Below are 57,671 nucleotides of genomic sequence, written 5' to 3' on the forward strand. Positions count from 1 at the left end.
GCGACATCAATCAGTACGCCGTCACGTGGGGTACGCCTGTGCTTCGCCAGGCGATCGCCGAGAAGTATCGCCGCTGGTACAACATGGAAGTCGATGCCGATCGCGACGTGACGGTGACGTGCGGTGCGACGGAAGCGATGGCGTCGGTGTTCATGGCGCTGATGGAGCCGGGCGACGAGGTGATCATCCTCGAGCCGTTCTACGAGAACTACGGCCCCGACGCAATTCTCGCGGGTGCCACGCCAGTCTTCGTTCCGCTCGAGCGCCCGAATTGGACGCTGGATGCCGACCGACTGCGCAAAGCATTCAACTCGCGCACGAAGGCGATCATCGTCAATACGCCGCACAATCCGACGGGCCGCGTATTCACACGCGACGAGATGTCGTTGATCGCGAATCTCTGCATCGAGCACAACGCGTGGGCGATCACGGACGCGCCGTACGAACACATGGTGTACTCCGGTCACCATCATGAAATCGCGACGTGGCCCGGTATGCGCGAGCGCACGATTACGATTTCGTCATTGTCCAAAACATACAGCTGCACGGGATGGCGCATTGGCTGGATCATCGCTCCGCCCGCCCAGACTGGCCCAATCCGCAAAGTGCACGACTTCCTGACGGTGGGCGCGCCAGCGCCGCTACAAACTGCGGCGGCGGTTGGCTTCGCGTTCGACGCGGAGTACTACAACCACTTCACGTCGGAGTACACAGCGCGCCGGGAATTCCTCACGGGCGTGCTGCGCGAAGAAGGCTTCGAGTTCGCCGTGCCCGAAGGTGCGTACTACATCTTCGCCGACTTCTCAAAGATCAGCGATCTGGACGACGTCACGTTTGCGAAATGGATGACGCAGGACATCGGCGTGGCAACGGTTCCCGGCTCGAGCTTTTACTCACGCAAGGAAGACGGCCGGAACTTCGTGCGCTTTGCGTTCTGTAAAAAGCAGGAGACGCTCGATCACGCTGCCGAGCGGCTATCGAAGCTCCGCGCAACGATCTGAGAGCGACGACACGCACGCTTGGAAAAAAAGGACGCGGATCAATGAGATCCGCGTCCTTTTTTCGTCGGGCTGCTATGAGCGTGCTTCGCTCGGCGTGCTACCGAAATGAAAGCAGGTTGAGTGTCACGACAGGCTCCTTGCCGCCGTTCACAGTTCGCATCGCGGCACCAACGCCGAGATCGTAGGCACCGAAGTCGAGGCCGACACCGCCAGACACGCCCCAGCCGCCGGTGATGTACGAAGCCCCACCGCGCAGATGAAGCGCGGAATGAATCCGAGCGTCCAATCCGCCGGAAACCTGCGTCTTCGGACCGATGAGAATTCCGTCGCCCGTCTGCTGCCGAGCGTCGACGGAGAACACGAGTGGCGAGCCGACACCGACGGCAAGGCCAGCGGCGATGATTGGATTGAACTTGTCGAGCGCGACGCGCGCGCGCAGTTCGCCGGGCGCCGCGGAGTACGGCTGATCGTCGAAGCTGGCGGTGTCGCTCGAGGAGTTGAACAGCGCCATCGCAGCCTTGGAGTGAAGCTTGGTCTCGTCCCACGCGAAGCTGTTCATGACGTTTTGGACCGTCGCCCCGAACGCGTACTTCCCTGACGCCCACGCCAGACCGACGTCGACGCCCGCGCCCATACCGACGACTTTGTTCGAATCGAGATGCGAATAGATGACCGGAAAGTTGACCTGAACGGCATTGGCACCCGTCGTGGAACCCTGGTCCTGCGCCATGCCGAGCGCATTGCCGAGTACATACTTGCCCGTGACGCCGAGCGCGAAGTGACCAATCGACAGACCGTAGCTTGCCGCAGCGGTCGTGAACGCTCCGACACGAAAGCTCGAACCCTTGAGGCTGAGATCCTGTGGAGTGCCGGTGCGTCCGGCGTTGCCGAACATCAGAGTCTCGAACGCATCCGTGTTCAGCTTCGTGCTTCCAGCGACCGAACCGGCAACCTCGAATGCCAACGAACCCAAACTGAAGCCGAAGGCCGTGAGCCCACCATCGATGCGGCCATTCTCGCCTCCCTTAAGTGCGACCGTCTGCAGCCAAGACTCTCGCTGCGACTTCGGCAGGGTCTTGCCGGAATACGGCGCGACGTCGCTCAGCGAAATCGGATCGAGACCCGACGACCCGCTGATAGCGAGGAGGCCGACGGAGAACTCAGGATTGTCTCGCAGACCGAGATTGGCCGGATTCCACGCGATGGCGTCGTACCCTCGAGCTCGAGCAGTGAATGCTCCACTCAATCCCGTCGCCGCGGCGCTCGCGTTTGGCAATTGAGCAAACGCAAACGAAGCCGATGTAGCGACAACTGCGGCGGAGGTGATGAGCGAGCGATGGATCTTCATCGAGACGCGCATTAATTGCCTCCCACGTTGAGCGCGATCTGCAGCCGCGTTGCGACCGAAACGACCTGCCCCGGCGCAACACTCACGCTCGATCCGTTCACCGTTCCACCGAATCCGATGGTGATTTTGTGGCCGAGCAGCGCTTGTAGCTCAGGCTTCGTAAACGCGAGGCTTGGCGTCGACGAGCCGTTCGCGAGTGACAGCGGCTTCGTGATCGGGAAGTCGCCGCCCGTGAACAGCACAGAAAGATTGCCGGTGACGTTGAACGGATTGGTCACCGTGAGGAGTAGTGAGCCACCGTTCGCCCGCTTGGAGATCGTGGGACCGACCTGACTCAGGTCGAGGTCAGAAGACGTGGCACTGATCGGCTGGCCGGTAACGGCCACCTTCGCCGACGAGACGTAGAACGCACCAACGCTGCCGGTCACGGAGATCGACCGCGCCGTGTCGAGCGGAACGGGGTCGCCCATCGGCGAATTGATCGACGCAACCACCTGAATGCCGTTCGCGCCAGTAATCGTTCCGCTGAGCGGAATCTTGCGGACGACTGAATCGCCGGGAGCGAGCGAGGCGACTGCGCCGTCGATCGAGTCGCGACCGATGACCGTAGCGCCATTCGTCACCTGAATCACGACGTACCCGCGCGCCGAGGCGCCCGGACGAATCGGATCGAAGTTGAAGCCGTTCTTCACTGCGACTCGCAGTGTGTCGCGGACCAGCGTCGCACTCGACAGCGTCGACGGCAGCGCGAAGTTCGACGTTCCGCCGCCAGAAAATGGCGGCTTCGGAACGGTGAGTCCGTTCGCCGCAGCACACAGCGGACAGTCCTGGCCCAAACGACGGGTGACGGTGGTCGTCGACGGCGAGACGTCGATCTGAAACGCCGAGTTGTCGTTCGTGGCACTCACGCCGCCAGGAAGCAGCGTGTTGACGGAGATCGTCGTGGTCTTGCCTGGGATATTCCACTCCGTGTCGTAATTCGGAGCGCTCGTTGGAATCGGAAGGTCGCAGGCGGCGAACGACGCCAGCGCTGCAAGCGCGAGCCAGGGGGGGAGGGATCGCATTGTCACCATCTTCGGCGGGAATCCGCGGCCGACTCCAGCAGTCAGTCGCGTCGAACGTTTAGACGATCGAGCTCGACCATCGGTGTCATTTTGGTATAGGTTCGGAGACCGCGGGCAAATGCTGTAATTCGGTCTGTCTTCGGGGTACTTTGGAGGGACGTTCTCCTTCCCGCTTCCGTTTCCCGCCATGTCTCGAGCTGAGATCACGACACCCGAAGTGCTGTCCGAGGAGTCTGCGGTCGAGCTGTCGCTCAGACCGCAGCGCCTCGCGGAGTTCATCGGGCAGCAAAAGGTGAAGGAAAGCCTGCGGATCTTCATCGATGCCGCGCTCGCTCGACGCGAACCGCTCGATCACACGCTGTTCTTCGGACCGCCCGGACTGGGAAAGACGACGCTCGCGGAACTGATCGCGCGTGAGCTATCGGTGAACATCCACACGAGTTCGGGACCCGCGCTAGAAAAGCCGGGTGATCTCGTCGGCACGCTCACCAATCTTCGCAGCGGTGACATTCTCTTCATCGACGAGATCCATCGCCTCAAGCCAATCATCGAGGAATTCCTCTATCCGGCGATGGAGGATTACAAGATCGATATTCGGCTGTCCGAAGGTCCAAAGGCGCAGACGATCACCATGCCCGTCGAGCCGTTCACGCTGATCGGCGCCACCACTCGACTCGGCATGCTCACCGCACCCATGCGCGCGCGCTTCGGCATCGAGCAACGCCTGAATTTCTACCCGGCCGATGATCTCGAGCTGATCGTGAAGCGCACCGCGGACGTCATGAAAGTCGAGATCGACGACGAAGGTGCGACCGAGATTGCGCGACGAGCGCGCGGCACGCCGCGCGTCGCCAACCGCTTGCTCCGCCGCGTGCGTGACTTTGCCCAGGTGAAGAGCAACGGCGTCATCACGCAAGCGACCGCTGCGCAGGCACTGCAACTGCTCGACGTCGACATCTTCGGGCTCGACGACATGGACGCGCGCATTCTCAAAACGATCATCGAGAAGTTCGATGGCGGTCCGGTCGGCCTGAACACGATCGGAGCAGCAATCGGCGAAGACGCGAACACGATCGAGGAAGTGTACGAGCCGTTTCTCGTGCAACACGGCTTTCTGCAACGCACGTCGCGCGGACGAATGGCGACCGCCACGGCCTACCGGCATTTTGGATTCACGCCGCGCGAGCCGAGCGGACAAGAGACGCTGTTCTAGGACGTGGCGTGACGACGCCAGGCGGTCTCACCGCCGACTACGATTTCGATCTGCCGCCTGCGCTGATCGCCCAACAGCCGCTCGCTCGCCGCGACGCATCGCGGCTGATGGTGGTCGACCGCGCCACCGGCAGTATTTCGCATCGCACGTTCGCCGATCTCGCCGAGCTCGTTCAACCGCGCGACGTGCTTGTCGTCAATCGCACGCGCGTCTTTCGCGCGCGCCTGCTCGGAACGCGCGCTTCAGGCGCGCCCGCGGAAATCCTTCTGCTCAAATCGCTCGGCGACGGGCGATATGAAGCGATGGTCGCTCCAGGCGGAAAGCTCAAGCCCGGCAGACGCGTTTCGATCGCACCGGATTTCTCGGCCGAGATTCTCGAGGTCACCGAGCGACGCACCCGCATCGTTCGCCTCGAAAGTGCTCTTCCGCTCGAGGAAGCAATCGAGCGCTACGGACACGTTCCGCTTCCGCCGTACATCGACCGCGCTGACGCAGAAAGCGATATCGAGCGCTACCAGACGGTGTTTGCACGCGAGTCTGGCTCAGTGGCCGCGCCAACCGCGGGGCTGCACTTCACGCCAGAGTTGCTCGCGACTCTGGCGTCGCGCGGCGTGGCGCGTGCGGACGTCCTGCTTCACGTTGGCGCAGGCACGTTCAAGCCGGTCGAGGTCGACGATCCCGCCGAGCATCCGATGCACGAAGAGTGGTATTCGATCGCGCCGGACACGGCCGAGTTGATTCGCGCGCGGCGCGTGGCGGGCGGATGTGTGTGGGCGGTGGGCACCACGAGCGTGCGAACGCTCGAGAGCGCGGCCGAGCCCGATGGGACGATTCGCCGCGGTGAGGCGGAGACGCGCATCTTCATTCGACCGCCATATCAATTTCGTGTCGTCGATCGACTCGTGACGAACTTTCATCTACCGCGCTCCACGCTGATCATGCTCGTCGCGGCATTTGCCGGCTACGATCTGACGATGCGCGCGTATCGCACCGCGGTCGATGAGGGCTATCGTTTCTATTCGTACGGCGACGCGATGGCGATCATCTAGCCGTCAATCGCCGGAATCACCGTTCATCAGATCCAGTGAATTCATTCGAGTTTTCTATCGACGCCGAATCGGGCGCCGGTCGCGCAGGTCGTTTCTCCACGCCGCACGGTGTGGTCGAGACGCCGGCATTCATGGCTGTCGGAACGCTTGCGACGGTCAAGTCGCTCGATCCTGTCGACCTTCGCGAAATTGGCGCGCAGATGATTCTCGCGAACGCGTATCATCTACATCTCCGTCCGACTGACGAGCTCATTCGCGACTTCGGCGGACTGCATCGGTTCATGGGTTGGGACGGCCCAATTCTCACCGATTCTGGCGGATTTCAGGTCTTTTCGCTCGAAGGGCTGCGCACGGTGAGCGAAGACGGCGTGGAGTTTCGCAGTCACATCGACGGGTCGAAGCACGTCTTCACGCCAGAAAGCGTGATGCAGATCGAGCGTAACCTTGGCGCCGATGTGATCATGCAGTTCGATCACGTGATTCCGGGGCAGAGCGAGGAGACCATCGCGCGGGACGCGAGTGAGCGGAGTCTGCGTTGGTTGGCGAGGTGCATGGTGGAACTCGAGCGGTTGCGTGCGAGCGGGGGTCCCCCCCCGACAACTACGATCGCCGATTCCGCTTCACTTCCCGGCACCACTTTTCCGCTACCCTCACCATCACATCCCCAGGCCCTCTTCCCCATCGTGCAGGGCGGCATCCACGCCTCGCTACGCGCCGAGGCCGCACGCGCCATTCGCGATCTCGCCGACTGGGCCGGCTACGGCATCGGCGGACTCTCCGTGGGCGAGACCAAGCCCGACATGTACCGGATACTCGAGGTCGTCGACGGCGAACTTCCGCGCAATCGGCCGCGCTATCTCATGGGTGTCGGCTTCCCGGAAGACCTCGTCGAGGGTGTTCGCCGTGGCGTCGACCTGTTCGACTGCGTCGCGCCCACGCGCATGGGACGCAACGGCGCCGCATTCACCCGCGATGGCCGACTGAACATCAAGCGCGCCGAGTTTCGCACCGATCCACGGCCGCTCGACGACGAGTGCGACTGCACCGCATGCCGCCGCTTTTCGCGCGGATACATCCGGCACCTGTACGTCGCCGACGAAATCCTCGGCCTTCGCCTGCTTTCCCTGCACAATGTACATTTCCTCGTCCAATTGATGCGCGACGCGCGCGCAGCGATTCGCGCCGGGACGCTCGACGCGTGGAGCCGTGATTGGCTCACGCGATACCACACTCGACCGGTACCAACCGAATGATCACGCCCGTCATGGGATCCGCTTTCCTGCTGCAAGCCGCCGCCGGCGGCGGGTCACTGATGCCGTTCCTCGTGCAGTTCGTTCTGATCATCGCGATCATCTACTTCATCATGGTGCGTCCGCAGCAGAAGCAGCGCCGCCAACATGAAGAGGCACTGAAAGGTCTGAAGCGCGGCGATGAGATCGTGACGTCGGGCGGCATTGTCGGCGAGGTCGTTCACATCCGTGAGACGTCCAAGGACGGTGGCACCAATCGGCTCGACGATCGCGTGACGATCAAGTCGGCCGAGTCGCGCCTCGTCGTGGAGCGTGGGCGCATCGCCAAGATCATCGGCACGACGAACAGCGCCCCAGCCGCGGACACCGACAAGACGTGAGCATTCTCGAAATCCGCGTCCTCGGCGACCCGATTCTCCGCGAGGAAACCGCGCCCGTCGCCGAGGTGACGGACGAGCTGCGGACGTTGGCCCGCGACATGTTCGAGACCATGTACATCGCGAAAGGCATCGGTCTCGCGGCGCCGCAAGTTGGACGCACCGAGCGACTCGCCGTCGTGGACGTGGACGACAATCCGCTCGTGATCATCAATCCAGAAATCGTTCACGCCGAAGGAAAAGACAAGGGCGAAGAAGGATGTCTGTCGATCCCCGACGTCTACGGCGACGTCGAGCGTCCGGCGAAGGTCCGCGTTCGCGCCATGGGATTGGACGGCAAGGAATTCGAGATCGAGGCCGGCGGACTCTTTGCGCGCTGTTTGCAGCACGAGATCGATCACCTGCACGGCAAGCTGTTCGTCGACTATCTGAGTGTTCTAAAGCGTCGCTCCGCGCTCGCGAAATGGGCGAAGGAGAAGGACAAGTACCCGGGCTTCATTCGTAAACTCGACGACGATCCCGCTGGGTCGCACGAGCATCCCGACGAGGAGCTCTAGGTGCGCGTGCTCTTCTGGGGCACACCGGAGTTCGCGGTCCCCGCGCTCCGGGCGCTGATCGGCGAAAGCTTCGATGTCGTCGGCGTGGTCACGCAGCCCGACCGAGCTGTGGGACGGTCGCGCTCCACGCTCGAGCCGCCGCCGGTAAAGCAGGTTGCCCTGGAAGAGGGAATTCCGGTGTTGCAGCCGGAACGGCCGCGAGGAGAAGAATTCATCGCACAGCTACGTGCGCTGGCGCCGGACATTTCTGTCGTCGTGGCGTACGGGCACATTCTGACGACGGAAGTGATCGCGCTGCCGCCGTTAGGTACCATCAACATCCACGCGTCGATCCTGCCGGCGCTTCGCGGCGCGGCGCCGATACAAGCCTCGATTCGCGACGGCCACGGCGAAACGGGCGTGACGATCATGCGGATGGTGAAGGCCCTCGACGCGGGACCGGCCCTGCTCACCGTCCGAACGCCAATTCCGGACGACGAGACCTACGGCGAGCTCCAGCTGCGTTTGGCTGAAATGGGTGCCCTAGCTCTCATCGAAACACTGGCGCTCATTGGCCTTGGCTCGGTCACGGAAACGCCCCAGGACGACACGCAGGCGACGTATGCGTCCAAAGTGGACCGGACGATGACCCGCGTCGACTGGACGGCTGACGCGCGGACCGTGTCGCGGATTATTCGGGCCTACGACCCGCGCCCGGGCGCCACGGCGACTGCGACGAACGGCGAGGTAAAGCTGTTCGGGGCTCGCGTGGTCCCGTCGGCGAACCCTTCCGTGCCCGGCGAGGTATTAGCCATTACCGCCGACGGCATGACGGTCGCATGTGGGACGGACGCAGTATTGATCGCCGGCGTCCATCCGGCGGGAAAACGCCGGATTGCCCCACAGGAGTGGGCCCGCGGGCGCGGCATCGCCCTCGGCGAACGACTATTTTAGTAGACATGCCAGGCGCAGATCAGGACCATCGGTCGCCCGGGGGTGCGGGCGGCAGCGGAGTTGTCGTGTACGGTGGGGGCGGTGTGACCGACGCGCGTGTCGCGGCGGCGGAGATTTGCGCGGACATTCGCGGCGGCGACCTGCTCGATCCAGCCTTCGATCGTCGCACATCGCGACTCGACGCGCGCGATCGACGCTGGGTTCGCGAGCTCGTCTACGGCATGCTCCGGCGTCGATCCAAGATCGACGCATATCTCGACGCGAGAATTCGCGGCGGCGCAGTTCGCCTCGATGCCGATCTTCTCGATCTGCTTCGTCTCGGCGCAGCACAGCTCCTTCACATGGAGAGCGTGCCCGCGTACGCCGCGATCGCGCAGACCGTCGAGCTGGCCAAGCGACGACATGGCATTGGCGCGAGCAAACTCGCGAACGCCGTGCTGCGCCGCCTCGACCGCGAGCGCGATGCGCTGACTTTACCGCGACCGAACGATCCGATCGACGCGCTAGCGTTGGATGGATCGCATCCGCGCTGGATCGTCGCGCGATGGCTCGATCGTTTTGGCGAAGTGGACACGCGAAAGCTGCTCGACGCAAACAACCGCGAAGCGCCACTCATCGCGCGACCCTTTCACGTCGTGCGCGAGCAACTCGAAGCGATGCTCGAGTCAGCAGGGATTCAGGTTGCTGATGCGCCGCTCGCGCGCGACAGCATCGTGCTCTCGAGTCCAGTGTCGTCGCTCACCGAGCTCGGACCGTTCCGACAGGGCCTGTTCCATCTCCAGGATCCTGCATCGACGCTCGTCACGCAGTACGCGAGCATTCCCGCAGGTGCGCTCGTCGCTGATCTCTGCGCGGCGCCCGGTGGCAAGTCCGTCGAGCTGTCGCGAACGGCCGGTCAGGTGTTCGCGAGTGATCTGTCGTTCGCACGATTGCAGCGTGTGCGCGAGAACGCCGAGCGTCTCGAGATCAGTACGCTGCACGCGTACGTCGCCGACGCGAACTATCCAGCAATCGCACCCGTCGACGTCGTGCTGATCGACGCGCCCTGCACGGGCACGGGAACGTTCCGCCGTCACCCAGATGCACGGTGGCGCCTCCGCGTGTCCGATCTCGCCGTGATGTCGTCGATTCAGCGCGGCATCCTGCGGTCGGCCGCGAGCGTCGTCCGTCCAGGTGGATTGCTCGTGTACAGCACGTGTTCGCTCGAACCTGAAGAGAACGACGAGCAGATTGAGCGTTTTCTCAACGAGCACCCCGACTGGACACTCGAGCCGCCGCCTGAGGGTGCGGTTCCGGCGGCCGCGCTCGACAGAGGGTTGCTGCGCGTGCTTCCACAGGCGCACGGCACCGACGGATCTTTCGCGGCGCGGTTGCGGAGAAGCGCGTGACCGTTCGGTCCGGCCTGCGACGCTCGCTGCCGTACGCGGTGGCGATCATCGGCGGCTTTCTGGTGGCGTATCTTCTCGTCGCGTTTGTCGTGTTTCCGTCAGGCTTCGTGCCGGGCGACGCGAAGGTGCCCAACGTCGCCGGACTTCAGTACGACGAAGCCGATAAACGCATTGCCGGCGTAGGACTCAAAGCGCAGCGCAGTCCCGGTCGAGCTGACGCCACGACGCCCAAGGGCATCGTGCTCGAGCAGGATCCAAAGGCCGGCCTGCGCGCCGAGGAGGGCGCGACGGTGACACTCGTCGTGAGCACTGGGCCGCAGATCGTATCTGTTCCAGCGGTCGTGGGTCTCACGCAGGCCGACGCGCAGACAGCGCTCGAGGCAGCTGGTTTCGAATTGGGGCAGGTCGTGGAGAAGTCGAATGCCGGACCGCCAGGACAGGTCCTCGAGAGCACACCCGCAGGTGGAGCAAAGGTCGTGATTCCAGCCGCAGTATCGATCGTCGTGAGCGTTGGATCAAACGTGGCCCTCGTGCCGAACGTGGTTGGCCGCTCGGTCGATGATGCGCGAGATGTGCTCAAGAGTGCAAAGCTGAGTGTAGGTGCAGTCAGTGCGGCTCCAGGAACCAGCACCGAAGGGGGAACAGTGACCTCGCAAACGCCGGCCGCTGGGACGCACGTCGCAACCGGATCAAAGGTCACGTTGCAGGTCGGCACGATTGCCGCCGGAGGGCGGCCGCAATGAGCGTCATCATCGCACCATCCGTGCTGAGCGCCGACTTCTCACGACTCGGCGAAGACGTCGCGATGTGCGAGGCCGGCGGTGCCGACTGGTTGCACGTTGACGTGATGGATGGCTGCTTCGTTCCGAATCTGACATTCGGTGCGAAGGTGATCGAGACGCTGCGGTCGCGGACGGCGCTGCCGCTCGACGTCCATCTGATGGTCGTGGAGCCGGAGAAGTACTTCGACGAATTCGCGGCCGCCGGCGCGAGCACGCTGACGATTCACGCCGAAGCCGCACCGCACCTGCACAGGCAACTGAGCCGCATTCGCGACCTTGGTTGCAAAGCGGGCGTGGCGCTCAATCCCGCGACACCGCTCAGCGCGGTGTGCGAGATCATTCCGCAAATCGATCTGCTGCTGATCATGTCGGTGAATCCCGGCTTTGGCGGACAGCGCTTCATTCCGTACTCGATCGACAAGGTGCGCCGCGCCCGACTCATGCTCGACGAAGAAGGGAGCAACGCCACGCTCCAAGTCGACGGCGGCATCAATCGCGACACCATTCGCGACGTGTGGAGCGCCGGCGCCGATGCATTCGTGGCGGGCAACGCGATTTTCACGGCAAAGGATCCGCAGGCCGAGATCGGTGCGCTGCGCTCGCTTTGCGGAGTGCTCGTATGACCGGTCGACAGCAGTGGGCAGTAGTTGGTGTCGTCGTCGCAGTGCTCGCGATCGCACTGGGCACGGCGTCGCACTACATGAAGGACGAGCTCTTTCCGGTGATGATCGGTTCGACCGCGCCCGACTTTCGCGCCAAGAAAATCGGCACGAACGAATACACGTCGATGGCCGACCTCAAGGGTAAGGTCGTGCTGCTGAACGTCTGGGCGACGTACTGCGAGCCGTGCAAAACGGAAATGCCCAGCCTCGAAGGGCTACACAAGGTGTACGGCGACAGCGGTCTCAAGATCGTGGCTGTCGAAATCGATCCGAGCGTGAGCGACGATTCCATTCGCACCTACGCGAAGAACCTCGGCATCACATTCGAGATCTTGCACGACCCGACGCACGCCCTGGAAAAAGCGTATCAGACTACCGGCTACCCCGAGACCTTCATCATCGGACCCGAAGGAACGATTCGCAAAAAGTGGATTGGTCCGGACAATTGGAGTTCGATGGGCAATCGCGCGCTGATCGCGCAGCTACTCGGACTCGCGACGCCGCGACCCGCAGCGATCGGCGATCGCTGAGTCGCGAGAATGCCCGGTCAGTCTGCGCCGCGCGCACCGAGTTCGCTGCAGCGTCGCATCGTCGCCGCATTCACGCAGCAGGTACCACTCAAAGCCACCGCTGTGTTTCTCGCCGTTGGCCTGTGGTTCATGGTGAACGCCAAAGAACCGCAGATCGAGTTGGTTCCCGTGCGCCTGATTCCGACGCTGGATAGCTCGCTGGTGCTGCGCGATCCACTTCCGCAGATTCAGGCAATCGTTGCAGGCTCGCCAAAAGAACTGATCAGACTCAATTCGAGTCTGCCGACCATCCATCGACAGATCAGCTCCGACGCGCCCGACACGCTGGTGATCGACCTGCGTCCGAGCGACGTCATGCTTCCCGAAGGCGTCGACGCCGTTGTCCGCGAGATCGAACCGCGCAGCGTCACGCTTCGCTTCGAATCGACGTGGACGCGGCGAATTCCCGTACGGTCGGCGATCGACATTGCGACGACGAACGGTCCACCGGGTCCACTCGTGGTGCACATCGACCCACTCATCGTCGAAGTGACTGGACCACGACATATCGTTGCGCGCATTGCCTTCGTCAAAACGACCAAGACCACCATTCCCTTCCCCGATTCGTTGCCACACCTCGTCGAGTTGGATACGACAGGACTCGGACCTGGCGTCCGGCTTCGTCCCGCGCAGGTGAAGGTGCTCGTCTCGCTCGCGGCACATCGCTGATGCGCGTCCTCGGGATCGAGACCTCGTGCGATGAAACGTCGGCAGCCGTGCTGTCGGGAACCGGCGACAACGTGTCGCTCGACTCGCTCGTGATTCTCTCGCAGGATGTCCATCGGATTTTCGGGGGCGTCGTTCCCGAGATCGCGTCGCGCGCACATCTCACGGCGATCGTGCCCGTTGTCGAGCAAGCAATTGCCGACGCCGGAGGCGGCGCGATCGACGCGGTCGCGGTGACGAATGCCCCGGGACTCGTTGGTGCGCTTCTCGTTGGGGTGAGCTACGCAAAGGCGTTTGCATTCGCGCGAGGAATCCCGGTGGTCGGCGTGCACCACATGGAGGGACATCTCTTCGCGACAGCTCTCGAACATCGCGACGCCGTTCCTCCCTTCACCGCGCTGCTCGTATCAGGCGGGCACACGCTGCTGCTCGACGTCGAAGCGTGGGGGCAGTATCGCATTCTCGGACGCACGCGCGACGACGCCGCCGGCGAGGCATTCGACAAAGTTGCCAAGCTGCTCGGACTGCCATATCCTGGCGGGCCGCATATCGAACGGCTCGCGGCGCAGAGTGACGCTGGCTCGCTTCGATTCTCGCGTCCCATGCTCCGTCGCGATCAAACGCCGACCGATCCGGACTTTTACGATGTCTCATTCAGCGGGCTCAAAACGGCGGCGCTCAACGCCGTGAAGGCCGCGGGTACCGATCTCGACGGACAGCGAGGCGCAATCGCCCGCGCGTTCCAGGACGCCCTCATCGACACCCTCGTCGAAAAGACGGCGCGCGCCGTGCGGCAGTTCGGCCGAGAGAGGATCGTGCTTGGCGGCGGCGTGGCGTGCAACGCCACGCTTGCCAACGCCATGCGGGAACGATTCAGTGCGCGCGGTGTCGAGGTATATGCCCCCTCACCTCGCCTGGCGACCGACAACGCCGCGATGATCGCTCGGGCAGGACTCTTCCATCTCGAGCGCGGCGAACGATCGCCGCTCGAGCTCAACGCATTCGCCACTCAGGCTATCCCAGGACTCGTCGCCGCATGACGCTCGCATCCTCGCCAATCATCCATCATCCGTTCCAATTCGGGATTGCTGGCTATCAGCTGACCGGATTCGGCATTGCGGTTCTGCTCGCGTTCCTCATCGCGCAGATCGTGAGCGAGCGCGAGTTGGCTCGACGCGGACACGACATCGAGGCGGCCGCAGTCGGCGACGTGCTATTCGCCGCTCTCCTGGGCACCATGATCGGAGCAAAGGTCTACTACGTCCTCGTCGTCAGCCACAACATACGAGATCTCTGGAGTCGGGGCGGCTTCGTGTTCTGGGGCGGCTTCATGGGATCGGTGGCCCTGTGCTTCCTCACGATCAAATGGAAAAAGCTTTCCTTCGTGCGGTTCGCCGATGTCGCCGGTATCGCGATCGCCGCGGGGTACGCGGTTGGCCGAACGGGCTGCTGGGCCGTTGGCGATGACTACGGCAAGCCGTACGCGGGTCCGCTCGCGGTTTCCTTCCCACAGGGCGCTCCGCCGTCAACCGTCGCGGAAATGCAGAACTCGTTTCACGTCAGCTTTCCGGCGGGGACGAATCCAAACGACGTCGTATCTGTCTACCCAACGCAGCTATTCGAAGTCGCGATGGGGATGATCATGTTCGGCATCCTCTGGCGGCTGCGCGACCACGAACACGCTGAGGGGTGGCTGTTCGGCGTGTGGGCCGTGCTGGCGGGCGTCGAGCGTTTCATCGTCGAGTTCTTCCGCGCGAAAGACGACCGGCTCGCATGGACGATGGGGCTGAGCGTCGCTCAGGTCATCGCACTCGGTATGGTGGCAATCGGCTTCGCTGTGATGGCCGCTCGGCGGAACCCGGGCCCGAACCGCCCAGGCATCAACGCCCCAATCGCTGCCTGATTGGCTCCGGCGGACTAGGCTCGCTGCCGACCTTTCATCCAGCGCGTAAACGGACTGGCGAGTCGCCAGTCCGTCGCTGCGATCATTCCACCGCGCAGCACCTTGGGCTCCTCCACCGTCACGAACGCGTCCTTGTCGTGTGCGGTGACCACGGCAAGCACCTCGTCGATGTGCCGGCGCTGTACGACTGAATTTAGAATTTCCACGGAACCGTCGCGGCCGAAACCCGCGAACTCGGTGACGCCGTAGCCGTTCTCGCGAAGCGCTTCGGCGATCTCGACTCCGGCGTGCGTACTGACGATGCGCACGGTGGCAACGCCATACGCGATCATCTGCTCGAGCGTCACGCCGACGTAGGTACCCATGGCGTAACCGCCGGAATAGCCGAGCACGTGCAGGATGCTGTCGAGATGTTTGACCGCGTTGCCGACGGCGAAGATCCAGACGAGCGCTTGGACGAAGCCGAGTACGGCGGCAATGCCGCGCTTGCCGCGGATCGCGAAGATCACGCGCATCGTGTCGCACGACACGTCCACGATCCGCAAAGCAAAGATGACCAGCGCGCCCCACGGCGAGGCGAACAGCGCGTCGACAGTCATCCCGACAACTTAGTGCAAACCAGCGCGGGCGACGATCGGAGGGCGGTTACGCCCGGGTGCGAGATCCGCTCGTTGGCGTGGGACCCTTGAGCGTCGCCTCGACGGCCAACAAGCGCGACCGCAGCTCCGCATTATCGGACTCCATCATCGCCAAACGCGCTTCGAGCTCGGCGTTCTCCGACTGCAGCTGCTGCAGCTGCGGCGCCGGAACTGGTGTCGAAGCAGCCTGCGGCATGACCGTCGGCAGCGTGACCGAACGCTTTGGCCAGAACGTTTTCGCCACGGCGAAAACGAATAGCGCGAGCAAGACGAACTGCGCGAGCACCGTCTGCCACGTTGGATAGAAGCCGAGCGCTTCGACCGTCGGCAGCCCGGGAATGGGTGTGATCGGAACGAAGTTTCCTTCCTGCAGTTCGCGAAAGCCGGTGCCCATGAACACGAACGCCATGTAGTACAGCAGTACGCTCGTCACGCTGAAGAACGGTCGCAGCGGAATTCGCACGCCGTATCGGTAGAAGAGCGTGAAGACCACGGCGAGCGCGGCGAAGCCGGCAACGATGCCGAGGCTGATCGGCAGGACGACGTGAGCGCCTTCGCTGAATAGCGCCTGATAGAACAGCGCCGTCTCCGCGCCCTCGCGATACACCGCGAGGAAAGCGACGAATGCCAGCGCGCGGCCGCCGCCGTGATCCAGCGCCGTCGTCACCTTTTCACGGATGAACTGCTGCCACTTCGCCGCTTCGACGCGCGAGATCAGCCAATAGCTGACCGAGAAGAGCACGACGACCGCGATGAGCAGCGTCACGCCTTCGATCATCTCACCGCTGGCCGGAATCGCCTTTAGCGCAGTGCGCAGAATGACCGCCGTCAGACCGCTCGCCACGAGTGCGGCCCCGATGCCCATCCAGATCGACTTGAGCCGTTCGCGATGGCCGGTCTTGATGAGGAAGGCCACGACCGCGCCAACGACCAGAATCGCCTCGAACCCTTCACGAAGGATGATGAGGAAACTCTGAAAGAACGCTTCCCAGCCGCTGCCTGCCGGCTTGGTGAGCTCCACGACCTTGGGCATGCTGGCTTCGATCGCATCGCGCGCGCGGCCGGCGCCTCGGAGGTCGTTCTCCTGAATCGCTACCTTGAACTCCGTGTACAACCGCTCCATCGACGATACGACGCCAGGATTTCTCGCGCGCGCCGGCGTTTCGATCGGCTCAAACGCGAGATAAGCATCGAGCGCGCGTTCGCCGGCATCAGAGCGCTGGCCGTTGCGCACTGCCGTCAATGACTGCTCGAGCAGCGAGAGCGAGTTGCGCGCTGCGGCGTTGGCCGATCCGCTGTCCTGGGCGGGTGTATCAGCGAAGGTCCGAGGACGCATCGGCATCGTGCGCAAATACGCGACGAGGCTCGCTGCCTGCGCCGACGTGAGCTGCGACGAGGGCATTGGCGTCGACGGCTTGCCTTCACGGATCGCGATGACCATCTGCGAATCGCTGCGCTCGACCTGCCACGCGAACGATCCGAGTTCCGGCGGAAGGCTGCTCAGCGCGCGCGACACCGCACCGTTGCCGAGTCCCGCAACGCCGTGGCAGGACGTGCAGTTCTGGAAATAGAGCCCTTCTCCCTCGACGATCTGCTGCTGCGCGTGCTGCAGACTGCCCAGATACATCACGACGTTCCAGCGCTGCTCCGCCGTAAGCTTCGATGCAAATGCTGGCATCGCCGTTCCGGTCACGCCGACAGCCATTTTGCGATAGATCATGGCGGGTGCAACGGCGCCCATCTCTTTGCTGCTACCAATAGCCGGGGGCTTTGGATTGAGCGCCGCGGCTGCAGGGCCGTCACCAAGTCCGCGCGGACCGTGACAGCTCGCGCAGTTCTCCTGATAGACCTTCTGGCCGTCGGCTAGGTCGAGCGGCTTGGAGGGAAGTTCTAACGCGGCCTCGCTGCCCAACACGGCCGCGAACCGACGATTCAGCGCTTCGAGCACCTCGGGCGGTTTCTTCGCGCTTACCGCGGCGATGATCGAATCCAGCAAAGCTCCGGCGGGAACCGCCCGCTCTCGCGGCAGGCGCGACGCCGCGGCGCGCGCATCCTTCAGGAAGTCGACTGCCTCCTGGTATTCATCCGCGGAGATCAGTCGGCCCTGCTTGTCGATCCCCTTTCCGTATTCTTCGACGGCCACGCTGACGATGTTCGCCACGCGCTGGACAGGATGCTGCTCCTGCGCCGCGATCCACCGCGGCAGTCCAACGACGGCGAGCACCGCGACGGCGCGGCACAGGCTGGTTCGGAGGCTCATTGCCGAGGGAATATATCGGGATTCTCAGGGGCGGTATAGGGCCGAAACCCTCACAACGCCCTTACCGCTCGACGATTACAACAGCGATCGCCGTGGCCTGGCTGTGCGTCAGTGAGATGTGGATCGTCGCAGCCGAGAGTTCCTCGAAACGGGCGGCCGCGCGGCCGTGAAGGCGCAGCTTGGGCGATCCATCGCTTTCAGAAAAAACTTCGATCTCACGCCACCCAATTCCGCGCGCCAGATCGTTGCCGGAAAGCGCCTTGTACGCCGCTTCCTTGGCGGCGAGTCGAACCGCGACGTGCTGAGCGGGGAAGGCCTTGGTATTGAGGTACGCCAGCTCGTCCTGCGTGAAAAGGCGCTTGAGCATCTGCTCGCGCCGCTTGGCGAACATCCGCTCGACGCGTGCAATGTCGACCGCGTCGGTGCCGATGCCCAGAATCACGCGCGGACCGGCCCTGTGTCGAGTGCGGCGTCGAGCAACGGCCACACCCGATCCGCAATCTCGAAAGTCGCTCGCAGTTGACTCGACCACACGCGCCACAGCCGCAGGTCGTCCACCGATACTCCAACGCTCGTCGCCGCCTCGCTCAAGGCCGTCAACGCATCGACAAGCGGCTCCGCGATGTCGTTGAGTGCAGCGTCGAGCGCGCGGCGCGACGGCCCGACCGCGGCGAAACGCTCTTTCGCAAACTCTCGAAGAGTTTTGTCATACGCGGCCGACAGCTCGCCCGCATTGAACGCGGCGATAATGTCTGCCGGCGACGCCGCCGCCGTTGCCGCGCGACGCGCAAGCATGAGCGGCGCGAAGAAGCGCTGCTGGTCGCCCGCTGAACTCGCGCGAGAACTCTGTCCACGACGAGAGCCCAGCGAGCGCAACGCGCGCGTGAGCTCCGGCAGCGCGCGGCAGCGGGACATCAGATCGTCGCGCAGCTTCGACGATCCGACACACGCCAGAGCGATGCGCGTCCCGTCGCGTAGAACGATCAACAACTCGTCGGCACCCTTGGAAAGCGCCGCGCCGTCGAGCATCGCGAGCGGAACTCGGATCGGTCGGTCGCCGTTGGCGCCGCGAATCACGATCGTGAGCGCATCGTCGTCGACGATAGCGCTCCCTTGGCCGAGGTCGGTCCGGCCGATGCGCGTCGCGCTGACTGTGACAGCCTCGGAACGGTCAATCATAGAAGAAACCTACGAACGAATCCGGTCACGCGAGAGGATCGCTGACACGACATTGGTCGTATCGGAAAGGTCGATGAAGACGGCTGCGGGCTCGTGTTGTAGCAGATCGTCGACCGAGTAGTGGCCCGTTGCGACGCCGATTGCGCGCGCGCCGATGCCCCGTCCGCAGTGGAGATCCGCCGGCGTGTCGCCGATCACGATGACATCCGGCCCTGCAATGTCCAACCCGAGCTCATCTCGCGCTCGTCGCTGGGCAACGGCGGGCAGTTCGCTGCGCAGCTCGTGATCGGAACCATAGGCACCGACCGCGAAGCGATCGGCATCCATTCCAGCGGAGCTGAGCTTGGCGCGCGCACCCGCCTTGAGATTGCCGGTGAGCAGTCCGAGCACGACATCGTCGCGCTGTTCGAGCGCGTCCAGCAGCTCGCACACGCCAGGCATCAGCCGGACGCCGCTCGACCCCGCGACGAGCTCTTCTTGTAGATAATCGACATAGCGATCGAGCAGCGGCGACATGTGCCGATCGATGTGCTCGTCGGCGTGTCCCTCGAAGCGCATGAGCTCGCGGACGATCTGCGGATCCGTCTTTCCATCGAAGCGATGGTCCTCGGGGCCGGTGCCACCGAACACGTCGATCAAAGCCCGATGGATGGCGCGTTTGCCAGCGCCGTCCGTGAGCAGGATGGTTCCGTCGATATCGAAGAGAACGAGCTTCACGAGCGCGTGAGAATGAGTCCAGCCATGATCGCGGCAGCGCCAACACCCTGCCAGATCGAGGGCGTTTCGTGCAGCAGCACCCACGCCACCAGCACGGCAATCACCGGTTGCAGGTTCGAATACATCGACGTGCGCGTCGGGCCCAACACTTTGACGCCGTTGTACCAGAAGTAGTACGCAATGACGAGCGCGAACACGCCGCTGTAGACGAGAGCAAGCCATCCAACCGATGGCATCGCCGACCAGTTCGTGCGCAGCACCGCCGGCGTAGCAACGAGGAGCAACGGAATAGCGCCCCCGATCATCGTGAACGCGGACAGCTGCATTCCTGGTACGCGCTCCGTGTACGGCTTGAGGAGCACGGTATAGATCGCCCACGACAGCGAACCGGCCAATACGAGGAGATCACCGAACAATGATGAGCGCCCATCGTTGCCGCTCGCGGTCGCTAGAACCACGAGACCAATCCCGGAAATCGACAGCAGAATGCCAAACACGCCGCGCGCACTCACGCGCTCGACACCGCGAATTCTGCCAATGATCGCAATGAACGCGGGAGACGCTGCCACGACGAGCGCGCCGTCAGTCGCGCTCGTGTGCGCGAGGCCCTCGACGAACAGCAGCTGATACACGCCATTGCCCAGCACGCCGAGGGCCATGAGCGAGATGATCGTGCGGGCCGGGGGCAGCGGAGCCCGACCGAGCGCAACGATCACACACAGCACTGTCGCCGCGAGCGTGACACGAAAGCCGTTGTAGGCGAGCGGATCGATGAGCGTCGTGCCGAATTTGACGACACTAAAATTGACGCCCCAGATGAGCGCCATTGCCACCAACGAAAGGTCTGTCAGCCAAACGCCCGATCGCTTCGAGACCGCCGAGCGACCGGGCGTGACTGTTTCTCCTGCAGTCGAACCCATGTGTGGAAAGTAGACGTGTGACCTTTACCCTGTCTATGTTGCGTCATGCACGTCTCATTCGCGCTATTCGCCGACGCCGCCAATTTGTCCCAGGAAGGGAAGCTGAACATCCTGGGCGTGTTCGACGCGCTACAAGTCGCGTCCTTGCCGGCCATTCATCCGCGGGCGCACCTCGTGGTGCACCTCAAAGGCACAGGCACCGACGTCGGGGCGCACACTGTGAACTTTCGGTGGCTCGGTCCCAACGGTCAGGAGCTGTGGAATAGCTCCGGAGACTTGAACGTCGGCGCGCCGCCGCCAGGTACCGCCGAGATGGATCTGCCGCTCATTGCGCAGCTTGATCTGCCAATCGATTCGGCCGGCGCCTACACCATGGCCATCGCGATCGACGGCGACCACACGATCGACGTCGGCGTGATCGTACGAACGACGCAGCAGATCGCGCCGAACGGGATGATGAGCTAGGAAGGCGCTGGGCGCTGGGCGCTAGCTGCTAGAAATTCGGAGGCGCGCCGCGAAAACGCGGCGCGCTTTTTTGTAACCGGCGGTTTTCGTTGATCGCGTTCAGAATCGACGATCTGTCCCGGCAGCTAGACAATGCGCCGCGCGAACAGGAATCGCTCGCGCAAACGATCGACGTATGGATCGCGACGATCGTTCAACTTCTCAACGGCATAGCCACCGCGACCCAGCGCCAGGTGAACCATCTGCCGGCGCCCAAGCGCGATGCCGACGTGCGTCACGCGACGGTCTTCGCGGTCGGAGAAAAACAACAAATCGGCAGGAAGCAGTTCGCCCACATCCTGCCCTGCATCCTCACCCATCTCGGCCTGCTGCCACGCGTCGCGCGGCAGCTGAATTCCGTGCAGCGCGAATACGCTCTGCACGAGCCCCGAGCAATCGGCGCCCCATGGCGTCACACCGCCCCACAGATAGCTAGTCGCCATGAAGAGATCCTGCGCGCTGCGAATGATCGCGGCCGGATTCTTCGGGAAACGATTCGCGAGTTGAAGCGCCTCGACCGCTTCCCCTGAATTCACGCTTTCGTCCGGCGCAAGAATGGCCCGCAACGGAAGAAGCCTACGCGCTCCGGTCGACGTCTGCGTCACACAACCCAGCGACACGCGCGACGGCTGACGACTCTGCCGCGTCGTGCGCTCTGGCGCCCGCGACAAAAAGCCGAGGTGCATCCAGCCTTCATACTCGTCAGCGCCGCGCGCGCGAACCCAATCGCCCTCTTCATCGACGATGTCGACACGATGTCCCGCGAGCTGTTGCGAGATCATCTGACTCGCGATGCGCGGCTCACTATGCATGGGCGCAATCGGACTGCGCACAGTTGCCGAAAAGAGAACGGGAAGCGCCTCTTCGACGGGGCGCGTGTCAGTTGCCATGTTCGTCTGCCAATCCTGGAATCCCATCACGGCCACGCGCAAAGCGCACCGCACGTTCAATTGCGTCCTCGAGCGCGGCAACCGCCAGCGTTTCGATCGTCATGATGTCTGCAGCGGCGCGAGCGCCGTTCTCCGGTGACACCGCAAAGATCACATCGCCGTCCGACGATGAACCGGCTGGAGTAATACGACGAAAGAACGCCGCTCCGGCCGCACGCGCCAGCTGAGTGACCTCGACCGCCGTAAGCGGCGCACTCGACGCGACCACGGCAAGCGTCGTGTTCTGCATCGCCAGCGGATCCCTCTGTACGGCCGACGCGCCATGCCGCATCACCTTCACAGCATCGGCGAAACCGCCATCTGAATTTCGCGCGCCAGCAATGACATCGCCGCGTGCATTGCGCACATCGCCCAACGCATTCACCACCACCATGGCCGCAACGGCAACAGCATCATCGGGCGCCGCAGCGACGGAGCATCCGAACCCGCCCTTCATCGCTTTGGTGATGCCCAGCAACTTGCCGACGGTCGTACCGGTGCCCGCACCAACCGAACCTTCGAGAATGTCGCGCGACACAGCGTTCGCGGTCGCTTCGTACGCCATGTCCACGGTCGGACGCGCACTGAATTTTCCAAAGGGCCCGAGATCGAACACCACCGCCGCCGGCACGATCGGAACGACGCCGCCACCCACAGCAAAGCCGCGTCCGTGTTCTTCCATCCAGCGCATCACGCCACCGACAGCATCGAGCCCGTACGCCGATCCGCCAGTGAGCACGATCGCATCAACGCGACCGCTGACTTTGTGATCGGGCGACGCCGCATGCAGTTCGCGACTTCCGGTTGCTCGGCCAAAGATCGCGGCGCCGGCACGCAGTGGACTGTCAATGCCGCGAACGACGGTAATGCCCGTTCCTCCAGCAGCGTCGGTTGCGTGGCCTACCGCGAGGCCGAAGCGCGTGAGATCAGGCGCAGAGCGTGTGCGTGGGCTCACCCGGTTTTCGCCGGCGATGCGCCGCCCTTACCCGACGCGCCCGCGCGCTTCGCTTCACAGTTCTTGCAATGCGTGACGCCGCGCATGTTACAAATCACGCAGATGAACGTGCCGCAGCCCGCGCAGGGATAGCCCTCCGATGCGCGCTCCTCGTTGCCGCAGGCGCGGCAGACCATCGCGTCATGCTCTTGAAGCTTGGTCATGGCAAAAACATAAGGGTCGTCGCAGGGATTGCGCGAGCAACTACGCGCCGCGCGGAACGAGCAGCCGAACAGCCAAGGGCTCTACGACGACTGAAAACGGCGTGGAACCCATCAACTCACCATCCGCTTGCCACTGTAGTGGAGGAACGGTCTCGACACGGATCTGGCGCCCGCGCGCATATAGCATGCACGGATCGGAACGAAAGTCACCGCGCATCAAGCGCGCCATGATTCGGAACGCATCGCGAAGCGTGTTCGGCGAAAAGACACAGGCATCGAGCAGCCCGTCGTCGGAGCGAATCCCGGGTCCGAGCGTGATGCGATTTCCCAGCACCGCGCCGAAATTGGCGATCATCACCGCCGCAGCCTTTCGCTCGTGCGCCTCGCCGTCCACGACGATTCTCGCCGTGAAGAAATCGTGGCGAACCACTGATCGAATCGCAGCGCGCGTGCCCATGAGCGTGTACGCCAGCACACCGAGTCTACGCTTCAGCCAACTCGGCGTCTCCGCCACCATCGATGCGTCGATACCAACTCCTGCCGCGATCGCAAACCGTCGCCCGGATTCAAAGCGACCAAGATCGATCAATAGCTGATCGCCATCGAGCAGTGCGGGAACGGCGCGCTTCATCGACAGCGGAATTCCCAGCGCGCGCGCGAGCAAATTGCCCGTTCCGCCGGCGAGTACGCCAACGGGCGTCTCCGTTCCGGCGAGCGCACCGGCGACCTCCATCACAGTACCGTCGCCGCCGAGTGCAAACACCGCATCGTAGTGCGGAGCGTGGCCGCGCGCGAGTTCGGCGGCATGCCCCGGACGCTCGGTAAAGACGACATCCGTCTCCACGGACCGCGCGACCAGCGCCTTCCGCGCGCGCTCGGCGAGTCCCGTCCCTCGGCGCGAAGCCGGGTTGGTGATGACGACCGCGCGCTTGATTAGAAGCGCCACACGTGCAGCAGCGAAAGTCCGAGTTGCCAAGGCGTTTGCTGGAAGCCGGTGACCAACTGGCCCGTACAGACGCGTTGAGCCGCACCAGGATCGTACGACAGCTTCATCGAGAGGCTTGGCTTGAACCGATACTCAGCCTTTGCACCGAGCGCGTTTAGCGCGTTGAAATTTCCTTGACCCTGCAGTTGGCAGAAGCCGACGTTGGCACTCACGAACACGTTGCGGAACTGCTGTTCGACGTCGATGGTCGAACCATACAGATACTGACCGAAGCCGCTCGGGTTTGTCGTCGTGCCGGCGCTCGTATTCGTCGAACCAAGCTGCAGGCGAACGACGTCGATCCACGAACCGAGCCCCTGACGGAGCTTGTCAGCGGCGAAGGCGCTGACCGTAGGTCCAAGGAACGACGAGATGACCTGCGTCGCCTGCGGGTTTGAACCGAAATCGAAACCCGGTTTGCCAGTCAGCAAGTAGCTGATGAGATCGGATTGAGAGATGTCGTATCCTGCGTTGCTGCTGAAATCGATGCCCGGATACGGAATGAGCGGCCCGTTCAGATTGACGATGATGCCGAGATCGCGGTCGCCCAATCGACGCACCGTGTACATGGCGCGAATGTCGAGATTTGGATTCTGCCACGGTCCGTCGAACGTCACTGTTCCATCGTTCAGCACCTGAAACTCACGCTGCACCAAACCGAGGTTCAGGTTGTAGGTGCCACCAGCCGTATTGAGTTCGCCCTCGAGCGAGAACTGCGGAAGAAGCTGTCCGTTCGCTGCCGACGTCCTCGTCGACCGCGCCGTCGATGTCGTCAGGCGAAGCTCGCCGTTCAGCTTCACGTTCGCCTCGGCCGAACGCAAATGCACGTCGCCGAGCGCGATCGTTACGTTCGGCTGCAGATTCGCCATGAGCGTCGAGAAGATTTTGCTCCTGCTCTCGTCCGTCGCGCCGATCGTATCGTCGAGGATCTCGACTGACTGCTTTCGCGCAATATCCCGGTCGGCGAGGAAGATAGAGCCGCGGTCGACGTACAAGGGGCCGGTCAGCACCGGCGCTTGAATGGTTCCCGTCAGCCGCAGCGAGTCGCGGACATTCCGAGCAGGATCGAGCGTCGAGATGTAGAGATCAGCGAGCGTGCGCTTGTTGAACGCGTGAAACGCGTTGGCGCCGAGCGCGAAGCGCAGTGGCTGCTGGCCCTGGCGCGGCTGCAACAGATTCTTCGCATAGCCGGATAGCGCGACCGTCCCGCCGTCCTTCTTATCGCCGGTGGCAGTAAGAGCAACGCTGACGCTATCCTGACCGTCGGCGCTTCGCGCCCATCGTGCTTCACCGTTGATGTTCGTGATCTTCGCATTGGTCGCGTAGACGTCCGCGATTCCATCGCGCACAGATACCGAGCCGGCCAAAGTCGGCTTGAGCCAGGTGCCCGCCGCGGTGACGTCTGCCGAAAGCTGTCCAGCAAGCTTCGTCTTGGCGCGCCGCAAGAAAACGTTGAGCAGTCCGAGGTCCGTTGGCGACGCGTGCAGCGTACCGCTCAACGAGTCATCGCGCGCCTTGGCGGTGAACAACGTCACGTCGATCGGCAGATTCGCCTTTGCCGTGATTGCCGTCTTGCCCTCGCGGACGACATCGAGGCCTGCGTCGATGCGCGCATTCGCAGCAAGCGCGTTCAGCGCAATTCGATCCACGTCCACACCGAACCAGCGAACGCCCTTGAGATCGGCGTTCGCTGTAACGCGCGGTCTTGCTCTGGTGCCAGTCACCGACGCGGTGAGATCGCCCGTACCGCCAATCGTATCGCTCACCTGGGCGAGAATGCCAATGTCGCGCAGGGGAATGTGCAGCGCTTTGAGGTCAGCGGTGGCGGCGCCGGCCGCGGGCACGTTGGCGCGAGCGACGACCATTCCGGAATCGGTGTTGCGCAGGAGCAATGAATCGAGCCTGGTCCCGACGGTGTCGAAGACGAAGTGTGATGGCGCGGCGAGGCGCCAGCGTGCGTCACCGATCGACAGACCGAACGCGTCGACGCGAACGAAGTTCGTATCGCCCGACGTCGCCCAGTCCCCACTCGCCGACGCGACCGGGCCGGTCTGGCTCAGCGCGCCCGCCACAAACCGCCGATGCGACGAATCATCGAGCGTGAGCCGCCCGCCTATCGTGTCGAGCACGATGCCGGCGTATGTCACCGTGTCGATCCGCGCTTCGATCGCACCCGAGTAGTTCCCGAGCACATTGCGCAAATCGAACTTGGCCTTGAGCGCCTCACCGCGATCTCGCTTGAGGTAGAGGTTGTTTCCCAGCAAAGTCCCCTGGACGTTCAACACGTCCATCGCGCCCGTCAGATGTCCTCGAATCGACGCCGTTCCGGCCATCGAGTCGGGCAGCGTGCGCGCGGCGCCGAGCAGCGTGGTGTCAGGATGCGAGAGATATGGTCGAAGTCCGCCGAGCGAATCGACGTTGACCGAGAAACCAATGGAATCGCGCGGCTCGACCTTTGGCAGAGACAGGCCGCCAGCGAGCTCGATCGTCGCCGCGTCGGTCCGGATGCGCGCCGAGTCGATGCGCATCTCGCCGTCGGCAAAGTGCAGACGCAATCGCGACGCGGAGTATCGAATACTGTCGAGTACTGTTTTCTCCACGTCGAGTGCTGCAGTGCCGCGGAGCAGCGTCGGCTCCGTCGCCGAAATGCCGCTGACGTCCACGTCGTAATGCACGCCGAGGGGGCCAACGAGAAGTTGGTTCAGCGAGAGCAACCCACCGATGTTCGGCGATGTGAACTGTCCGCGCCCGCGCGCGCCGTATCCGCCAACCGAATCGGCATCGACGTGTCCATCGAAGCTGAAGCCGGCGCGCGAATTCTGAAGCGTCGTGACGATCTCGAGATCGGGCGACTTTCCCTTCACGTTGATCGGTCCGCTCACCAGGCCACGCAACGGATTCGGATACGATCGCGCGAGCATGGTTAGCGACAATGGCTGCGCTTCGAGCGAGACGTCGTAGAACATCAGCGTGTCGTAGATGACGCGCCCAAACCCCGTAAAGCGTGACGGCTCACCCGGCCCATCGGTGTGCGTGATGTCAGCGTTCGAAAAGCGCACGTCGAGCCACGACGAGTCGAGCGTTGCGGTGCCGGAGATGAAGCCACCCAGTCGCGGGAACGCTGGATTCAGAAACTCGATCGTGCGCAGATCGAGCGACGTGACGTCGACACGAAAGTCGTGAAACGCCGTAAACGCCGGGAGCAGAATGTCGAGCTCGCCCTTTCCTGCGAAACGAGACACTGCGCCGGGGACGTGCGCATCGCGGAACACGCCGTGCGCCTCGTCGACCACGAAATTCGTCAGCGGACCGCCGCGCGCCTTCACCGTTCCGGTGATGTCGCCCTGCCAGTCTTGCGGAAACGGCTTTCCATTGAGCGTGCGAATCAGATCGAAGTTGATCGGATCCGCGCGCAGATCGACGTTGCGGACAAGGAGCATCGGCGCGCCAGTGCCAAAACTCATGTCGCCGATCAGATGCGACTTCGTGCTCTTCACATCCATCTTCGCCAGCTTGAAGTCGACGACCTGCAGATTCTTCGGATCGTTCTTGATGAACAGATCGAGCGACCCGCCGCCCGTTTTGGGAAGCGTGGGATACACCCAGTTCACGTCATCGAGCGAAACGGTGTCGCCACGGATGGCGATATCGTACCGAACTGGAAGGTCGCTTCCCCACCACACCTTGCCGTGCCCATTGCCCGTGGACGCCGGGAGGTTGAAGTGCGGAATCTGAAACCAGACAGAATCGCCGAGCACCCGGGCAAGGCCGCGAATATTGTGAAACTTGAACGTCGGCTCGAACTCGTCAGCGGCGAGTGAGTCGACGCGAAACTCCTTTCCGTATGCCTTGTCACTGTCGGGGTCGGCAAGACGCGCGTGCGCGAGCATGCCGTGCATGTTGCGCCAAGCGTAGGTGCGACCAAAGCCGTCGAAGGTCCGAGCGACGGCCTTCTCCGGCTTCGTGAGATGCACGCGAATCACGCTGTCGCGACGGGCTCCTCGAAAACTCGTGTCGGGATGCCAGGGGAGCGTGAGTAGGAACGTCCCGTCGCGCGCCCGCGCCGAATCGATGACGATGTAGTCACCAAAGCTTCGGCGATTCTCGTCCTTTGGCGGCGGCGGTCCGGTATTCGGCGACGCGAAGATCTCTTTGAAATTCCAGACGCCCGTCTCGTGCTGCACCAGATGCACGTACGGGTGCTCGACCGACGCTCGGCGAAAGTACAGTCGCTGATCGATGAGGTCGCGCGGGTCGAAGGCGACCGTCACGCGACCGGTGCTGAGAAAGAGGTCGCCGCGCTTGTCCCGGATCGCGATGCTGTCGATCGTGACCTCGGTGAGCGAGAGCGCACTGAGCGTACCGATGTAGACCTGCGCACCCTTGAGCTTCCGCGCGATGTACGGCTCTACGGCGGAACGAAGCTGCTCACGTCCGGTCACCGAGCGCGTCAAGAAGAGGATCGTGGAAACACCCACGATCCCCAGCAGGACGAACACGATCACGGCGACGAGCGCCACGAGCTTCCGACGAGTCACGCTAGAAGGATGCGCCGATCGAAACGGTCCACACGAAACGATTAAAGAAGTTTGACGATCTGAATGGCGTGAAGACACCCGGGCAGTCTTGCGACGTGCCGACCATTTTCCCGTTCTTGACTGGAATTATGACCGGCGGCGCCGCCGGCGGCGTCACGCACAACAGCGGAGCATTCGCCGTCAGCGGATTGTCAAACGCCGCCCAATAGGCCGGGCCAGACCGGTTCCGCCGCGAAGGATTGTACCCCGCGTTCGCCTGAATAGGCCCCACCGGGGAGAAGTATCGCACCCCCATCCCCGGCGTCACGATCAGACGATCCAGATTGATCTTGTTCGTCGCGCGCTCATACGTCCAAAGCTGCCCCGCGTCGACGAACGGGATGTACTCGATCAGGTCGGGAAAAAACGGGTCGCGGATCCGAAACTCGGTGTTCAGGATCACAAGTGCGTTTCCGCCCACGGGCACCGTGCGCGCCGCCGTCGCTTGAGGATTCGCGATCAATGCGCGAGTCGTGTCGGACAGCGTATCGATCCTGAAGCTCGAAAAATCCATGAGGTACGAGAGCGGGCCAAGCTCGTTTTCGCCAAAGCCGCGATCGCTATTAGCACCGCCGGCGTAGAGACGCTCCTGCGGTGGCGGCGTGCCGTTGGCGGCAGCGACGAACCCGCCCCGAATGCGCGATGCGAACGTGACCCGCGACGTCACCGGGCGATACAACGACACGTCCGCCGTGATCTTCTGGAACGAAAGTCCGCTGTCGCTACCAATGAGCGGATTGCCCGTGCGTACCTCTACCGTCCACGCATAGCCCGAGCGAGGGCTGACCTGGTTGTCCGTTCTAGTCTGCTGGAGCGACGCGCTGGCCACGGCGAAGCGTTTGCGTCCTTGAATGTCCTGCCGCGTTTCAACGTTGCACCGCGCAAACACGGCACAGAGCACCGCGCCTTCGGCCTGGGTCTGCCCGAATTCCAGCGAATACCCGATCCGAAAGGGCGTCTGCTGCCCGATGTTTCGCGTCGCCGACGCGTCGAGACCAACGAACGTCGTTCGGAGATACGCCCGATATTCTCCACGACGCTCGGTGTACAAGGCGTACTGCGGAACCCAGTGGCCGCCGAACAGCGTCGGTTGTCGAACAGTCGCGCCCGCATAGTAGTTCAGCTTCGAACTACCAATGGTGTCCTGATCCATCTGCGGGCGATAGCAGAGGTTCTTCGTGAAGCTCGAATTCGTCGGCGATCCGTACCCAAGCTTCGACGCCCGCCCGGTGACGTCGAGCCGCCACGCGCGATCGATGAAGTTCTTGTCGGTGTACTGCGCGTCGACCTTGAAGCAGTCGAGATTGCCCCAGCCTTCCTCGAGCTGAACCTGCCGCAGAAAATCTTCCCGCAGATCGGCGATCACACGAACCACTGTGTCGGTCGCCTGCTGTGCCGTATCGATCGAGATACCGACATGTCGATACGTGCCGAGGTTGTACAGGTTCCGCGTTGCCTCTGAGAGCGCGCGATCGCTGTACCAGTTTCCTGTCTTGAAGCCGAGCAGGTCCAACACGACAGTGCTATCGATCCCGGCTTCGCGTCCTTCCTCTGGACCCGTGCGCACGACGTCGATTGCGCCAAACCGCGTCCGCGGTCCGGTCACCACATCCAGCGTGATCTCGGCGCGCTCTCGACCAAGGTGTGTCGTAAAGGCTGGAAAGACCGCCGCGAGTGGATAGCCTTGATTCCGCAGTCGCGCGGCAATCGAGTCACGGTCGGCGTACAACTGAAACTGGCCGACGCGATCGCCGACTTTGACGAGCAGATCGTGCAGCACGGCCTGACGATCGGGCACCGAATCGAGACCAGTGATGGTCACCGTATCGGCGCGAAGCGGCGGCCCTTCGTTGATGCGAAAGGTGACGGCAACGCGGTCGGGACTCAGCGGTGTGATGACCGTGTCGACTTTGGTCGCGTAGAAGCCGTTGCCCTTGTAGAAGCCCTTGATGTTCGCGACGTCCGGCGCGAGTCCCTCGTCGGGCAAGCACCTCGCCGAACCGGCATGAAAGAACCAGCCGAAATACCGGCGCGTGAACGACGACGGCGTCGTCACGACGTGAATCGACAGCTCGTCGTTCTTGAAGGTCGTGTTGCCCTCGAACTTCAGCGATCGAACTTCGCGCGCGCCTTCACGGTCGCACGAAATGTCGACGATCTGAGCGTCGGCCCGCTTGGGGGCTGCTGCGGCGACGGCGAAAACCGTCGCGAGGACGAATGTTCGGAGCGTGATTCCAGCGAAACGCGACTGCATCACCCGCCGCGGCTGCGAGGAACCTTCGACGGTCGAGGTGCCGACCCGTCGCGCTCTCGAACAAGTGGCGTTCGCTGCATCACGATCTGCGCGAGATAAAACGCGACGAGTCCGGTGGCGACGCCAATGCCGATCGCCGGCAATAGCTCGCCGGCGCTCAAGGACCGCCTATAATAGAATGGCGGACCCGCGCTTTCCGTCTCGTTTCGCGGATCACTCTTTGCAGGCATGCCTACCTCGTGTACTCCAGGCCACGTCTGACGCTGGAGAAGCGCAGATCATCGTCTCCACCACCCGGCGTTTCACGGCGGTGCTGACGCACAACGCGCCCGCCCGGGACTGCCTCCGGCGGGCGCATCTGATTGACGCTTGACGGCGGGATCGGGTAAGTTCTCGCGCCACTTTGCCAGTGTCAATGGAAGGCATCCGCCCGCTTCTCAATTTCGTTGCGCCCTCGGTGTACGTCGGATGCCTGCTCGGATGCGTCCTCACTGGATGCTCGTCGAGCGGCGCGCCGTCGCGGCACGAAGTCATCGACTCACGCGACCAGTACGATCCCCGCTCTCTAGACCCCGCACTGTCGACTGACGTTCCGACCGGGCGTGCCGTCGGCTATCTGTTCGACGGTCTCACGCGCTTCGACCCCGAGGCGAAAGTCGAACCGTCGCTCGCCGAGCGTTGGGACGTCACGCCCGACGGCATCACATACACCTTCCATCTCCGGCACGGCGTCACTTTTCACGATGGTTCCGCGTTCACCGCCGCCAACGTCGTACAAAGCTGGGAACGCGCGCTCAATCCCACGACGAAGAGCGGAGCAGCGCAGTTTCTTTTTCCGATTAAAGGCGCCCGCGAATTCAACGCGGGCTCAGCCAGAACGCTCTCTGGCGTCGTCGTCCGCGACGACACCACACTCGTCGTGACCCTCGCCGAGCCGCTCGCCATCTTCATCAAGATGCTCGCGATGCCGGTCGCGTCGGTCGTACCCGAACATCCGTCGGCCAACTTTGGCGAACACCCCATTGGCACCGGCCCGTGGAAGCTCGTCGAATGGAAGCACGACGACTATCTGCTCTTTGCCAAGAACGCGACGTACTTCGGCGGCGCGCCGAAAGTCGACACACTGCGCGCCCGCATCATCGCCGAGCCTAGCACGGGCGTCGCGGAGTTCGAGAGTGGCAACGTCGACATTCTGCAAATACCAGCCACCGAAGCATCCGACTGGCAGGAAGACGAGAGTCGCAAACAGCTCCTCATGTCGACGCCGGCACTCGAACTGGTGTACATCGGCATCAACACCACGCGCGGTCCACTGGCCGACGAACGCGTTCGTCAAGCGATCAACTACGCCATCGACATCAATCGGATCATCGAACGGTTGATCAGCGGCCGCGGGACGCGCGCTGCCGGCGTCATTCCTCCGGCGCTGGGTGGGTTTGACAGTACTCGAAAGGCGTACCCGTACGATCCGGCCAAGGCCAAGCAGTTGCTCGCCGCCGCCGGACATCCGAACGGTATCGACATCGAGCTCTGGACGTCGGTGCAGCCGGTCTATCTGCGCATCGCGCAAACGGTGCAGGCCTACCTCGCCGCCGTCGGCGTTCGCGTCAAGATCATTCAGCGCGAAGCCGCCGCGGTCCGCGGCGCCGCACGAAAGGGCCAGACCGACATGATCCTCAAGGATTGGTACGCCGACTATCCGGACGCCGAGGATTTTCTCTATCCGCTACTCCACACCGCGAGCCGCGGTGCGGGCGGCAACGTGTCGTTCTACTCGAATCCCGTGTTCGACTCGATTGTCACGAAGTCACGACACGAGCTCGACGAGACAAAGCGCAACGCGCTGTACCGCCAAGCCGATTCGATCGCGTTCGTCGCCGCGCCAATGGTCTTTCTGTACTTCTACGACGAGCTCTATGCCGTGCAGCCCTGGATCAAACACTTCGTGCCGCCGGTGATCTTCAACGGCCAGCGCTGGACCACCGTCTCGCTCGACACGAGCCGCACGTGACGCGCTTCATCGTCCGCCGGCTGCTCCTCTCGATTCCGACGCTGTTCGGCGTGCTCGTCGTCGCGTTCCTTCTCTTGTACGTTGCGCCCGGCGATCCTGTCGAAGCGATGGTCGGCGAGCGCGCCGATAGCGCAACGATCGCTCGACTCCGCCAACAGCTGCGCCTCGACGATCCGCTTCCTGTACGGTTTGGGCACTACGTCGGCAACGTCCTCAAAGGCGACCTCGGGCAATCGTACGTAACGAATCGCCCGATCACGCAGGACATTCGTGAGCGTTTTCCAAAGACGCTGCAGCTCGCCGGCGCCGCCATGCTGCTCGCGACTGTGCTCGGTATGACGCTCGGCGTATTGAGCGCGAAGCGTCCTGGCGGCCTCGCCGATCGATTCGCGCTCGGACTCGCGTACCTCGGCATTTCGTTTCCAGTGTATTGGGTAGGTCTACTGCTGATCCTGCTCTTTGCCGTCACGCTGAAGTGGCTTCCGCCGTCGGGCTACGGCGGTCTCCGTTTTCTCATTCTCCCGGCGCTCACGCTCGGTATGCGCTCCATCGCCTTTCTTGCGCGCATGACGCGCTCGGCGATGCTCGAGGCGCTCAACGCCGACTTCGTTCGTACGGCACGCGCCAAGGGACTGAACGAGTGGGCCGTGACGCTCAAGCACGCTCTGCGAAATGCGCTCATTCCGGTGATCACTGTACTCGGCCTCGACTTCGGCGCGTATCTCACCGGAAGTATTCTCACCGAGACGATCTTCTCTTGGCCCGGAATCGGCAGATACGTTGTGAACGCGATCTCCCGTCGCGATCTGCCAGCTATTCAGGGCACCGTGCTGTTTCTGAGCACAGTGTTCGTGCTCGTCAACCTGATCACCGATCTCGCGTACGCCAAAGCCGATCCGCGAGTGAGCTATGAGTGACGCCATGAAATTCGACGATTATCAACAGGCCGCGCTTCGCACCGTCAATTCGTCGCTGAACGAGCGCGACCGGCTGCTCGATGCGAGCGCGGGCCTGGCCGAAGAAGCCGCCGAAGTGCTCGGCCTCATTCGCAAGCAGGTCTTTCAGCAGCGTACCGTCGACGAAGCGAAGCTCGCCGAAGAACTCGGCGACGTGCTGTGGTGTCTCGCCGTCACCGCGCACTCGCTCGGCATTCCACTCTCGCGCGTGGCCGAATTGAATCAGGACAAGCTGCGCCAACGTCACCCGAACGGTTTTCTGGCCGATGCTCCGCGATCGCCCGAATCGTGGTCGCGTTCCGCGAAGGAGTGACTTAGCCGTTGCGATTTTCACTCGCACAAACAAAGGCCGAGAGCGACGAAGTCGCTCCCGGCCTTTCCATTTCTCTAGTGCCTAGTGCCTAGTGCATAGCGCCTAGCGCTAGTCGTCCTTCTGTCCAAAAATCGCCATGTTCGACGAATGGCCTGGCGCAACTTTGCGATCGGGATAGACCCAATGCACGGCCTGATTCACGGCGGCCGCGGCTTCGGCAAAACCCGTCGCGATGAGCTTGAGCTTTCCGGGATACGTGGTGACGTCGCCGGCAGCGTAGATCCCCGGACGACCGCTCTCCATCTGGCTGTTCACCACGATCTCGTCCTTCTCGAACGTGAGCCCCCACTCGGCCAGCGGACCGATATCGCTGACGAATCCGAGCATCGGTAGCACTGCGTCGACGTCGATCTCGCGCATCGTCTTGGCCTTGATGTCGCGAACTTCGATGTGCGTGAAACGCTCGGAACCGTCTGCGCACTTGATGTCGTGCAGCTCGTGGTAGGTGAACAGACCTGCTTTGCCCGCGTCGACCGCCGCCTGAAACTGTGCGACCGTGGCGCCATGCGCGCGAAAGCGATCGCTGCGATGCACGATCGTCACGCGCTCGGCGCGGTCGAGCAACTGCGTTCCCCAGTCGAAGGCTGAGTCTCCGCCACCGATGATCACCACGCGACGACCGCGGAACACCTCGGGATCGGTGACGATGTCGTGAATCCCCCGACCATACCATGGTTCGGCGCACGCCTGCGGAAGACGACGCGGCGAGAACGCGCCAATGCCGGCCGCAATGATGATCGAGCGTGTTGGAAAGCGATCCTTGTCGGTGACGAGAACGAAATGATCGTCCTTTTGCTCGAGGCCAATCACACGCTGGCCGAGGTGAATCGGCTGGTCGAACTGGCGCGCCTGTTCGGCGAGGTTCTTCACCAGATCCTTCGCAAGGATCTTGGGAAAGCCAGCAACGTCGAAAATGTATTTTTCGGGATACAGGGCGGTGAGCTGACCGCCGAGTTCCGGAAGCGCGTCGACGATCTGCGCCGTCGCTCGGCGCATGCCCGCATAGAATAGGGCGAAGACCCCCGTCGGTCCGCCGCCAATGATGGTGATGTCCTTGATTTCCATGCGCTGAAGAATATCGACGCACGCCGATTCGCGCTGGCCGCAATGCGGTTCCAATGGACCGACCTGAGCGCCGCGTCTTACATTTCACGGGCTATGAAGATCTATACGAAAACAGGCGACCGCGGCGACACCGGTCTGTTCGGCGGCGGCCGCGTGGCCAAGAGCCATCCGCGCGTCGAGGCCTATGGCGACGTGGATGAGCTGAACGCCGTCCTCGGATTCGTCCGCGCGACGGAGCCTCTCCCGCGCATCGACACGATCCTGGCGCCGATTCAGCAGGACCTCTTCGCCATCGGGGCGCTTCTGGCCACGCCCGATCGCGACAAGATGCGCCAACATCTCGAGAAGGCCAACGTCGACGACGCGCGCATCGCCGAACTCGAACGGGCCATCGATGCCGGGGACGACGAGCTCGAACCGCTCAAATCGTTCATTCTCCCAGGCGGTACGCAGAAGGCTGCCGCTCTCCACGTCGCCCGCACCGTGTGTCGGCGCGCGGAGCGCCGAGTCGTCGAGCTCGGGAGCGATACCGAGATTCCGCAGCTCGTTGTGATCTATCTCAATCGATTGTCCGATCTCCTCTTCACGCTCGCGCGCGTCGCGAATCGCGTGACGGGAACGAGCGAGGTGACGTGGTGAGCGATTACGGCGTGTCGCTTTACGGATACCGCATCACCATCGCTCCCGGAGCAATCGCGCGTGTCGGTGAGATCACGCGGACGGTGGCGCCGGCACATCGTTACGCCGTGATCACGGACAGCAACGTCGCACCGCTGTATGCCGAGCGTGTGCGCGACGCGCTCGATGCGTCGCGCGTGTCGGTCTTGTCGATTCCCGCGGGTGAATCGGCCAAGACGCGAGAGACGTGGGCTGAGCTGACGGATACGCTGCTCGCCGACGGCTTTGGTCGAGACACGACCATCATCGCGCTCGGGGGTGGTGTGGTTGGCGACCTCGCCGGGTTCGTTGCGGCGACCTTCATGCGTGGCGTGCCGTACGTGCAGGTGCCAACGAGTCTTCTCGCAATGATCGACGCATCCGTTGGCGGTAAGACGGGCGTAGACACGCCGGCGGGAAAGAATCTCGTGGGAGCGTTTCACCAGCCTGCGGCGGTGATCGCCGACACCGGGGTGTTGGCGACGCTGCCCATCGAGCATTTGCGCGCAGGTCTCGCTGAAGCCATCAAGCACGGCGTGATCGCCGACGCGGCGTATTTCGATTCCGTCGCGGCGGCCGCTCCTCGCATCGCGTCTCTCGCGACCGGCAGTGAAGAGATGTCGGAGTTGGTTGCGCGCAGCGTGGAGATCAAAGCGGACGTCGTTCGTCGAGACGAACGCGAGTCGGGCGTCCGAAAGGTGCTCAACTTCGGTCATACCATCGGCCACGCGATCGAGCTATGCAGCGGATTTGCGCTGCTCCATGGCGAAGCAATCGCGATGGGAATGGTTTACGAGAGCGCGCTGGCGGAACGGCTGGGAATCGCTCAGGTGGGAACCGCGGATCGGGTGCGAGATGCGGTTGCCGCCGCGGGTCTGCCACACGCGCGCCCCGAATCGATCAGCGTCGATGCAGTCCTCGACGCTGCGCGCGGCGATAAAAAGGCGCGCGCCGGGAAGGTGGAGTACGCGTTACCGCTGGCAGTCGGCAGGATGGCGGGCGCGGACCGTGGATGGTCGCTGCCCGTGAGCGACGGGGCCGTTCGCGAGATTCTCGCGTGACCAGGCGCGTTGCCGCGATTGCGGTATTCGCGGCGGCGCTCCTGGTTGGTTGCTCGCGCGACGACGGGCCGATTCGGTTTCCGCCCGTCGTGGTGATGAGCCCGTACCGTCTGTCCGGCGCGGTGGTCCGCGCCGCGTCCCGCGATTGGTGGAAAACCACGGCTCGAGTCGTACGCTCCGGCGATCCGCTGCCAGTCGGCGTGTCGATGTACTGCCTGAAGGGAACGACGCGGCGCGGCCGAGTGGTGAGGCCGGGAATCATCGCGGCGGATGCGCGCTTCTTTCCGCTCGCGCGGTATGTCGAGCTGTACGTCGGACGGAAGTATCTGGGACGCTTCCTCGTCGACGACACGGGGCTGCGGATCGTGGGTTCGCGGATCGACGTTTGGACGTCCGACTGCGGGGAGGCACACCGGTTTGGCATACAGCGGGGCACCGCTGTGCTAGTTCGCTCGGGCGGTGCAGACGTGCGTCAGGCTGGCGTGCTCAGCGGGCCGAAGTAACCTTCGGCTCGTCGTTTGCTTTGACGTGACGCCGTCCTCAACGCTAGGCCTTGGTCATGTCATCCTTCGCAACGTATCTGATCGGTTTTTTCATCCTGATTGGCGGGCTCGCGCTCGCCGCGTACCTGTTGAACGCTCCGGCGATGTGGATCGGTGTGGGCGTCATCGTCCTGCTCGGGTTCGGTGTCCTGAGCGCCACGCGTCGCACCAAAATGCGTGATCCGTCGGAGGCCGCGCCAACGGCCGGACGGCAACCGCCGTCGTCCCCGAACGCGTAGTCATGATGCCCGGGAGTCGGCGGTGACGAGCCGCCGGATTCCCGTGACCAACCGCCATTTCGCGTCGGCGAGGCGGCCTCGGCGGCCCAAATTGCCCGGTTTTGACGAAAATCAGTCACACTGACCGAACCATCCCTCCCGGTTCGGTCGATGAGAAGTAACCCCTAAAACTCTGACAGAGCAACGACATAGCATCGTTCCGTCGAGCGCATCCGCGGGGGTCGCGTAACTCTCTGTTGACGCTTTTCTAACCCACCATTATCCTGCGCGTCCCTGCTTTTAGCTCTACATCGCGCGAGCGGATGTACGCTCGCTCCACTAACCGGCTTTTTTCGGGAAGGAGCGTGTATGGAGCAAGTGACCGAGACCAGATCGTCGAAGGGCTACTTCCGATCGTCTCCGTCTACCGCATTCGATCAGTATTTACAGGACATTCAAAAGCTTCCTCTGATCGATGAGCCCGAAGAAGAAAGACGCCTAGCCCGCCGGGCGCAGAAGGGTGACGAAAAAGCAGCTGAGCGGTTGGTAACCGCGAATCTTCGCTTCGTCATCTCCTACGTCAAAAAATATCAGGGCCACGGACTCGACCTGAGCGAACTCGTCGCGATTGGGAATGAGGGCCTCCTGAAAGCAGTCCGGAAGTTCGATCCGGATCAGGGCGTCAAGTTCATTTCATACGCGGTATGGTGGGTTCGACAGGCCGTGCTCAAAGCACTCGCCGAGCAAACACGCTCCGTCCGAATTCCGCTCAACCAAAACTCGCAGCTCATTCGTCTCGCTCGTGCCGAGACGATTCTCGCCCAGGTTCTCAAGCGAGATCCCACCGAAGACGAAGTCAGTCGCCTGCTCGAAGAGACGCCGGAAGTTGTCCGCGCCGCGAAGCAGATGTCGGCCACTGAAGTCTCGCTCGACGCTCCAATTGATCGGTCCGATCGCGAGGCATCCACGTTGGGCGAGCGTTTCGCCGGCGTAGACGGCACCGAGATCGAAGAGGTTACCGACTACAAGTTGATGCGCGAGTTCATCGACCGCGTGTTCAAGAAGTACCTCACCCCGCGCGAGCGCAAAATCCTCTATCTGTACTACGGACTCGAGGAAGGCTCCGAGGCAATGACGCTCGAAAAGATCGGCGCGCTCATGGGAGTTACCCGCGAACGTATTCGCCAGATCCGCGAACGGGCCTTCGAAAAGCTTCGTGAATCGCCAGACGGAAAGGCGCTCTGCGGCTTCTGGGCGGCGTAAGCCAAGGCGCTAGGCACTAGTCGCTAGAGAATCGGAAGAGCGGCCGCGGAAACGCGGCCGCTTTTCTATTTGCTGCGCATGGGTGCGGCTCGACTACTTACGCTTCACGTCTCGCCGCACGCAAAGCGCCGCACGCCGAACGCGCCCCCAGTTTCTCTCGCGCCCGCTTGGTCGTCCCAGATTCGTGTCACCTCGCGACGAAACTCGAAGACGGCGCACGATCGCCGTAGTTGGTGCTGCCTGGGTCGCAATGGCCCTGTTGGTCGGCATCGCCGTGCACGTCACCAGCCTTCGGTCGCTCACGATCGACCAAACCGAGCGCCGGTTCGGGATGATCGCCGCCAACGCGGCGCGTATGGTCGACCTCTGGATCGCCGAGCAGGACGGCGACGCACGATCGATCGCGGAGATCGTCGGCGTCCACGGCAGCGATTCAACGAACCTGGCCCCTGCGATTGCCGGACGCATTCTGCGACTCGAGATGGAGTCGCTTCGACGCCGCGGTGGCTACCCAGGTATCTGGCTCGTCAACACCGACGGTCGCATTCTCGGCTCGGCGGGTGGGCTGACAATCAGTTCGTCAGAGGCCAACGCGGCCGAGGCAGCGATGTCTACGCGCGCACGGTCACTGGGGATCCCTGAACAGCGCGACAGCACGACCACCATCGGCGTCGCGACACCAATCATCATCGACGCTGCCGGCACGCCGCAGGTACAGGCGGCCGTAGTTTTTCGCGCCGACCTCAATCGCGCGTTCTCACCGGTCACGCCCACGGTTCGCCCGGCTGCCGTGCCAGTGATCGTGGTACCAGCAGGCACCAAGCTGCTCGGTATCTCGCTCTGCGCCAAGCCAGCGGTCATGGTGTGCATCGCTCCGGTGACGGATACGCTCGCACGACGCGCGCTGGCCACCACCGTCGAAAGCTTTGCAGCGGTCGATCTGCCCGATGGCGTACGCGTTTTTGCCGCAACGCATCGCGCGAAGTCGCTCCCGTGGTCGGTGTACTACGCCGTTGACGAGAGCGTGCAATTCGCGCCCGTGCGCGAGCGTCTCCGGTTCGAAGCGTTGCTGCTCGCCGGCGTGCTGCTCGTCGTCGGTCTCGTGCTGTATGCCTACAACCGGTCGGTGAACCTCCGACGTGTCACCGAGCGCGCACAGACAGAAGCGCGCTTCTCCGCGATCGTCAACACGGCGATGGATGCAATCATCATCGTCAGCGATGCGTACAAGATCGCGGTGCTCAACAGCGCAGCGGAACGAATGTTCGGGTATCCCGCGAGCGAGGCGATTGGCCGGTCCGTGCTGGAGTTGATTCCCGGCGCCGCCAACGGTGAGTTGCGACGCACGCTCGAACACACGCTGCACGCCAGCGGAGAACACTCGGCGCGAGTTCTCTCCAACGAACGCTATGCTGCCGGCCGTCGTCGCGATGCATCGACGTTCCCGATGGACCTGAGCGTTTCGCGAACGCAGATGGACGGACGTGCATTCCTCACCGTCGTCATTCGAGACGTCACGGACTGGAAGCGTGCGGAGGAAACGTCGGAATGGCAGCGTCGCGTGCTCGAGGCGATTGCGACGGGCGTCGAGCTTCCCGATGTTCTCGCGGCGATCGCGCGCTTTCACGAAACGCAGTGCCCTGGTCTCGACTGCGCCATCCATCTCATCAACGATGACGGACTGACGCTCGGCGTCGCGTGCGCGCCTTCGATGCCAGCAGCATTCATCGCCGGCATGGACGACATCGTCGTTGGTCCGGGGGCGGCAACGTGTGGTGCGGCGGCCTATCGCCGCGAGCAGATAATCACCGAGGACATCACGACCGATGACCTGTGGAACGACCATCGCGCGCTCGCTGAAGCGCACGGGTATCGGTCGTCCTGGGCAACGCCGATTCGCTCACCACAAGGTCGTCTGCTCGGCGCGCTCGCGCTGTACGGACGCGAGGTCCACACGGCAACTGATCACGCGCTACGCGTCACTGCGTCGGCAACACAGCTCTCCGGCATCGCCGTTGACCGCGCACATGCGGCCGAATCGCTGCGTCAATCAGAGGCGAGCTTCCGGTCGTTCGTCGAGAATTCTCCAATCGGCATCTACCGCGCAACGAGCTCGGGGCGACTGCTCGCCGTGAACGCGTCGCTCGTTCAGCTGCTCGGCTATGAGTCGCCGGTAGAGCTGCTGCAGGTGGATTTGCCGCGCGGGATCTTCGTGTCGGCGATCGATCGCGATCGTCTGTTGCATCAGCTCGAGACGAAGGGCGAGCTGCGGAGCTATGAAACAGAGTGGCGCCGCAAAGACGGCGCGACTGTCACGGTGCGCATTAGTGCGCGCGCCTATCGTGACGAACGAGGTTCGCTCTGGTTCTCGGAAGGTTTCGTCGAAAACGTGTCGCCACTGCGTGCGGCCGAGCAGGCGTTGCGGCAGTCCGAGAAGCTTGCTGCGTTGGGACAGCTCGTGTCGGGCGTCGCGCACGAACTGAACAACCCGCTCGCCGCGATCCTCCACTTCGCGGAGGACCTCCTCGACGACGAGCGCACAACGGCCGACCTCGAGGCGCTGTCGGTGATTCGCGATCAGGCGCGACGGTCGCGCTCGATCGTGCGCGATCTGTCGTCGTTCGTTCGTTCTCGAGACTATTCACGCGAACGCGTGCGGCTCACTGACGCGCTCGCGACGAGTGTGCGCGCGCTGCAGCCAACTGTCGACGATCTCGGAGCGCGACTCATCGTCGACCTTCCGACGAGTGAAGTCGTTGGCACGACCGATCGCGCCGGTCTTCAGCAGATCGTAACGAACCTGGTCGTGAACGCGGCGCAAGCGTCGGGACACGGTGGCGCGGTGAGCCTTCGAGCAATGATCTCGAATCACGATCTCACGATCGTGGTCGAAGACTCGGGGCCGGGAATTCCACCGACGGCCATGGATCGAATTTTTGAGCCGTTCTTCACTACCAAGCCGCTCGGCGAAGGCACTGGGTTGGGTCTCTCTGTGACGCTTGGCATCGTGCAACACCTGGGTGGCCAGATCGCCGCCGAGAATCGTGCAGTGGGCGACAAAGGCAGCGTGGGCGTCGGCGGGGGTGCACGCTTCACCGTCACGCTGCCCATCGACGTCGAGGTGGCCGCGGGGATCGACGAAACCGTGGACGCTGGCGCCTCAGCGAACAACGCGGCGGCGACAGCCGGTCCGGCTCCTCGCGTGCTGATCATCGACGACGAACCGTCGATTCGTGCGGCGCTGCGACGGTTCTTCACGCGGCGCGGCTGGCAGGTCGACGAGGCCGAGGATGGGTCGGAGGGTCTGTTGGCGTTGCTCGCCACCCGCTTCGAGTACACCGTGGTCATCTCGGATCTCAAGATGCCTGGGTGCTCAGGCGTCGAGCTTCACGATCACATCGCGGCGGTTGCGCCCGAATTGCTCGACCGCATCGTGTTCTCAACGGGTGACGTCGCCTCGCGCGACGCCGCGGCGTTCGTCCAGCGCACTCGCTGCACAGTGGTTCAAAAGCCGTTCGAGCTTCGCGCGCTGGAGAGCATCGTGACGCAAATGCGGCAGATGGCCACGGCCTGAGCCTGCGGGTGTAGCACGGCGCGGAGCGGTACGGTTCTTGTCCACTCCGCCAGCATGATCATCGATAGTCCACCCGCTTTGATACCAGCGTTCATCAATCCGCTGGCCGGGAACGCCGCCGCCGCCCGCGAGGCACTTCGGGCCGCCGGCCGTTTCGAGATTCGCGAAGTTGCGCCGGAGTCGCTCGCCAAGCGCGTTCGCGCGGCGGCCAAGGAAGGCGCGACGAGAATCCTCGTTGCTGGCGGCGACGGCTCGATCGGCGCCGCGGCGGGGGCGCTGCTCGGATCGAGGGTAGAGCTGGCCATTCTGCCGTCTGGCACCCTCAACCACTTCGCGAAAGATCTGTCGATCCCGCTCGAGCTTCACGACGCGGCGCGCGTTGCCCTCGAGGGACAGGCGATGGCCGTGGACACTGCCTCAGTGAACGACCGCGTCTTTCTCAACACGAGTTCGGTGGGCGCCTACGTGACATTCGTGCGCGCCCGAGAAAGACTGGAATCCCGCATTGGTTATCACGCGGCGTCGATGATTGCCGGATCTCGGTTGCTATTCCGGCTGCCGGTCTTTCGGATCAGCCTCCTGCTTCAGAGCACCTGGCGCGAATATTTGACTCCGCTGGTGTTCATCGGCGTGAACGAGCGCGAGCTCCGCATCCCGACGATTGGCGCTCGGATACCGCATGGAAAGACTGGCCTGCACGTCATGGTCGTTCGTCAGCGGTCGGGAGCACGCGCGGTCGCGCTCGCACTCGCGGCGGCGGCGAGAGGCGTGCACGCCGTCTCGAAAACGCCGGCGATGGACACCTTCCTCGTCGATTCGGTCCGCATCGAGCCGCGCATGCACGTCGCGGCAATCGACGGTGAGCTCGTGAGTGTCGCGCCGCCGCTCGAGTACCGACACGTTCCGGGGAGCCTGCGCGTCGTCGTGGCCGACAGATGACACCACAAATGACTCGGCATTCTGGGTAGCACCGCTCCCTCAGAGGTTCGATGGGACGTAACTTTCGGGTGTGTCCCTCCCCGCCTCTGCCGCCCCCGCGCCGCTCGCGCAGATCGATCAGCAGCTCATTGATCGTCTTGTAGAAATCGTCGGCGCGCGTCGTGTTCTACATCAGCCAAGCGAGCTGCTGACCTACACGGCCGACGCGCTGCCCTCGTACCACAAGAAGCCATCGCTCGCGGTCTTTCCCGGAACTCGCGATGAGCTCGTCGCGGTGATTCGAGAACTCGCACGTCGCGATCTGCCGTTCGTTCCCCGCGGGTCGGGGACCGGGCTGTCTGGCGGCGCACTCGCGGACGATGCCGTGCTGGTCGGACTGAATCGGCTCAACCGCGTTCTCTCGATCGATGCGGAGAACATGCTGGCCACGGTGGAGCCGGGTGTGGTGAACGTCGCGTTGACGCGCGCTGTCGCCGCTCACGGGCTGCACTACGCACCAGATCCGTCGAGTCAGGCAGCGTGTACGATCGGCGGAAATGTCGCGGAGAATGCTGGCGGCCCGCACTGCCTCAAGTACGGCGTCACGACGAACCACATCGTCGCGCTCACCGTGCTTCTACCAAACGGCGAGATCGTGAAGCTCGGCCGCGCCGATGGCGAGAACGACGGTTACGATCTCGTGGGTGCGTTCGTTGGGTCTGAAGGCTGCTTTGGAATCGCCCTCGACATCACGGTTCGGTTGTCGCGAAATCCCGAAGCGATTCGCACGCTCCTCGCCGATTTCATGACGCTCGATGCCGCTGCGCGTGCCGTGACCGCGATCGTCGCCACTGGCATCATTCCGGCCGCGCTGGAGATGATCGATCAGGCGACGATTCGCGCAGTGGAATCGTCGATCTATGCTGCAGGCTATCCGACTGATGCCGCCGCGGCATTGTTGATCGAAGTCGACGGTGCGATTGGCGGCCTCGAGGTGGACGTCGCAACCATCGAGGCCCTATGCAAGGCAAACGAAGCGCGAACGGTTCGCGTGGCGCGCGACGACGTCGAGCGTACGCGCCTCTGGCAGGGTCGTAAGAAAGCGTTCGGCGCGATGGGCCGCGTCTCGTCGCACCTCGTCGTGCAGGATGCAGTGGTGCCGAGAACCAAGCTGCCGGAAGTGCTCGCGCACATTCATCGCATTGGGAAGTCCAATCGCGTGAACGTGTGCAACGTCTTTCACGCGGGCGACGGCAATCTCCATCCGAACATCACGTACAATGCGTCGGATGCCGATGAAACGGAGCGCGTCCACACGGCGATGAGCGAGATCATGACCGTGTGCGTCGAGGCGGGTGGAACGATCACCGGCGAGCATGGCGTTGGACTCGACAAAGTGCCGTACATGGAACTCATCTTCTCGCCAGACTCGCTCGCGACGATGTGCGCTCTTCGCGAGGTCTTCGACCCCAAGCGACGTTCGAATCCGGGCAAGGTTGTTCCGATGCATTCCTGTCGTGAGTGGCACGCCGTTCCAGCCGCACGTCGCGGCGGAGCGCGCGAATGACGACAGCTGTCGCCGAAGGCGTCGAAGCGATTCGGGAGCGCGTGCGTGAAGCGGCGCAGCGCGGAACGGCAGTGCGCATTGCCGGGCGCGGTACGTGGCTCGATGCCGGTCGCCCGGTTGCGGCGACGGACACGATTTCGACGCGTGAGTATTCTGGCATCAGCGAATACGTACCGGGCGATCTCGTGTTGACGGCTCGCGCCGGCACCACGCTCGGAGAGATTCGCGACGCCGCGGCCGCTCATGGGCAGTGGCTGGCACTCAACCCGTACGGCACCAACGAGGGCACGATCGGCGCAACGATTGCCACCGGCGCCGCCGGTCCGCTCTCGAGCTTCTTCGGACGGGCGCGCGATCTCGTATTGGGCGTCCAGTTCGTAACTGGCGACGGGGTCGTGGCGAGCGGCGGCGGGCGTGTCGTGAAGAACGTCGCTGGCTTCGACCTCACCCGACTCATCACCGGGTCATGGGGCACACTGGGCGTCGTCACCGAAGTGACGATGCGCCTACACTCACGACCCGAGGCCGACGAATCGTTTGTCGTGCTGCTCGGAGCGAGTGGAGGAGTTGAGCGTGTACGCCGACTCCTCCGCCAACTTCCGTTCGCGCCGTATTCGTGTGAAGTCGTGAACCCGGCGCTCGCCGAGCGACTCGTTGGCGTCAACGAAACAGCGGTACTCGTGCGGATTGGCGGCAACCGTGAGGCCGTACGCGCACAGCGAACGGCGTTCGCCGAACTCGGCGACGCTCGCGACATCGATGCTCGCGTTTGGGATGAACTGCGCGCGGTCGAACCGCAGCAGGCGATCGTCTTCCGCCTCTCGCAACTGCCGTCGCAGATCGAGCGTGTGTGGGCCGAAGCAAGTGCGATTGCGTCGCGGTGCCCGGGCACGCTACTGCACGCGAATACGGCGCGCGGAATCGTGCGCTGCGTCATTCCGGCGACCAGTCCAGATGCAGTGCGTTGCGTCGCCGAGGCGTTCGCGCGGCCAACAGATACGATTCGACTTGGAGAGCGACTGCCGATGGACCTGTGGGCGAGCGTTTCACCCGTCGCTGGCGGCGGAGAGCTTCCGGCGCGCATCAAGCAGCGCTTCGATCCAAGCGGCGTGCTGAATCGCGGCATTCTTGGCGGTGCGGCATGAGCAGCCCCACTGTTGTGCCGGCCGAGTGTGCACTCCCTGGGAGTCCGTTGGCGAAGGAGCGCGGCGGCATCGATGCGTGCGTTCACTGCGGCTTCTGTTTGCAGGCGTGTCCAACGTATCTGACGCTCGAAGACGAGAACGACAGTCCGCGCGGGCGCATCGTGCTCATGCGATCGCTGCTCGAGGGGACTCTCGAGCCCGAGAACAAGAGCGTCGAGACACACATTGCGCAGTGTCTTGGCTGTCGCGCGTGTGAGACCGTGTGCCCGTCGGGCGTGCCATATGGACACTTGCTCGAAGCCACGCGTGCGACGCTGGCTGAGCATCGGCCGATTCCCGCGATCGCGCGCGTCATCCTCGGCGTGTTTCAGCATCCGTGGCTCATGCGCATGGCAATGGCTGGCGGTCGCGTGATGCGCGCTACGGGAGTTGCTCGCGCGTTGTCGAAGCTTCCGGGGCGCGCAGGTTTTGCGATGGCGATGGTTGCGTCGACGTCGCGCGATCGCGGACGGACGGCCGCCGTCCCGGCGTCGAACGGCTCGCGTGGCAGCGTTGCGCTACTTACGGGCTGCGTCATGGAGGGATTGTTCGCGCCAGCCAACCGCGCGACCGAGCGCGTGCTGCTCGTCAATGACTATTCTCTAACTGACGCTCCGAAGCAGCGCTGCTGCGGCGCGCTGCACGCCCATGCTGGTGATGCAGAGGGCGCGCGCAAGCTCGCGAAGGCGAACATCGCGGCGTTCGAGCAGGCCGATGCCAAGCACATCTGCGTAAACGCCGCCGGTTGCGGCGCGATGATGAAGGAATATCCCCATCTTCTTTCCGACGAACCCGAGTGGCACGAACGCGCCATGCGAGTCTCGGCAAAGGTGCGCGACGTGAGCGAACTGCTGTCGGCCGCGGGACCAAAGCGCGGCGGCGACGTGTCGCGACGCGTCGCCTATGACGCGCCCTGTCACTTGATGCATGCGCAGCGTGTGACCGTCCCGCCGCTCGATGTACTTCGCGCGATCCCATCGCTCGAGATGGTGCCGCTCACGGAGAGCGACGTGTGCTGCGGCAGCGCCGGGATCTACAACCTCGTCGAGCCAGACACGTCGGACGTGGTGCTCGAGCGGAAGTTGTCGCACATCGCCGCGGCGCGTGCTGACGTGATCGCCACGGGTAATCCGGGGTGCCTCATGCAAATCGGTGCCGGTCTGGTGCGTGCTGGTTCGACAACGCGCACCGTGCATCCAGTCGAACTCCTCGACGAGAGCTACGCGAAGGGCGTGGCCCGCCCGTAGGCCGATCGCCCCGTGGCGCGCGTCTCCACGCAGGGTTTATTTACAATTCATGGTCGACGTCGTTCTGCTCGAGCTGGAGGGTGTCGTCTTCGACACGCGCGAAATTCGCGAAGCTAGCGTCCGCGAGGCAATGGCTGTCCTCGGTCTCGCCGATGCGTCGGAGGTCGACGACGTCCTCGCCGACCTCGTGGAGCTGCGCGCCGCGCGCGCCTTCGCAACGCATGTGGCAACACGCGGTTTGGCCATGCAGCCTGGAGCGCGCGCGCTGATCGACGAAGCGGTCGTGACTGCCAGAGTCGCCGCGGTGACGCGGGCTAGCCGATCGGAAGCTGACGCAATGCTTCGTCTCGCCGGTCTCGAGAACGCATTCACCGTCACGGTATGCGCCGACGACGCGCTCGCTGGAAAACCGTCGGCAGCCGGCTACAACCTGGCGCTCGACCGACTCGGACGGCAGCGACCAGTAGCGCAAGGCGGCGTCCTCGCGCTCGAGGATTCTGCCGCCGGCATCCGCGCCGCAAGATCCGCTGGCGCGCGATGCGTGGTCGTTGGCGCGGTGGCTGCGCACGTCGCGATGGAGGCCGACGCGTACGTCGATTCGCTCGAAGGACACACGGTCGCATCGCTCGATCGGCTGTCTCGCCCTGGCGTGGAGCGCGTTCAGTGACGACACCGAACATCGTGCCGCAGCATCGTGCACCAACTCAGGACATTGCCGGCCAAGATGTGGTCCTGTCGTACGCGAATGTTCGCGCCGAATACGACGCGCTGCGATCGTCGGCGATCGTCGTCGATCGCAGCCATCGCGGTCGTTTGCGCTTCATCGGTGAAAAGTCTGGCGAAGCGCTGACGGGACTCGTCACCAACGACGTGCTATCGATTGCGCCCGGACAGGGCCAATACGGCGCGGCGCTCACGTCGAAAGGACGAATCGTGGCGGACCTGCGCGTCTACGCGCTGCCCGGGTCCTTTCTCGTCGACACGTCGGCGCGCGCGTGGCCGGGGTGGTTCTCGATGGTTAAGAAGTACGTCAATCCGCGTGTCTCCGGCTATCGCGACGAATCGCACGCGATTCGGAACATCGGCGTCTTCGGGCCGAACGCGCAGCGTATCGTCGCCGCGGTGTCGGGGATCGATCAGACCACCCTATCGGAGCTGACGCCTTTCGGACACGTGACCACAACGCGCGACGGAGTGTCGATCACGATTGCGCGCGCGGTGGATCTCGGCGGCGACGGCTTCGATCTCTTCGTGCCATTCGAGATCTTTGATCGCGTGTGGCAGGACACGGTAGCCGTCGGCGCAACACCCGCCGGACTCGGCGCGTGGGAAATCGCGCGTGTCGAGGCAGGACGGCCCGAGTGGGGCATCGACATCGATGACTCGACGATTCCGCAGGAAGCGAACTTCGACGACTTCGACGCGATCTCGTACACGAAAGGCTGCTACATCGGCCAGGAAGTGGTCGCGCGCGTACACTTCCGCGGGCACGTGAACCGACATCTCCGCGGCATTCGAACGCCGGGGAGCGAAGCGCCACCAACCGGCGCGCAGCTCATTGACGACGCCGGCAATCACGTAGGCGAAGTACGCAGTTCGGTCGCGTCGCCGAGGCTGGGCGGAATCGCGATCGGAATGGTGCGCCGCGAGATCAATCCCGGCGATCGGTTGAACGCGAAGTGGGAGAGTGGCGAGCAGCGCGTCGACGTCGCGGTGCTTCCCTTCGCACCCTAGATGCCCAGCGCGCTCGTCACCGGCGCGACTGGACTCGTTGGTTCGCACATCGTCGATCGGTTGCTCGCGGATGGATGGACCGTTCGTGCCTTGGTGCGACAACCGTCCGCCGAACTTGCCGCGCGCGGCGTAGAAAATGTGCACGGCGACATCCTCAGTGAGGATGCGTTCCGGCGCGCGGCTCGCGGGTGTGAGACGATTTTTCACACGGCAGCGGCAGTCACCGTGAGCGGCGGATGGGAGGCATTCCGCAGACCGAACGTAGACGGCACGCGCAACGCGATCGCGGCGGCTGAATATTCTGGCGCGCGACTGCTGCAACTGAGCAGCGTGGCGGTGTACCACGCGCGTTACGCGGATCCCTCACGTAAGGTCGACGAGGAAACGTCGCTTGGACCACTGCCCGCGGCGGCGTACTACGCGCGATCGAAGCGCGAGTCCGAGGATCTCGTCATGGAAGCACACGCCAGGGGACGGATCTGGGCGACGGCCGTTCGCCCCGACGTGATCTACGGAACTCGCGACAGACAGTTCGTTCCGAGAATTGCGAGATTGCTAAAGTCCGGATTTGCGCCGGTCATTGGGGGCGGGCATTCGATCCTGGCCATCGTGCACGCGGCAAACGTCGCGGATGGAGCGATCTTGGCCGCCGCAAATGGCAACGCGGGCGGACGCGCCTACAATCTCGCGAACGACTTCGATGTCAGCGTGAGAGAATTCTATCGACTGGCCGGCGAAGGGCTCGGTCGCAGGATTCGGCTCGTGCCGGTGCCGTATGGCATTGCGCGCGGCGTATTTGGCGCGGCACTCGCGGCGGCAAAGCTGGTCGCCGGCGGACGCGTGAGCGTCATCAACACGGATTCAATTTCGATGGTGACGGAGGACAACCCGTTCAGCTCCGCGCGCGCGCGACGAGAGCTTGGATGGTCACCGAAGGTGCGGCCGAGCGAGAGCGTTCCCGAAGCATTTCGCTGGTGGCGCGAACATCGTTCGTAGCGATGTCGTGAAAAGGAAAAGGGCGCGACCATTGGTCGCGCCCTTTGTAACCCAAGACTCGAACGATTACGGCTTCTTCGGAGCGGCCTTCGTCGTGTCCATCTTGTGGGTCGTGTCCATCTTCATGCCGGTATCAGGCGCAGCGGCCGGCGCGGGCGCAGGGGCCATCGCTGGGGTCGCCGTATCCTTGGCGGCGCTTTCAGACTTGGAGCAAGCGGTGAGTGCGAAAACAGCGGCGACGAAAGCCAGGCGCTTCATGACATTCTCCTGAAGAGTAGGTCGAGGGATTTTCACGCGTGGTTCGTGCACGCGATCTCGGGAACTTGGGGCGAGCGGAGGAAAACTACTGAGCCCCGAGGGCCTGTCAAGACCAAACGCAGCAGGGCAAGTGCCAGCCGGGCAACGAGTTCCTCAGTGTCCTCTTATGTGCTGCCTGCCCCTGTCGCGCTGTGACGGCCGCACCTTCCGCGGTACTGGCTGCTCTTCCTACGCGTTCATAGCTTGCGGGATGACTGTGAAGGAGACCTCCATGACGGACGTCGACACGTCGCCGACCACGCAATCTGATCGGCACGTTGTGCGCGGTGCCTGCCCCCACGACTGTCCCGACTCGTGCGCCATGCTCGTCACGGTGGAGTCGGGCCGAGCGGTGAAGGTCGCGGGGGATCCGGACCACCCGTTCACCCGCGGGTTTCTATGCGCCAAGGTGAACCGATACGTCGAACGCACGTACCATCGCGACCGGCTCCTCCATCCGATGCGACGCGTCGGTCCGAAAGGGTCCGGCCAGTTCGAGCAGATCTCGTGGGATGAAGCCATCGGCGAGATCGCGCTCCGGTTGAACGAGATCCGCCGTTCGGCCGACGGTCCGCAGGCGATCCTTCCGTACTCCTACGCGGGCACGATGGGCATGATCCAGGGCTCGTCGATGGATCGCCGCTTCTTTCACACCATCGGCGCCTCCCTGCTGGATCGAACCATCTGCTCGATGGCCGGCACGGTCGGGCTGCGTATGACGCTCGGCGCCAGCATCGGCGCGGACCCGGAAGGCATTCCCGAGAGCGACCTCGTGCTGCTCTGGGGCACCAACACGCTCACGGCAAACCCACATCTTTGGCCGTTCGTTCTCGAAGCGCAGAAGCGCGGCGCGACGATCATCGCCATCGACCCGATCCAGACGCGAACCGCCGCGCAGTGCGACGAATGGATCAGCATCCGCCCCGGGACCGATGCCGCGCTCGCCCTCGGCATGATGCACGTGATGCTGGAGCGCGGTCTGGAAGACGCAGACTATATCGCGCGGCACACCGTCGGCATCGACGAGCTGCGCACACGTGCGAAGGAGTACACGCCGGAACGTGTGAGCGGGATTACCGGTATTCCCGTCGAGACCATCGTTTCGCTCGGCGAGCGCTACGCGCGGTCGAAGGCGGCGTTCATTCGCGTGAATTACGGTCTGCAGCGACATGCTGGCGGCGGAATGGCCGTTCGTACGATTGCGTGTCTGCCAGCACTTGCCGGTCACTGGCGGCGTGCTGGCGGCGGTGTGCAGCTGTCGTCGAGCGCGAACTTCCAGTTCGACAAACGCACACTCGAGCGTCCTGACCTGTCGCCGCCGACGCGCACGATCAACATGATTCGGCTCGGCGAGGCGCTCACGACGCCGGATGCCGGAGTCGGCGGACCGCCAGTGCGTGCGCTGGTGGTCTACAACTCGAATCCGGCCGCGGTTGCCCCGGACCGGAACGAAGTACTGCGTGGAATGGCGCGCGAAGATTTATTCACGGTTGTGCTCGAGCACTTTCAGACCGACACGGCTGACTACGCGGACATCGTTCTTCCGGCGACGACGCAGCTCGAGCACTGGGATCTGATGCTGTCGTACGGGCATCACTACGTGACATTGAACCGCCCGTCGATCGAGCCCGTCGGCGAATCGCTGCCGAATAGCGAGATCTTCCGACGCATTGCGGCTCGCATGGGATTGGACGATCCGATCTTTCGTGACGACGACCTGACGATGATTCGGCAGGCTCTCACCACGTCGGCGGACAAACTCAAGGGTGTCACGCTCGACGGGCTGCTCGAAAAGGGATGGATGCGTCTCAACGTGCCGACGCCCTACCTCCCGTTCGCGGACGGTGGTTTCCTCACGCCGTCGGGGAAATGTGAGTTCGTGTCGCCGCGGATGGCCGACATGGGCCTCGATCCGCTGCCGGCGTTCACGCCGCCGTACGAATTTCCGGACACCGCACCCGCATTGGCGGCTCGGTACCCGTTGACCCTGATTTCGTCGCCGGCGCACCAGTTTCTGAATACTACTTTCGTCAACATCGACTCGCTGCGTCGCAGCGCACGCGAGCCAGAGTGCTTGCTACACCCCGCCGATGCCGAACGCCGCGGTATTGCGGTTGGCGCGCGGGTGGTCGTGCACAATGATCGGGGGGCGTTCACAGCCGTGGCGCGCGTGGAGGAAACGATCCGCCCGGGCGTGGTGTGGGCTCCGTCGATCTGGTGGGGGAAGTTTGCCGTGGACGGCGCAAACGCGAACCAGACGACATCGCAGCGCGAAACCGATATGGGCCACGGACCGGTGTTCTACGACAACCTCGTCGAGGTTGGACTGGCGGACTGATCGGCGGGCAGCGGGAGGGGTGCCGACCAACGGCGTAACGCTTCCGCGCACCCTGGTGTATCGCCCTTGCGCGCGTTGTGCGCGGGGGCGTTCATTGCAGTCAGAGGCATGACGGTCGCAATCCGGAGATGAGATAACGTGCAGGCGCATCCGCAGACATTCGGCGCGCTCAAGCGCTCCCCGTACGGCGTTCCCGAGCGCGCGTTCCGATCGGTAAAGGACGAAATGCGACAGAATCTCCTCGAGAGACTCTGTCAGCGAGGACCTCTCTTTCCTGGCGTCATTGGCTACGAAGAGACGGTCATGCCGCAGATCGTCAACGCATTGCTCTCGAAACACAACTTCATCCTGCTTGGTCTTCGTGGCCAAGCGAAGTCGCGTATTTTGCGCGCGCTCGTTGGACTGCTTGACGACGCGATGCCGATCGTGGCGGGAAGCGAGATCAATGACAATCCCTTTGCGCCGATCTCAAAGTTCGCGCGCAATCTGATTGCCGAAGCCGGCGATGATACGCCGATCGCCTGGGTCGGACGCGACAATCGGTTCGTCGAAAAGCTCGCGACGCCCGACGTCACGATTGCCGATCTGATCGGCGATCTCGATCCGATTCGCGCCGCTCGCGGTGGACACCTGCTTTCCGACGAACTGACCATCCACTACGGGATGCTTCCGCGCGCCAATCGCGGTTTGTTCGCGCTAAACGAACTTCCGGACCTAGCGGGCAAGGTGCAGGTCGGTCTGTTCAACGTCATGCAGGAAGGCGACGTGCAGATCAAAGGCTATCCGGTGCGTCTGCCGCTCGACGTCCAGCTTTGCTTCACCGCGAATCCCGAGGACTACACGGCGCGCGGCAAGATCATCACGCCGCTCAAGGATCGCATCGGGAGCGAAATCGTGACGCATTATCCCGAGACCGTGGAGCTCGGAATGGGCATCACGAAGCAGGAAGCGTGGACGGCCCGCGAGAATCGTACGGTTCGCATTCCGGAGTTCATTTCCGAAGTGATCGAGCGCGTCGCGTTCGAAGCGCGCAACGATCGGCGAATCGACAAGCGATCGGGCGTGTCGCAGCGCATGCCGATTTCGGTGATGGAGAACGTCGTGTCCAACGCCGAGCGTCGGGCCATCGTGTCGGGCGACGCGGAAGTCGTACCGCGGATCTCCGACATCTACGCCGCGCTCCCGGCCATCACCGGCAAAATCGAGCTCGAATACGAAGGAGAGCTCGTCGGCGGACCAACGATCGCGCGCGAGCTCATTCGTCGCGCTGCCGATTCGACGTTCCAGGAACGCGCCGGCGGGGTGAACGTAGACGACGTCATCATGTGGTTCGACGAAGGCGGCGCGCTGCAGGTGGCGGACGAAGCGCGTGGAGAGTCGGCGCTACAGGGCTTCGAAGCCGTGCCCGATCTCCTTCGCATCGTGCATCACGTCGGGCTCGCACCGGCCGACGACCCTGCGTTCTCTGTGGCAGCGTGCGAGTTGGTGCTCGAAGCGCTCGTCGCGCGCAAAAAGATCTCGCGTTCCGACGGCGGCCAGTACGGGCGCGCCAATCCAGAACCTCGGCGCAGACCGAATCAGGATCTGTTCGGCGGCGGCCTCGCATGACCGACGGCCTCGTGGTGCGGCCCGCAGCAATCGACGATCTGTCGGACATCGTCGAACTGCGCCTGGCTTTGCTCCGCGAGTACGGAAACGATCCGCTGTACACTCGCCTGCGCGATGATGCGCGGGCGCGAGCACATGAGCTGTATTTCGCACAGCTCACGTCACCGAACGAAACGATGTTGCTCGCCCAGCGAGGGAAGCGCATCGTCGGCATCATGCGGTGCGTTGATTCACCCGGCTCGCCGCTGCTCTACCCCGAGCGATACTGCTACGTGTCATCGGTTTACGTCCTGCCTGGCGAACGTCGCCGCGGCGTACTGCGCGCCCTGGTCGCGGCAGCGGAGCGTTGGTGTCACGCACGCGGCATCGATGAAATGCGCTTGCACAACGCGTCATCGTCAAATGTTGCGGCCGACGTCTGGAGCGCGTTCGGATTCGAGGTCGTCGAGCACGTTCGACGGCGCCCGCTCACGGCACTACAAAACGCTCAAGTCACGTCGTCGTCGCACGCCGAGGCGCGCTGATGCCGGTCATCACGGTGTCGCGCATGTTTGGCTCGGGCGGGTCGGAAGTCGCCGAGCGAATTGCGAGCGCGCTTGGCTGGACGCTGTTCGACAATGCGCTCGTCGATGCGATCGCCGAGCGGTCGGGGCTTACGCGTGCCGAGGTGACGGCGCAGGATGAGCGCGTACCGTCGCTCGTGGAGCGACTCGCTACGACGCTATCCTTCGGGTCGCCCGAGATGATGCCGCCTGTTCCGGCCGGACCGATGGAGACGACGGAAGAACGGATCGTCGCCGTGACGAAGCGCGTGATCGAGGAAGCGGTGCAGATTGGGCCGGCAGTTTTTGTCGGACGCGGAGCGCAGAGTCTACTCGCCGAACGATCGGACGCGCTCCATGTCTTTTGCTATGGGCCCAAGCCCGCGTTACGGAAATACGTGATGGAGAAGTTTGGCGTCAACGCCGCCGAAGCCGATCGTCGAGTCGCGGAGCAGAACAAGCAGCGCGACCAATACGTGAAGCGACACTGGAATCGGAATTGGCTCGCGCATGAGAACTATCATCTCTGCGTGAACACGGCGTGGCTTGGACTGGACGGAGCCGCGGAACTCGTCGTGGAGACGGCCCGCCGTCAGTTCAGTCTGACGGTTTCTCCGTAGCATTCGCACCGTCGCCGACGCGCTTCAGCTCCGACAAACGCGACCGTGTCTCATCGGACACGAACATGTCATCGGCAATCGCCGCAATTTCTTCGGCGCTCTGCCACGCCGCTTCCAGAAGCGCCAGTTCCCCTTCCAGCGCGCGACGTTCGCTCTCTTCGTGGGTCGCCATCTCGAGCGCGAGGCGAACCTCTTTCGGGAGTCCGCTGAGCAGACGTCCCTGCTCGTCCGGAATGTCGCGTCGGCGGGCCGCCTTGAGGAACGTCCCAATCGTCGCGTGACGTTTGAACAGCGCCGCGGGATCGGGCGTGTCTCCAATCATGCGAACGGCGTCGTTCACTTCCGTGCGCTTGGCACCCGACGAATTGATCGCCGGAAGGAGTTGAGCAGCGATGCGCAACGCGTCGGCGCCGCGCACGAAGCTCAGGCGCTCGGTCTTTTCGGTGAGCAGCCCGCGAGCACCGCTCTCGAAGGGGAAGCGCAGCGCCCAGTCGTCACCGTCGGCCAGGAGAGCAACGCGGTTGAGATGCGGCAGCCGAATACGAACGACACTCGCTTCGTCTGGCAGAACCAACCGCGCCCGCACGCGTCGTGCGCGATACACGGAGTTCAGCGAATTGGCGACGTTCCATAGACCCCATCCGCCGCCGGCGATGATTCCGGTGGCCGGACCGAGAACGACGAGTCCGACTGCCGACGTGATCGCCGCACCGGTCCAGAGCAGATGCTTCGTTCGGCGACGACCGAACTGATCGCCGTATCGCCAGGCGGCCATCTCTGGTCGCTGTGGTGAGCCAATTCGGACGAGCTCGAATCCATCGTGGATACGCGCGAGTCCGATGTTGTCGGTCGACACCCGCGTGCGCGTCGCGCTGAAGAGTCGCTCGCACGCCTCGATTGCTTCCCAGCGCTCATCGAGTGGCGAGAGGTTCCAACGCTCGCACTTACGGCACACGACCCACAGGCGCCCGCGCCCGGCGTCGAACGCGAGGCGTCGGCCGACGGGAAACAGCTCGACGGATTCGTTCGTGCCGAGATTCGAGTGGCAAAAAATGCACGTCGAATACACGAGGCCTCAGACGGCTCGCAGTTCCGGCCGCTTTCGATACACCCAGTATGAGAAACAGAGCAAGATCGCTCCGCCTCCGCCAACAGCCCATGATACACCGATCACGTGGGCAACGCTCCCCGCAATGACCGAGCCGAGCACCGACGACAGTCCGATGTTGATGAACGAGTACGCTGCCATCATGCGGCCGCGGAGCTCGTTAGGCACCAGGTGTTGGAGTGTCGCGTTTGCCACGGCGTTGGTCGCGATCATGGCGAAGCCGACGAAGAACAAAATCGGATACGCGAGCGAGGCGCTCCGAACGAGCGAGAACACGACGAGCAGCGCCGCATACGACACCGATGCGATCGACAGAATGAGCCCGCGTCGAATGCGGTCGCCGATTGCCGCGAGGCCGAGCGCGCCCGTGAGTCCGCCGACACCGACGCAGGCGAGCAGTGCGCCGTAGCCTCCTGCACCGAGGCCGAGTTTATCGCGAGCAATGACGGGCATCATGGTGAGATACGGAACGCCGAGGACTGAGAATACGGCAACGATCACCATGAGCGACGAGACCGCTGGTGTGCTGCGCACGTAGCTGAGCCCTTCGCGAATGCCGTCGAGTGGCGCGACGAGCTTTTCCGGTGGAGTCCACGTAGGAAGTCGGACCATGAACAGCCCTACGAGCACCGTGAGGTAGCTCAGCGCGTTGACGCCAAAGCACCACGCGATCCCGAGCTGCGCAATGACGATAGCCCCGATGCTCGGCCCAATGATGCGCGCGAGATTGAAGCCGCTCGAGTTGAGGGCGATCGCGCCCGGTAGGTCTTCGCGACCTACGAGCTCGATGACGAGCGACTGTCGCGCAGGAATCTCGAAGGCGCCAATGCAGCCGCTGGCGAGAGCGAAGATGAGCAGCCAGCCGACCGTGATGTGCCCCGACCAGGTAAACCACCAAAGCAAGGCGGC

At 63.4% G+C, this 57,671-nt stretch carries 54 protein-coding genes (2 of these 54 cut by a window edge); 35 read left to right on the plus strand and 19 right to left on the minus strand.

What is annotated here, in order from left to right:
* Positions 1-1,001: the 3' portion of a pyridoxal phosphate-dependent aminotransferase gene (locus tag AC6H4Z_RS19680; RefSeq protein WP_497543663.1), read on the plus strand. It extends 157 nt beyond the left edge of the window; only the last 1,001 of its 1,158 coding nucleotides appear in the window; its start codon lies off the left edge, out of view; it ends in the stop codon at positions 999-1,001.
* 97 nt (positions 1,002-1,098) lie between these two features.
* Here the strand turns inward: AC6H4Z_RS19680 and AC6H4Z_RS19685 are convergent, their stop codons facing one another.
* Both AC6H4Z_RS19685 and AC6H4Z_RS19690 read right to left on the minus strand, forming a co-directional pair.
* The gene (locus tag AC6H4Z_RS19685; RefSeq protein WP_497543664.1) at positions 1,099-2,361 is read right to left on the minus strand and encodes a hypothetical protein; all 1,263 of its coding nucleotides are present in this window, start codon (positions 2,359-2,361) and stop codon (positions 1,099-1,101) included.
* Complete coding sequence (locus tag AC6H4Z_RS19690; protein ID WP_497543665.1) at positions 2,361-3,413, minus strand: hypothetical protein; 1,053 nt, start codon at positions 3,411-3,413, stop codon at positions 2,361-2,363. Before AC6H4Z_RS19690 ends, AC6H4Z_RS19685 begins: the two co-directional genes overlap by 1 nt.
* Positions 3,414-3,600: 187 nt before the next feature.
* On the opposite strand from AC6H4Z_RS19690, the gene ruvB reads away from it, so the two are divergent.
* Genes ruvB through AC6H4Z_RS19755 form a run of 13 tightly spaced genes read left to right on the plus strand, consistent with a single transcriptional unit; the run spans position 3,601 to position 14,762 of the window.
* Complete coding sequence (gene ruvB, locus AC6H4Z_RS19695; protein WP_497543666.1) at positions 3,601-4,626, plus strand: Holliday junction branch migration DNA helicase RuvB; 1,026 nt, start codon at positions 3,601-3,603, stop codon at positions 4,624-4,626.
* A gap of 8 nt (positions 4,627-4,634) precedes the next feature.
* The gene (gene queA, locus AC6H4Z_RS19700) at positions 4,635-5,675 is read left to right on the plus strand and encodes a tRNA preQ1(34) S-adenosylmethionine ribosyltransferase-isomerase QueA (protein WP_497543667.1); all 1,041 of its coding nucleotides are present in this window, start codon (positions 4,635-4,637) and stop codon (positions 5,673-5,675) included.
* A gap of 35 nt (positions 5,676-5,710) precedes the next feature.
* Positions 5,711-6,928, plus strand: coding sequence for a tRNA guanosine(34) transglycosylase Tgt (locus AC6H4Z_RS19705; protein ID WP_497543668.1), 1,218 nt, complete (start codon positions 5,711-5,713; stop codon positions 6,926-6,928).
* Positions 6,925-7,305 (plus strand): preprotein translocase subunit YajC, encoded by a 381-nt coding sequence (yajC, locus tag AC6H4Z_RS19710; RefSeq protein WP_497543669.1) that lies wholly within the window; start codon positions 6,925-6,927, stop codon positions 7,303-7,305. Before AC6H4Z_RS19705 ends, yajC begins: the two co-directional genes overlap by 4 nt.
* Positions 7,302-7,859 carry a peptide deformylase gene (gene def, locus AC6H4Z_RS19715; RefSeq protein WP_497543670.1) on the plus strand — a complete coding sequence of 186 codons (558 nt, stop codon included), beginning with the start codon at positions 7,302-7,304 and terminating at the stop codon, positions 7,857-7,859. The genes yajC and def overlap by 4 nt, the downstream gene beginning before the upstream one ends.
* Positions 7,860-8,792 carry a methionyl-tRNA formyltransferase gene (gene fmt, locus AC6H4Z_RS19720; protein ID WP_497543671.1) on the plus strand — a complete coding sequence of 311 codons (933 nt, stop codon included), beginning with the start codon at positions 7,860-7,862 and terminating at the stop codon, positions 8,790-8,792.
* 5 nt (positions 8,793-8,797) lie between these two features.
* On the plus strand, positions 8,798-10,180 hold the full coding sequence (gene rsmB / locus AC6H4Z_RS19725) for a 16S rRNA (cytosine(967)-C(5))-methyltransferase RsmB (protein ID WP_497543672.1): 1,383 nt from the start codon (positions 8,798-8,800) through the stop codon (positions 10,178-10,180).
* Complete coding sequence (locus AC6H4Z_RS19730) at positions 10,177-10,923, plus strand: PASTA domain-containing protein (protein ID WP_497543673.1); 747 nt, start codon at positions 10,177-10,179, stop codon at positions 10,921-10,923. Before rsmB ends, AC6H4Z_RS19730 begins: the two co-directional genes overlap by 4 nt.
* A complete protein-coding gene (gene rpe, locus AC6H4Z_RS19735; protein ID WP_497543674.1) occupies positions 10,920-11,585 on the plus strand; it encodes a ribulose-phosphate 3-epimerase in 666 nt (221 codons plus the stop codon). The genes AC6H4Z_RS19730 and rpe overlap by 4 nt, the downstream gene beginning before the upstream one ends.
* Positions 11,582-12,154 (plus strand): TlpA family protein disulfide reductase, encoded by a 573-nt coding sequence (locus tag AC6H4Z_RS19740; RefSeq protein WP_497543675.1) that lies wholly within the window; start codon positions 11,582-11,584, stop codon positions 12,152-12,154. Before rpe ends, AC6H4Z_RS19740 begins: the two co-directional genes overlap by 4 nt.
* A gap of 9 nt (positions 12,155-12,163) precedes the next feature.
* The gene (locus tag AC6H4Z_RS19745) at positions 12,164-12,862 is read left to right on the plus strand and encodes a YbbR-like domain-containing protein (protein WP_497543676.1); all 699 of its coding nucleotides are present in this window, start codon (positions 12,164-12,166) and stop codon (positions 12,860-12,862) included.
* On the plus strand, positions 12,862-13,899 hold the full coding sequence (tsaD, locus tag AC6H4Z_RS19750; protein WP_497543677.1) for a tRNA (adenosine(37)-N6)-threonylcarbamoyltransferase complex transferase subunit TsaD: 1,038 nt from the start codon (positions 12,862-12,864) through the stop codon (positions 13,897-13,899). The genes AC6H4Z_RS19745 and tsaD overlap by 1 nt, the downstream gene beginning before the upstream one ends.
* A complete protein-coding gene (locus tag AC6H4Z_RS19755) occupies positions 13,896-14,762 on the plus strand; it encodes a prolipoprotein diacylglyceryl transferase (protein ID WP_497543678.1) in 867 nt (288 codons plus the stop codon). The genes tsaD and AC6H4Z_RS19755 overlap by 4 nt, the downstream gene beginning before the upstream one ends.
* A 14-nt stretch (positions 14,763-14,776) precedes the next feature.
* On the opposite strand, the gene AC6H4Z_RS19760 is transcribed toward AC6H4Z_RS19755, so the two are convergent.
* The 6 genes from AC6H4Z_RS19760 to AC6H4Z_RS19785 form a co-directional block, all read right to left on the minus strand.
* On the minus strand, positions 14,777-15,361 hold the full coding sequence (locus AC6H4Z_RS19760; protein WP_497543679.1) for a DUF2179 domain-containing protein: 585 nt from the start codon (positions 15,359-15,361) through the stop codon (positions 14,777-14,779).
* Positions 15,362-15,407: 46 nt separating this feature from the next.
* Positions 15,408-17,660: an FTR1 family protein gene (locus tag AC6H4Z_RS19765; protein ID WP_497543680.1), complete on the minus strand. Its 2,253-nt coding sequence runs from the start codon at positions 17,658-17,660 to the stop codon at positions 15,408-15,410.
* A 61-nt stretch (positions 17,661-17,721) separates the two neighbouring features.
* Positions 17,722-18,102: a holo-ACP synthase gene (acpS, locus tag AC6H4Z_RS19770; protein WP_497543681.1), complete on the minus strand. Its 381-nt coding sequence runs from the start codon at positions 18,100-18,102 to the stop codon at positions 17,722-17,724.
* On the minus strand, positions 18,099-18,839 hold the full coding sequence (locus AC6H4Z_RS19775) for a hypothetical protein (protein WP_497543682.1): 741 nt from the start codon (positions 18,837-18,839) through the stop codon (positions 18,099-18,101). Before AC6H4Z_RS19775 ends, acpS begins: the two co-directional genes overlap by 4 nt.
* A 9-nt stretch (positions 18,840-18,848) precedes the next feature.
* Complete coding sequence (locus AC6H4Z_RS19780) at positions 18,849-19,556, minus strand: HAD family hydrolase (RefSeq protein WP_497543683.1); 708 nt, start codon at positions 19,554-19,556, stop codon at positions 18,849-18,851.
* Complete coding sequence (locus tag AC6H4Z_RS19785; RefSeq protein ID WP_497543684.1) at positions 19,553-20,476, minus strand: DMT family transporter; 924 nt, start codon at positions 20,474-20,476, stop codon at positions 19,553-19,555. Before AC6H4Z_RS19785 ends, AC6H4Z_RS19780 begins: the two co-directional genes overlap by 4 nt.
* Before the next feature lie 45 nt (positions 20,477-20,521).
* On the opposite strand from AC6H4Z_RS19785, the gene AC6H4Z_RS19790 reads away from it, so the two are divergent.
* Entirely contained in the window at positions 20,522-20,941 is a 420-nt protein-coding gene (locus AC6H4Z_RS19790) for a DUF6941 family protein (protein WP_497543685.1), read from the plus strand.
* Between the two features lie 125 nt (positions 20,942-21,066).
* Here AC6H4Z_RS19790 and AC6H4Z_RS19795 read toward each other — a convergent pair whose 3' ends face one another.
* Genes AC6H4Z_RS19795 through AC6H4Z_RS19825 form a run of 7 tightly spaced genes read right to left on the minus strand, consistent with a single transcriptional unit; the run spans position 21,067 to position 31,113 of the window.
* Positions 21,067-21,870 carry a C40 family peptidase gene (locus tag AC6H4Z_RS19795; RefSeq protein ID WP_497543686.1) on the minus strand — a complete coding sequence of 268 codons (804 nt, stop codon included), beginning with the start codon at positions 21,868-21,870 and terminating at the stop codon, positions 21,067-21,069.
* Positions 21,860-22,864 (minus strand): P1 family peptidase, encoded by a 1,005-nt coding sequence (locus AC6H4Z_RS19800; protein ID WP_497543687.1) that lies wholly within the window; start codon positions 22,862-22,864, stop codon positions 21,860-21,862. The genes AC6H4Z_RS19795 and AC6H4Z_RS19800 overlap by 11 nt, the downstream gene beginning before the upstream one ends.
* A complete protein-coding gene (locus tag AC6H4Z_RS19805; protein ID WP_497543688.1) occupies positions 22,861-23,067 on the minus strand; it encodes a hypothetical protein in 207 nt (68 codons plus the stop codon). Before AC6H4Z_RS19805 ends, AC6H4Z_RS19800 begins: the two co-directional genes overlap by 4 nt.
* 40 nt (positions 23,068-23,107) lie before the next feature.
* Entirely contained in the window at positions 23,108-24,013 is a 906-nt protein-coding gene (locus AC6H4Z_RS19810; RefSeq protein ID WP_497543689.1) for a diacylglycerol/lipid kinase family protein, read from the minus strand.
* The gene (locus AC6H4Z_RS19815; RefSeq protein ID WP_497543690.1) at positions 24,001-28,590 is read right to left on the minus strand and encodes a translocation/assembly module TamB domain-containing protein; all 4,590 of its coding nucleotides are present in this window, start codon (positions 28,588-28,590) and stop codon (positions 24,001-24,003) included. Before AC6H4Z_RS19815 ends, AC6H4Z_RS19810 begins: the two co-directional genes overlap by 13 nt.
* A gap of 1 nt (position 28,591) precedes the next feature.
* On the minus strand, positions 28,592-30,883 hold the full coding sequence (locus tag AC6H4Z_RS19820) for a BamA/OMP85 family outer membrane protein (protein ID WP_497543691.1): 2,292 nt from the start codon (positions 30,881-30,883) through the stop codon (positions 28,592-28,594).
* Positions 30,883-31,113, minus strand: coding sequence for a hypothetical protein (locus AC6H4Z_RS19825; protein ID WP_497543692.1), 231 nt, complete (start codon positions 31,111-31,113; stop codon positions 30,883-30,885). The genes AC6H4Z_RS19820 and AC6H4Z_RS19825 overlap by 1 nt, the downstream gene beginning before the upstream one ends.
* 185 nt (positions 31,114-31,298) lie before the next feature.
* Between AC6H4Z_RS19825 and AC6H4Z_RS19830 the strand changes: the two genes are divergently transcribed.
* Genes AC6H4Z_RS19830 through AC6H4Z_RS19840 form a run of 3 tightly spaced genes read left to right on the plus strand, consistent with a single transcriptional unit; the run spans position 31,299 to position 34,163 of the window.
* The gene (locus AC6H4Z_RS19830) at positions 31,299-32,894 is read left to right on the plus strand and encodes an ABC transporter substrate-binding protein (protein ID WP_497543693.1); all 1,596 of its coding nucleotides are present in this window, start codon (positions 31,299-31,301) and stop codon (positions 32,892-32,894) included.
* Positions 32,891-33,811, plus strand: a complete 921-nt coding sequence (locus AC6H4Z_RS19835; RefSeq protein WP_497543694.1) for an ABC transporter permease — start codon at positions 32,891-32,893, stop codon at positions 33,809-33,811. Before AC6H4Z_RS19830 ends, AC6H4Z_RS19835 begins: the two co-directional genes overlap by 4 nt.
* 4 nt (positions 33,812-33,815) lie before the next feature.
* Positions 33,816-34,163, plus strand: a complete 348-nt coding sequence (locus AC6H4Z_RS19840; RefSeq protein WP_497543695.1) for a nucleoside triphosphate pyrophosphohydrolase family protein — start codon at positions 33,816-33,818, stop codon at positions 34,161-34,163.
* 108 nt (positions 34,164-34,271) lie between these two features.
* On the opposite strand, the gene AC6H4Z_RS19845 is transcribed toward AC6H4Z_RS19840, so the two are convergent.
* Positions 34,272-35,288 (minus strand): NAD(P)/FAD-dependent oxidoreductase, encoded by a 1,017-nt coding sequence (locus tag AC6H4Z_RS19845; RefSeq protein ID WP_497543696.1) that lies wholly within the window; start codon positions 35,286-35,288, stop codon positions 34,272-34,274.
* A 93-nt stretch (positions 35,289-35,381) separates the two neighbouring features.
* Between AC6H4Z_RS19845 and AC6H4Z_RS19850 the strand changes: the two genes are divergently transcribed.
* The 13 genes from AC6H4Z_RS19850 (at position 35,382) to AC6H4Z_RS19910 (ending at position 50,249) form a co-directional block, all read left to right on the plus strand.
* Positions 35,382-35,927 carry a cob(I)yrinic acid a,c-diamide adenosyltransferase gene (locus tag AC6H4Z_RS19850; protein WP_497543697.1) on the plus strand — a complete coding sequence of 182 codons (546 nt, stop codon included), beginning with the start codon at positions 35,382-35,384 and terminating at the stop codon, positions 35,925-35,927.
* Positions 35,924-37,006 carry a 3-dehydroquinate synthase gene (aroB, locus tag AC6H4Z_RS19855; RefSeq protein WP_497543698.1) on the plus strand — a complete coding sequence of 361 codons (1,083 nt, stop codon included), beginning with the start codon at positions 35,924-35,926 and terminating at the stop codon, positions 37,004-37,006. Before AC6H4Z_RS19850 ends, aroB begins: the two co-directional genes overlap by 4 nt.
* A complete protein-coding gene (locus AC6H4Z_RS19860; RefSeq protein ID WP_497543699.1) occupies positions 37,003-37,509 on the plus strand; it encodes an RlpA-like double-psi beta-barrel domain-containing protein in 507 nt (168 codons plus the stop codon). Before aroB ends, AC6H4Z_RS19860 begins: the two co-directional genes overlap by 4 nt.
* A 56-nt stretch (positions 37,510-37,565) precedes the next feature.
* Positions 37,566-37,787: a hypothetical protein gene (locus AC6H4Z_RS19865; RefSeq protein WP_497543700.1), complete on the plus strand. Its 222-nt coding sequence runs from the start codon at positions 37,566-37,568 to the stop codon at positions 37,785-37,787.
* A gap of 357 nt (positions 37,788-38,144) precedes the next feature.
* On the plus strand, positions 38,145-39,029 hold the full coding sequence (locus AC6H4Z_RS19870; RefSeq protein ID WP_497543701.1) for a sigma-70 family RNA polymerase sigma factor: 885 nt from the start codon (positions 38,145-38,147) through the stop codon (positions 39,027-39,029).
* Between the two features lie 250 nt (positions 39,030-39,279).
* On the plus strand, positions 39,280-42,603 hold the full coding sequence (locus tag AC6H4Z_RS19875; protein WP_497543702.1) for a PAS domain S-box protein: 3,324 nt from the start codon (positions 39,280-39,282) through the stop codon (positions 42,601-42,603).
* Between the two features lie 54 nt (positions 42,604-42,657).
* The gene (locus AC6H4Z_RS19880; RefSeq protein WP_497543703.1) at positions 42,658-43,542 is read left to right on the plus strand and encodes a diacylglycerol/lipid kinase family protein; all 885 of its coding nucleotides are present in this window, start codon (positions 42,658-42,660) and stop codon (positions 43,540-43,542) included.
* Positions 43,543-43,612: 70 nt separating this feature from the next.
* Positions 43,613-45,088 carry an FAD-binding oxidoreductase gene (locus tag AC6H4Z_RS19885; protein ID WP_497543704.1) on the plus strand — a complete coding sequence of 492 codons (1,476 nt, stop codon included), beginning with the start codon at positions 43,613-43,615 and terminating at the stop codon, positions 45,086-45,088.
* Positions 45,085-46,233 carry an FAD-binding protein gene (locus tag AC6H4Z_RS19890; RefSeq protein ID WP_497543705.1) on the plus strand — a complete coding sequence of 383 codons (1,149 nt, stop codon included), beginning with the start codon at positions 45,085-45,087 and terminating at the stop codon, positions 46,231-46,233. Before AC6H4Z_RS19885 ends, AC6H4Z_RS19890 begins: the two co-directional genes overlap by 4 nt.
* Positions 46,230-47,519, plus strand: a complete 1,290-nt coding sequence (locus AC6H4Z_RS19895) for a (Fe-S)-binding protein (protein WP_497543706.1) — start codon at positions 46,230-46,232, stop codon at positions 47,517-47,519. Before AC6H4Z_RS19890 ends, AC6H4Z_RS19895 begins: the two co-directional genes overlap by 4 nt.
* Before the next feature lie 49 nt (positions 47,520-47,568).
* Entirely contained in the window at positions 47,569-48,186 is a 618-nt protein-coding gene (locus tag AC6H4Z_RS19900; RefSeq protein WP_497543707.1) for an HAD-IA family hydrolase, read from the plus strand.
* Positions 48,183-49,253 (plus strand): CAF17-like 4Fe-4S cluster assembly/insertion protein YgfZ, encoded by a 1,071-nt coding sequence (gene ygfZ / locus AC6H4Z_RS19905; RefSeq protein ID WP_497543708.1) that lies wholly within the window; start codon positions 48,183-48,185, stop codon positions 49,251-49,253. Before AC6H4Z_RS19900 ends, ygfZ begins: the two co-directional genes overlap by 4 nt.
* Positions 49,254-50,249, plus strand: a complete 996-nt coding sequence (locus AC6H4Z_RS19910) for an NAD-dependent epimerase/dehydratase family protein (protein ID WP_497543709.1) — start codon at positions 49,254-49,256, stop codon at positions 50,247-50,249.
* A 66-nt stretch (positions 50,250-50,315) separates the two neighbouring features.
* Here AC6H4Z_RS19910 and AC6H4Z_RS19915 read toward each other — a convergent pair whose 3' ends face one another.
* Entirely contained in the window at positions 50,316-50,507 is a 192-nt protein-coding gene (locus AC6H4Z_RS19915; RefSeq protein WP_497543710.1) for a hypothetical protein, read from the minus strand.
* A gap of 271 nt (positions 50,508-50,778) precedes the next feature.
* Here AC6H4Z_RS19915 and AC6H4Z_RS19920 point away from each other — a divergent pair, with 271 nt between their 5' ends.
* From AC6H4Z_RS19920 to AC6H4Z_RS19935, 4 genes are all read left to right on the plus strand, one after another.
* Complete coding sequence (locus AC6H4Z_RS19920) at positions 50,779-52,884, plus strand: molybdopterin-containing oxidoreductase family protein (RefSeq protein WP_497543711.1); 2,106 nt, start codon at positions 50,779-50,781, stop codon at positions 52,882-52,884.
* A gap of 138 nt (positions 52,885-53,022) precedes the next feature.
* Positions 53,023-54,492 (plus strand): magnesium chelatase, encoded by a 1,470-nt coding sequence (locus AC6H4Z_RS19925; RefSeq protein WP_497543712.1) that lies wholly within the window; start codon positions 53,023-53,025, stop codon positions 54,490-54,492.
* Positions 54,489-55,016 (plus strand): GNAT family N-acetyltransferase, encoded by a 528-nt coding sequence (locus tag AC6H4Z_RS19930; RefSeq protein WP_497543713.1) that lies wholly within the window; start codon positions 54,489-54,491, stop codon positions 55,014-55,016. The genes AC6H4Z_RS19925 and AC6H4Z_RS19930 overlap by 4 nt, the downstream gene beginning before the upstream one ends.
* Positions 55,016-55,654 (plus strand): cytidylate kinase-like family protein, encoded by a 639-nt coding sequence (locus tag AC6H4Z_RS19935; RefSeq protein ID WP_497543714.1) that lies wholly within the window; start codon positions 55,016-55,018, stop codon positions 55,652-55,654. Before AC6H4Z_RS19930 ends, AC6H4Z_RS19935 begins: the two co-directional genes overlap by 1 nt.
* Here AC6H4Z_RS19935 and AC6H4Z_RS19940 read toward each other — a convergent pair.
* Together AC6H4Z_RS19940 and AC6H4Z_RS19945 are read right to left on the minus strand one after the other, a co-directional pair.
* Complete coding sequence (locus AC6H4Z_RS19940) at positions 55,632-56,723, minus strand: hypothetical protein (protein WP_497543715.1); 1,092 nt, start codon at positions 56,721-56,723, stop codon at positions 55,632-55,634. The two genes, AC6H4Z_RS19935 and AC6H4Z_RS19940, sit on opposite strands and share 23 nt — an antisense overlap.
* Positions 56,724-56,729: 6 nt before the next feature.
* Positions 56,730-57,671, minus strand: the 3' portion of a protein-coding gene (locus tag AC6H4Z_RS19945; protein ID WP_497543716.1) for an MFS transporter. 285 nt of this gene lie beyond the right edge of the window; only the last 942 of its 1,227 coding nucleotides appear in the window; the start codon falls outside the window, past its right edge; it ends in the stop codon at positions 56,730-56,732.

The sequence above is a fragment of the Leucogemmata humicola genome, assembly GCF_055379415.1.

Bases quoted from the DNA above. Each gene is read 5' to 3' on its own strand.
- AC6H4Z_RS19900 (WP_497543707.1), top strand. From the start codon at position 47,569: ATGGTCGACGTCGTTCTGCTCGAGCTGGAGGGTGTCGTCTTCGACACG.
- rpe (WP_497543674.1), top strand. From the start codon at position 10,920: ATGAGCGTCATCATCGCACCATCCGTGCTGAGCGCCGACTTCTCACGA.
- AC6H4Z_RS19825 (WP_497543692.1), bottom strand. From the start codon at position 31,113: ATGCCTGCAAAGAGTGATCCGCGAAACGAGACGGAAAGCGCGGGTCCG.
- AC6H4Z_RS19915 (WP_497543710.1), bottom strand. From the start codon at position 50,507: ATGAAGCGCCTGGCTTTCGTCGCCGCTGTTTTCGCACTCACCGCTTGC.
- AC6H4Z_RS19805 (WP_497543688.1), bottom strand. From the start codon at position 23,067: ATGACCAAGCTTCAAGAGCATGACGCGATGGTCTGCCGCGCCTGCGGC.
- AC6H4Z_RS19880 (WP_497543703.1), top strand. From the start codon at position 42,658: ATGATCATCGATAGTCCACCCGCTTTGATACCAGCGTTCATCAATCCG.
- AC6H4Z_RS19765 (WP_497543680.1), bottom strand. From the start codon at position 17,660: ATGAGCCTCCGAACCAGCCTGTGCCGCGCCGTCGCGGTGCTCGCCGTC.
- AC6H4Z_RS19865 (WP_497543700.1), top strand. From the start codon at position 37,566: ATGTCATCCTTCGCAACGTATCTGATCGGTTTTTTCATCCTGATTGGC.
- AC6H4Z_RS19820 (WP_497543691.1), bottom strand. From the start codon at position 30,883: ATGCAGTCGCGTTTCGCTGGAATCACGCTCCGAACATTCGTCCTCGCG.
- AC6H4Z_RS19790 (WP_497543685.1), top strand. From the start codon at position 20,522: ATGCACGTCTCATTCGCGCTATTCGCCGACGCCGCCAATTTGTCCCAG.
- AC6H4Z_RS19795 (WP_497543686.1), bottom strand. From the start codon at position 21,870: ATGGCAACTGACACGCGCCCCGTCGAAGAGGCGCTTCCCGTTCTCTTT.
- AC6H4Z_RS19845 (WP_497543696.1), bottom strand. From the start codon at position 35,288: ATGGAAATCAAGGACATCACCATCATTGGCGGCGGACCGACGGGGGTC.
- tsaD (WP_497543677.1), top strand. From the start codon at position 12,862: ATGCGCGTCCTCGGGATCGAGACCTCGTGCGATGAAACGTCGGCAGCC.
- AC6H4Z_RS19690 (WP_497543665.1), bottom strand. From the start codon at position 3,413: ATGCGATCCCTCCCCCCCTGGCTCGCGCTTGCAGCGCTGGCGTCGTTC.
- yajC (WP_497543669.1), top strand. From the start codon at position 6,925: ATGATCACGCCCGTCATGGGATCCGCTTTCCTGCTGCAAGCCGCCGCC.
- AC6H4Z_RS19935 (WP_497543714.1), top strand. From the start codon at position 55,016: ATGCCGGTCATCACGGTGTCGCGCATGTTTGGCTCGGGCGGGTCGGAA.
- AC6H4Z_RS19920 (WP_497543711.1), top strand. From the start codon at position 50,779: ATGACGGACGTCGACACGTCGCCGACCACGCAATCTGATCGGCACGTT.
- AC6H4Z_RS19895 (WP_497543706.1), top strand. From the start codon at position 46,230: ATGAGCAGCCCCACTGTTGTGCCGGCCGAGTGTGCACTCCCTGGGAGT.
- AC6H4Z_RS19755 (WP_497543678.1), top strand. From the start codon at position 13,896: ATGACGCTCGCATCCTCGCCAATCATCCATCATCCGTTCCAATTCGGG.
- AC6H4Z_RS19745 (WP_497543676.1), top strand. From the start codon at position 12,164: ATGCCCGGTCAGTCTGCGCCGCGCGCACCGAGTTCGCTGCAGCGTCGC.
- AC6H4Z_RS19875 (WP_497543702.1), top strand. From the start codon at position 39,280: ATGGCCCTGTTGGTCGGCATCGCCGTGCACGTCACCAGCCTTCGGTCG.
- AC6H4Z_RS19830 (WP_497543693.1), top strand. From the start codon at position 31,299: ATGGAAGGCATCCGCCCGCTTCTCAATTTCGTTGCGCCCTCGGTGTAC.
- AC6H4Z_RS19785 (WP_497543684.1), bottom strand. From the start codon at position 20,476: ATGGGTTCGACTGCAGGAGAAACAGTCACGCCCGGTCGCTCGGCGGTC.
- AC6H4Z_RS19850 (WP_497543697.1), top strand. From the start codon at position 35,382: ATGAAGATCTATACGAAAACAGGCGACCGCGGCGACACCGGTCTGTTC.
- AC6H4Z_RS19930 (WP_497543713.1), top strand. From the start codon at position 54,489: ATGACCGACGGCCTCGTGGTGCGGCCCGCAGCAATCGACGATCTGTCG.
- AC6H4Z_RS19840 (WP_497543695.1), top strand. From the start codon at position 33,816: ATGAAATTCGACGATTATCAACAGGCCGCGCTTCGCACCGTCAATTCG.
- AC6H4Z_RS19775 (WP_497543682.1), bottom strand. From the start codon at position 18,839: ATGATTGACCGTTCCGAGGCTGTCACAGTCAGCGCGACGCGCATCGGC.
- rsmB (WP_497543672.1), top strand. From the start codon at position 8,798: ATGCCAGGCGCAGATCAGGACCATCGGTCGCCCGGGGGTGCGGGCGGC.
- AC6H4Z_RS19760 (WP_497543679.1), bottom strand. From the start codon at position 15,361: ATGACTGTCGACGCGCTGTTCGCCTCGCCGTGGGGCGCGCTGGTCATC.
- ruvB (WP_497543666.1), top strand. From the start codon at position 3,601: ATGTCTCGAGCTGAGATCACGACACCCGAAGTGCTGTCCGAGGAGTCT.
- AC6H4Z_RS19685 (WP_497543664.1), bottom strand. From the start codon at position 2,361: ATGCGCGTCTCGATGAAGATCCATCGCTCGCTCATCACCTCCGCCGCA.
- AC6H4Z_RS19910 (WP_497543709.1), top strand. From the start codon at position 49,254: ATGCCCAGCGCGCTCGTCACCGGCGCGACTGGACTCGTTGGTTCGCAC.
- AC6H4Z_RS19890 (WP_497543705.1), top strand. From the start codon at position 45,085: ATGACGACAGCTGTCGCCGAAGGCGTCGAAGCGATTCGGGAGCGCGTG.
- AC6H4Z_RS19740 (WP_497543675.1), top strand. From the start codon at position 11,582: ATGACCGGTCGACAGCAGTGGGCAGTAGTTGGTGTCGTCGTCGCAGTG.